The sequence below is a fragment of the Oceanobacillus sp. NCCP-135 genome (assembly GCF_059698015.1).
In genome coordinates this window covers 115,343-159,202 of record NZ_BAAKSZ010000008.1, presented here as the reverse complement: position 1 = coordinate 159,202, position 43,860 = coordinate 115,343, and the positions used below count along the sequence as shown (strand labels likewise).

The window sequence follows — 43,860 nt, the reverse complement described above, 5'->3', positions numbered from 1 at the left end:
AAAAAAATAAAACCTTTATTTTTTTGCTCGTAAAACTAGAAAAGTGGCACATCGCAAAAAGCTCTATAGAATAAAGCATGGACTCTTTTAATTGATTTGGAATAGATAAATTATGTAAATGTTTCGTTAGTTCATCTTGAATTGTTTTCCGATGTTTATCCAGATAGTTAGTAAGGGCTTCATGCACGATTATTCTTCCTCCTGTACTTCAAAAGGTTCCATTTCTCCTTGTTCATTCATTATTTGAGTCATCTTTGCTTGTATGGTATTAAGCTTATCGTTACATATTTTGGACAGGTTCATCCCCTCTTGATAATAATCAATTGCTTTTTCTAATGGAACATCCCCAGTTTCTAACGTTTCAACAATTTTTTCTAATTGTTTCATTGCTTCTTCAAAGCTGAGATCATCGTTTTTATTCATTGGTATCCTCCTCTACTTGTAAAACCTCACAACTCAGATTTCCGTCATGTAAATTTACAGTAATCATATCCTTTTTTTTAACTTGCTGGGTTGATTTTATTATTTCTCCTTCAGATGTATAAGGTAAAGCAAAACCGCGTTTCATTATTTCCAATGGATTCAATAGAGTAAGTTTCTCCATGATATTTTTTAATTGAATTGATCTCTTTTCCATCATTTGCGACATATAATAAGCTTGTTGCTTGTTAAGCTGATTTAATCTCGATTGAAACTGCTCCACTTGCTTTTTAGGATGTTGGGCTTGTAAACGGGTATTAAGGGTGGAATATGCTCCAGTTTGTTGATTAACATGATTAATCGTTGCCTTCTGAATAGTTTCAACATGCTTATCCAATTCCTGTTCTTTTTGCTTTAACAGTTGCTCAGGATAACGAAATGCATAAGATTGTTTCAACCTTTGCAAATGCTTTTTATTATTAGCCAGTTGCCCATCTAAATCTCTAATAAGGAATTTTCTAAAATTAGAAATTTTATCTTTTAATTCAAATTGGGATGGCACGGCAAGCTCTGCTGCTCCGGTTGGTGTTGGAGCACGTAAGTCAGCAACGAAATCACTGATAGTACTATCCGTTTCATGTCCCACTGCAGAAATGATTGGAATTTTGGAATGAAAAATAGCCTGTGCCACAGGTTCTTCATTAAAACTCCATAATTCTTCTATTGATCCTCCACCTCGTCCAACAATCAAAACATCAAAAATCTCTTTATTATTGGCAATTTCAATCGCCCTTTTTATGGAAGAAACTGCATTTGTTCCCTGGACAAGAACTGGAATAACTGTAACTGCTACAATTGGATATCTTCTTTTTATCGTTGTAATTATATCCCTTACTGCAGCACCTGTTGGCGATGTAATAACTCCTATATGGCGAGGGTATAAAGGGATTTTCTTTTTATGAATCGGATCAAACAAACCCTGTCTTTGCAACTTTTCCTTTAATTGTTCAAAAGCTAAATAAAGGGCACCAATCCCGTCAGGCTCCATTTGCTGAATATATAACTGATACTGACCATATGGCTCAAATACGCTAATTTCACCTTTAATCAGTACTTTCATTCCATTTTCCGGGATAAATTTCAGTGATCGGTTATGTCCTGCAAACATTACAGCCTGCAATCGTGTTTGTTCATCCTTCATCGTTAAATACATATGGCCACGACTATGATGTTTAAAATTAGAAATCTCACCTTTCAGCCAAATATTTTTTAAATGAGGGTCTGTGTCAATTTTACGTTTAATGTATTTCGTTAGTGCAGTGACTGTTAAATAGTTATCCTTCAATTTTCAGACAGTCCTTTAGCGGCTTTTATCGTATTTTTCAATAGCATTGCAATTGTCATTGGTCCTACACCCTTAGGAACTGGTGTTATATACGCTGCTTTATTTTTAGCACTTTCGAAATCAACATCTCCCGTTAAAGAACCATTCACCCGATTTATACCAACATCTATTACAATAGCATCGTCTTTAAGATAGTCCTCATTTATTGCGTTGGATATACCAATAGCTACAATTAAAATATCTGCAACCCTCGTATATGTTTTTAAATCCACCGTTTTTGAGTGACAGTATGTAACGGTTGCATTTTCATTCAAAAGCAACTGCCCGACAGGCTTACCAACGATATTACTTCTTCCGATTACAACTGCATGCTTACCTGCGATCTGGATATTTTTTGATTGAAGCATCGTAATAATTCCATAAGGTGTACATGGAAGCAACGTGTCCTGACCTGTCATCATCCGTCCTATATTTATAGGATGAAAACCATCCACATCTTTAGACGGTTCGATAGCTTCAATTATAGGCTGTTCTTTTATATGTTCAGGCAAGGGTAGCTGAACTAAAATACCATGTACATCCTGATCGTTATTTAATTTATCTATCAACTGAAGTAGTTCTAATTCAGTTGTCGTGGCAGGCAGTTCAATTACTTTTGATGAAATGCCTACTTCATCTGATGCCTTTTTTTTGCCATTGACATACGATCTCGATGCAGGGTTATCTCCAATCAATATAACGGTTAATTGCGGAATAACTCCTTGCTTTTTTAATTGCAATACATCATCTTTCATACTTCGTCTTAAGTCCTGAGCTAATTCTTTCCCGTTAATTATTGTAGCTGTCATAAGAACTCATCCCCTTTTACGCTATGATTTTTGATAAGACACCATTAATAAACTTACCAGATTTATCATCCCCATAGGTATTACCTATTTCTACCGCTTCGTTTATTGAGACACTTGTAGGGATATCCTCCAAATAGGTAATTTCAAATATTGCAATTCTTAAAATAGTTTTTTCAACAGATGCAATACGCTCTAAAGACCAGTTTTCAAGATGATCCCCAATTATTTTATCAATATTATTTATCTTTGCTGTAACACCTTCTACAAGCTCTGTTAAAAAATTATCAGCCTCTTCTATCTCTAAAAACTCCTGAATGACTTGATTTGGATCATTGTCATTAATATCTAGTTGAAAAAGTATTTGAAAGGCCTTTTCTCTAGCTTTATGTCGATTCATTCTTCATAACTCCTTTTAAATGCGTGTTCAAAAAAGAAAATGAATAGGTCCGAGAGGTTCGAAGCGGTGAAGCCTTGAGCACAAGAAAAACTTCTCCGAAATCACGTTGCACGCAGAAAATGTGATCTTCCTTTCCAAGGAACGGATGCAATTTATACGTGAGTAGCAAAAAAACAAGCCAACAAGGTTCTCACGTGTAGTGATGACTTCTACGTTCGACACAATGGTTTTCGATGGAGCAAGCCTTGACGCAGCCCAGGACGTGTCGATACTTAGTACAAGCTCCCCTAGGATGTGTCATTTCCACCAGACTTTTTGAACAACCTCTATCAATATCTCTTTCAAATAATAACATGATTAAGTGATAGAAGCTAGAAACTCATGTGAAGATAGGTCAAGGTCAAAGGGTATTACATCCTTTGACCTTGATTGTCTTGTTATTCGTATGTTTCTTCTGTAGTATTATCCATTTGAATTCCAACAACATGTACATTAATCTCATCTATCTCAAGTGCTGTCATACTCTTCAATGTTTGTCTAATGCTTGTCTGCAATTCCTGCGCAACTTGTGGGATGGACACCCCAAAGTTTAGTACAACATAAAGATCTATCAATATTCCGTTATCTGTTAATTCAACTTTCACTCCCTTACTATGGGATTTTTTACCAAACCGCTCTACAACTCCAGATGCAAAATTACCGCGCATTGCAAAAAGACCATCTACATCTGTTGCAGCTATTCCGGTAATCACTTCAATTACTTCAGGAGCAATCTCCACTTTACCTAAAGTTGTATCTTCACTTACGTTTAACAAAGGTTGTTCACTCATGTTCCCACTCCTTTATTTGTACTTAAAGAGGATGTTTAAAAAGTCAAACAAATAACATATAAGGATAGATGATCTTCGACTAAGGACACTTCCTAGAAAAAGAAAAACACTTTTTCTGTGTGAGACGTGAGTTCAGGAAAGCCTTCCTTATCATCAAAGCTTCGCCGTCTCGAACTTCAACCAGCAGAACTTGCTAGTGCCGACGGCTAAAGACTGGACGTCTGCGACTTTAGCCAACCTCGATCTTTTTTATCCTCCCTTTATGACCTTGTATTTAAAACATCACCCGATCCCTACTCTATGGATTCCATGATTGGATGATCCTCTAAAAATTTCGTATTAAAATCCCCTTTCTCAAAAACTTTATGTTCCATTATTAAACGCTGAAATGAAATAGTCGTATGAATACCTTCAACAACAAATTCATCTAACGACCGCTTCATCCGCTTGATAGCTTCTTTTCGGGTAGGTCCATATGTGATCAATTTAGCTATCATGGAATCATAATATGGTGGTATCCTATAACCAGGATATGCTGCAGAATCCACTCTTACCCCTAAACCTCCAGGTGGTAAATACATTTCTATTTGTCCCGCAGAAGGCATGAAATTCTTAAAAGGATTTTCTGCGTTGATTCTGCATTCAATTGCCCATCCTTCGAACTCTATTTCTTCCTGTTTGAACGAAAGCTTTTCATTATTTGCAATGTTGATCTGTTCTTTGATTAAATCCACACCTGTAACCATTTCTGTAACCGGGTGTTCCACTTGGATTCTGGTATTCATTTCCATAAAATAGAATTCTTTACTTTCTCTGTCAAAAATATATTCGATTGTTCCAGCACCTTCATAACCAACCGCTTTGGCTGCTTTCACAGATGCTTCTCCCATTTTCTTGCGCAAATCTGGTGTTAGTGCTGGTGAAGGTGATTCTTCAATTAGCTTTTGCAGCCTTCTCTGGATTGTACAATCTCTTTCCCCTAGATGGACAATATTCCCGTGTTTATCAGCTAATACTTGAATCTCTACATGCCGAAAATCTACAATGAATTTTTCAATATAAACACCAGGATTTCCAAATGCTGTTTCTGCTTCTTTTTGTGTTATTTTAATTCCTTTGATTAATTCTTCTTCTGTTTTGGCTACACGAATACCTTTACCACCACCACCGGCAGTAGCTTTTATAATAACAGGATAACCAATTTTTTCGGCGATTCCTTTTGCCTCTTCTTCCGTTTCGATAATTCCATCAGACCCTGGAACAATGGGCACATTCGCATTTTTCATCGTTTCCCTTGCAACATCTTTAATACCCATTTTTTGGATAGCCTCAGGTGTCGGGCCAATAAAAATAATATTACATGCCTTACAAATCTCGGCAAAGTCAGCATTTTCCGCTAAAAACCCATACCCAGGATGGATTGCTTGTACCTCAGTCATTGTTGCTACACTCATTATATTCGTAAAATTCAGATAGCTGTCTTTACTTAATGTAGGTCCAATGCAATATGCTTCATCAGCTAATTTTACATGTAATGATTCTTTATCTGCTTGTGAATAAACAGCTACTGTTTCGATGTCTAATTCCTTGCATGCACGTATAATTCTAACAGCGATCTCTCCCCTGTTAGCAATTAATAGTTTCTTAATCACGCATTCCATCCCCTTACTTTACTTTTACTCTAAATAATGGTTGGCCATATTCTACTAGTTCGCCATCTTCAACCAGTATTTCAGTAATTTCTCCCGAAACCTCTGCTTCGATTTCATTAAATAACTTCATCGCTTCAACAATACATACGACTGTATCTTTATCCACTTTACTTCCTATTGCTACAAATGGATCACTTTCCGGTGTTGATGCAATATAAAACGTTCCAACCATTGGTGATTCAATTTCAAAATTATAATCTGCATCGCTTTCTTGTTTGGACTCTGGTTTTAAATCAGCCGGTTTAGTTTCTTCCGGTTTCACGTTTACTTCTGTTTTTTCAGTTTCTGCAGATTCATGCTCGATAACTCGAATAGGCTCTTCTTGCGTTTGTATACCATTATGTTGAATTGTTTTTTTCATTGATACTGTTGTCCCATTCGTTTCATAAGTGAATTCACTAATGGAAGATTGATCAATTAATTTTATTATTTCGCGTATTTCCTGAACTTTTAACATTTCGGCACCCCTTCATTATCTTTATTTCATATTGTTAATAGGTACTAATAACTCCTCTTAACATTTTACGCTAAACAGATATAAAACATCAAGGCATAATCAAAAACTATAAAAAAAGCTATGTATGCCATTAGACAAGGAAAGCTCAGATAGCACCTGCATCGCACGAGAATATTGAACTGCATTTTCGAGGAGTCAACAGTCTTCCGCTACAAATTACCCTTACACAAGAAGTTAGTAATTGTTTGTATTTAAAAAGTTTATCAAGAACAATCCTAGCGAAATATATTTCTGGAGCAAATCCTTGCTTTCCACCAGCGTTTGCAAAAAAATTGTCACAGTACCATCTTATCTATCGACTGCGGAGCAAATAACAATAAATCACTTCGGTGGTACGAGCAGTGCGCATTCCTAATCTATGCGAAAACAGCCTTATCTTTAAACACTTTCACTAAAAAATTATACCAATGTTATGATAGCAATGCGATTGGTTTATCATATTGTACCACAAAAAATCCGAGCGGATATTGCCGCTCGGATTTTTTGTTATCACTCTTCTGTGTTTGGACGTAAATCAACGTTTACAGGTATTTCACCAAACTCATCTTTTACTAGCTGCATAATATTAACCACTTCTGTATTGGATAACTGATCAACCATCACACTTACATGTACTTTATCATCTTCAGAACGTACTAATACATCCCCATATTCTGAGCCATCTAGTATAGATTGTTCCAGTATTTTTTCTTTTGAAGATACTTCCTCGAGAACATCTATATTTTTTAATGCTTTGTCTTTTTCATCAATTGAAGCTGAACCCGAAGTAACGATTTCTTCCAATCTTTCTATTTCTGAACTCCTACTGTCCTGTAACTCCATTCGAATCGTGGTATAGAACTGATCTTCCCCTAAATTGGTCACGTCATCAACAGCTGCTCCATCCTCTGATTCAGCTGGATCTGAAGTCGTTTCCTCAGATTCATTTTGTCCATTATCGAAATACGCCAGATCTTCCGTATCTGACGTCATATAATAGACGCTCAATACAATCATTAAACTTAACATTGTTAACAACCACACCGTTTGTTTTTTTAACATAATTTTTTTCTCCTCCTTAATTCTTTGGCATTACAGAAACCCTATGTGTTGGAACATCAAGCACACGTGATATCGCTTCAATCATCCACTGTTTTACTGTTGCATGGTCAGCTCCTTTCGCAACCACAAAGACACCCCTTACTTCCGGTCGCTTTGTTTGCCTAATTAACGGCACTTCCTTATCTCCCTGTCTTACAAGTACTGTCTGTGAATCCTCTGTATGATCTTCTACTTTTCTGGTGCCACCATTTCGATCTGATTCATCTGTCTCCTGCTGTCCCTTTATTAAATTTTTTTCATATACCTTCACATTTGTGGAATCAAGATTAATCATTACTTCCGCTTCTGAGACCCCTTGAATCTTGTTAAGCATTTCTTCTAAATCTTCTTTATAGCTGGTTTCCAGCTCATCTACGTCAGAAGTCACGGATTCTTCTGCATTTGTTTCCTGAACTCTCTGTTCGATTTGGACACCCATTTGACTATCATTGTCTGATTCTTGTGATGATGAAGAAAAAACATTTCCAAGTATAATCAATAATAATCCAACTAATCCGAGTATAATGATATACCCAAGTTTTTTTGATGGCGGCTTCATTTTACTGTCGTCATCCTTTTGCTGGAAGAATTTTTCGAATTTTAGTTTCAAGATGCCCCCCCTTCCCATGAGATCGTTAATTCTTTATTGCTCAGCTCCCATACATTTCTTAATAATTCCATTATTTGCTCATCATCTTGTCCTTCTTCATGCACCACTGGGTCATCTGTGTTAATTACAACATCATCTACTATACTCACTGTTCCCTCCCCATCATCTAATTCTCGTAGATATACAACGACTTCTTCCAGTTCATCAAATGTTACGTCTTTTTCTGCTGTGAATATAAAATCAATATCTGTGATTTCTGTTTGATGTTTTTCAAGTAAAGGATCTTTTGCTAAATCTTTTAATTGGACAGCCATTTGTTCTAAAATATATGCATCTTGTGAGTCTTGTATTTCACTTTTTTGTAATTCGATCAAATTTTCTATAGAATTATTGCTTTCACTTTCCTGATTTAGCTGTGAAAATGAGGTTTCCAGGGCTTGTTCGATATCAATGTTTAAAATAAAAAAAATTGGTTTTAATAAAATTAAAATTAAAATTAAACCGATTACCAACTTAATATATTTTTTCATCGTAGTTGCAGGAATTAATAAATCGATGATGGTTGCAAGTAGTAAAAATATAATAATTTGGGTTACCCAAGCGATTAATGCATCCATTTTAATCATCCTATCGTAAAAGCAACGTAATATTACTGGCTACAACAATGATTACTATAGCTAATATAAACATGAAAGATACCGCTAGCAGACAGGCTAAAATATAAGAAATATATTTACTTATCGTATTTAGGCTTGTAATAACTGGTCCATCTCCAATTGGCTGCAAAACTGCTGCTGCGATTTTATAGATAATTGCAATTGCAAATATCTTTATCGCTGGAAATAATGCAAAAAAGACAATTACGATCAACCCAACGATTCCCACAGCATTTTTTAATAATAGTGAGGCACTTAAAATGGTGTCTGCTGCATCCGTGAATGTTCGTCCGACAATCGGAATAAAATTACCGGTAATAAATTTTGCCGTCTTCATTGCTACCCCATCCTGGATAGCACTGGCAGCCCCTTGAACAGACATTACACCGAGAAAAATCGTAAGAAAGACACCTAGCGTCCCTAAGGCAACTGTTTTAAATAAATTTGCTAAATGTGTCACTTTATAACTGTCACTTAAACTACTCACGATCAATAACAAGGCTGACAAAAACAAAAAAGGTAAAATAAAATGGGAAATAAGCACCCCACTAAAAGGAATAAGAAACAGAATGATCGGATGAAAAAAAGAAATAGAAATTACATTGCCAAAGGTCCCCATTAGTCCCAATACAAGTGGCAAAAGAGCTATCATAAAACTACTCATTGTATCAATAGCTTCTTTCGCATAGGAAACCGCTAAATAGAAACTGTTTAATGCAATAAATATCAATACGATATACACAACAAAATAAGCAATCTTACTTACTGCACTCTTTTCAAATGCATTATGCATTGTCTGTAAAACAATGGAGAATAGGGTCAGCATTAATAACAACCCAAGTAATTTTCCGTTTAAAATAAGTTCATGAAATAAATACTCCAGAAAGCCAACCAATGTGTTTTTTAAGGAAAGATCTCCTTGACTTTTTATAAACTCGTAAATACTGGTTTTTTCGAGTTCAGGTAAATAGCCGCCATATTCATCGACCAATTCGTTCCAATAATTTTGAACACCATCCAATGAAATTTCATTTAACATAGCATCTTCAACATCATCGGTTAATGGGGCAGCAATAATAGTTACTTGATCAAAAAAGAGTAAACTTAAAGTAAATAGAATTATCAATAGCTTTGTGTTAAGTTCCATCCACTATGATTGCCCCCTTCAAACAAACATTCTCATGCAGTTGGCAAAAAGCTGAGAATAGCTTCAATGACTGCAGTGATAATCGGTACTGCCAGCAATAGAATAAATATCTTACCAGCCAGCTCTATTTTCGTTGCAACAGATCCTAGACCTGCATCCTTCGTAAGACTTGCTCCTAGTTCGGCAATATAAGCGATGCCGATAATTTTTAATATTGTTTCCATATACATACCCTCGACATTTGCTTTTGTTCCTAATGATTCAATTAATTGAAAAATAGTACTGATTTGCTGAATAACTGCTAAGAATATAATAATTCCGGTTATAATAATCAGGAAAAACGCCATGGAACTATTTGAATCTTTTAAAACAATATATAAAATGCTTGCAATTATTCCTAGAATAACAATTTGTAAAATATCCATTTTGGATTACCCCTGGAAAAGAAATACAGATTTTATCTGTTGAAATAAATCGGACAAGCTATTTATAACAATGACCAGAACAATAATGAATCCGACTAATGTTGCAAATTGTGCAATTTCTTCCTTTCCCATTTGCTTCAATATTGTGTGGATTACCGCCACAATAATGCCGATACCAGCTATCTGAAATAATATGGATGCATCAGTAAACATGGATGTACCCCTTTCCTACTATATGAGCAGCAAAACGATAAATAAACCACATAAAACACCTAAGCTTTTAGCCATTTTGCTATATTTATTTTGATTATCCCGAGCATCTTCTAATTCACGATCAAGGTGTGCTGAAGTTAATTGAATATACTTTTGCTGCTGGTAAAAATCATGCTGGCCAAGTGTTCGTCCAAATTGATTAAGTATTTCCTGTTCATTTCTTCCTAGACAGGAAACCTTCATCAACTCAACGACATTCTTTTCCCATACCGCATAAAAGTCGTTATGCTCTTCATCTTCCTGTAAATGATTACTCAGTGTTTCAAAAAAAATTTTCATCGGTTGTGGAATTTGTCTGGCAATGGTTGTAAAGGCGTCCTTTAGAGGTAATTGACTATATAGTATTTCTGCTTCCAAAATTTGAAGAGCATTTTTTATTTGTCTAATGTGCTTCGGACGATTATTTAGCCTCCTGCTCCACTCAAATCCTATCCAGGTTGTTGTGCCGATGAAAAGAAGTGCTCCAATCCACTTCATCCGGTAAGCACCTCGATTTCTGTAAAATATTATTTTCGTTTTGGTCATATATCTTTTGAACTTGCCCTGGTTTTATTCTTTTTTCCAAAATGATAATCCGCTGAAACACGCTTTGCTGAAATAAGGGTTGTAATGATGGTCTTTTTTTCAGTTCCTTAAGGGTAGAACCATGTATGGTACAAATGACAACAACACCAGCATTTATTGCTTCCAGTAATGATTGTACATCTTGATTACTGCCTATTTCGTCTACTACAAGTACATCCGGAGACATAGAACGGATCATCATCATCATACCTTCAGCTTTAGGACAGGCATCCATAACGTCACATCTAATACCTAAATTATGCTGGGGTACTCCTTTTTTAGAAGCTGCTATTTCAGATCTTTCATCAATGACTCCAACTTTTTTTGCTTTCACGTTTCCCCATCCAGTTGCGATCAGCCGAGTGGCATCTCGAATTACTGTCGTTTTTCCTGTCTGAGGTGCACCAACAAATAGTGTATTACAGTAGTTATTGTTATACATATAAGGGATAATAGGTAAGGCAGCATCGATTTGCTCTTTTGCAATTCGAATATTTAAAAAAGTAATATACTGGATTGCTTTTACAGTTCCATTCATTGTATTTACTTTCCCTGCGAGTCCTACTCGATGCCCACCTTCAATCGTTATATAGCCCTCACGCAGCTCATCCTCCATTCGATACAGAGAAAATTCACTTAATTGATTAATAACAAATAAACTATCTTTTTTGTCTGGCTTAACCATACCTATCCATTCCGTTGTTGCATTAAAAATAAGCTCAATTGGTTGAAAAAGTCTAAAACGAATTTCTTGTAACAAATGCCATCTATCCTGAACTTTTGCTTGAATCACCTGTTTAATTTCACTGGGAAATAGACGTAAAATCTCCTCCATAGCATGTCCTCACTTTTTAGTAGTAGCTTTATAGTAAATGTATGTATAAATGATTATTTTATGACTAGTCCATAGATTACAGGCAAAACAAAAGCAGTCCTTATCACATAAGGACTGCTCAAGTCAAAAAAATTAATTTGCCCTGGAAACATACTTTCCATCAGTTGTATTAATAACTAATATATCACCTTGATTAATAAAAAACGGGACCTGAACCAGGTGATTAGTTTCTAATACTGCAGCTTTTGAACCACCGCTGGCTGTATCCCCTTTGATGCCTGGTTCTGTTTCCGTTACTTCCAACTCAACATTGTTTGGTAATTGCACTCCTAGAATCTCACCTTCATATGTGATCACATGAACTTCCATATTTTCCTTCATGAATTTTAATTCGTATTCAATCTGACTTGTTTGTAGTTCAAGTTGTTCATATGTGTTTGAATCCATAAAAGTATGACTATCACCAGATGCATACAAATACTGCATCTTTTTATTTTCGATATGCGCTTTACCTACTTTTTCCCCGCCACGAAATGTTTTTTCCTGAATATTTCCGTTACGCAAATTACGTAGCTTTGAACGAACAAAAGCAGCTCCCTTCCCAGGCTTTACATGCTGGAATTCCATCACCTGCCAGATGTCATTATCTACTTCGATCGTTAAACCTGTCTTAAAATCATTTACTGATATCATCTGTTTTATCCTCCCTTAAAACCCACTATCTTATAAAGTTATTAGTCCCTTTGGTGCAAATGTCAGCTTTTCATTTCCTGTTTCTGTTATAAGAATATCATCTTCAATCCTGCATCCACCCACATCAGGCAGATAAATTCCTGGTTCTACAGTTACAACCATACCGGCTTCTAATCTTTTATCAGACCGAAATGATAAGCCTGGTCCTTCATGTACTTCAAGTCCTAAGCCATGACCTGTTGAGTGGCCGAAATAGTCACCATAGCCCTGATCACTAATATAATTACGGGTGATCGCATCCGCTTCTTTACCGGTAATACCAGGCTTAATTCCTGCAACTCCTCTAAGTTGTGCCTCCAACACCGTATCATAGATCTTTCTTAAGTTATCGCTAATATCTCCCACAGCGAACGTTCTGGTAATATCAGAACAATAACCTTTGTATAATGCACCATAATCCAATGTTACAAGTTCACCAGATTCAATTTTCTTATCTGAAGCAACCCCATGCGGAAGTGCCGATCTTAGTCCTGAAGCAACGATTATGTCAAAACTTGATGAAATCGCTCCCTGTTTTCTCATAAAGAATTCAAGTTCATTAGAAATATCAATTTCTCGTACTCCTGGTTTAATATAACCCTGAATATGTTCGAATGCATCATCTGCAATCATTGCCGCTTTCTTCAAAACCGCTATCTCTTCACTTGTTTTTAATAACCGGAGTTCTTCGATCATGCCGTTAACTGGAATTAGTTCGATTTCAAAATCCTTTTTATACTGTTTAAACTTGCTATACGTAATATGGTCTTGCTCAAAACCAAGTTGTTTAATATTCATATCTTTCAGCTGGTCTTTGATCTCCAATTCTATTAACTGTTTGTGTTCAACAACATGAAAATTGACTGCTTGTTCTTTAGCCTGTTCTATGTACCTAAAATCCGTAATAAACCGTGCATCATTGCTGCTAATAATAACTGCTCCGGCAGTACCTGTAAAGCCAGTAATATACCTTCTGTTAATTGGACTTGTGATTAAAATAGCATCAATTTTATTTGCCTCTAAAGCAGCGCGTAGTTTTGTAAGCTTCTCCATCTCTTCATCCCCTTTTTTCTTTATGGATTCGTTGTTTCAAACAGGTTGTTTATTAAGTTTATCATAAACAGTATCATTTGAATAATAATAGTGCATCATAAGCTGTCACAACAGCTAATTCTGCTCCGCTTCTTTTATTTTTGTATCATGGTAATCATACGATATCGAAAAACCAATAAATGTCCCGTATAAAATAAATAAACAGATGGTTGACACAATCGTATTTTTATTTAACTGTATAATTGTGGGTATATTTGAAAATATTGGTTGCAGCAGATAAAAAATAATTCCCCAAAGAAAAATACCAAATGCTACCCCCATCCACATGGAATTTATTTTTTTAAATAGTCCATAATAAACCAATGCTGTTAATAGGGATAACAAACCAACTAAAACGATTGATACGAGATCACCTAACCATCCGCTCGTCCATTCTGCTGTTAACCACGACCTAAGTAAAAAGCTTTTTGGAGCAACCTCTGAAAAATTGAAATAATACATGATCACACCAAACAGACTCCATAACATCCCTCCGATAAAGCCTGTTATTAGCGATCTTGTAAGCATTGTCATTGGGGTTTCACGTTTATTTTGTTCTAACTGTTTTTCTTCTTTCATAACAGTCACCTCCACTTCGTATTATAGCCAATTGAAGCAAAATCAATCATTTACTTTTTTAAGTAGTTAAATTACAGTTTTTCTAGTAAAATGGATGTACTCAATGAGAGCTATTTCTTATAAAAAGAAAAAATGAAGCATTTTACCTGAATATTTTCTTGAGAAGCAGGAAAGAATGAGAAATAGGATCAACATTTAGCAACAACCCAGCCCTCACCTTATCTTTTTCTAAAGAGGCAGGAAAGTATAGAATTTTACTATATATTAGGAGAGGTTTAGTAAAGAAACCGGCTAATTCACCAATTTCTACCAATCCGACCCTCTTGATCTCGGAAAGAAGCGGCGGCATTTTTTTAATACCACAGAAGTTTTTACTCTTTTTATAAAATTTATACAAATGATGATATAAAACATATGAATAGTGGTATATAAATATATAAGGTAATATATTACCTTTTGATAGAAAGGAGGAAATTCCGATGGCTCGTAATAAAGTTTCTCTCTTAATCTATGTAATTATTGGCTTGGCGCTAGTTGGATTAGTAACACAGCTTTTTACGAATACAGCTAATTTCATAACGAATTTATTTGTTATGATTGGTATTGGTGTTGCTATTTTTGCGGTAATCTATTTTGTTTTTCTTAGAAATAGAGCTCCTTCTAATGACATGAATAAATATAAAAAGGCTGTTAAACAATCTAAAGCAAAATATAAAGACCCAAAAGCAAGCAGCCAGTTTCGTAATGCAGGTAAAAAGCCTAAATCGATAACACCAAAGAAAAAAATAAACAAGCGCGCATCCCATTTACGGGTGATTGAGGGTAATAAAACAAAAAGAAAAGACCGAGCTAGTTTTTAATAAGCTCAGGTCTTTTTTTTTACTTAGGGCTATTTTGGCCAGTACTTTAAAAATTGATCTGCCCTATTCTTTCCAGTTTTTATTAAATTTTGTTTAACTTCATTTGTAAGTTGGAAATCTGTCGTTTCCACATCTTTAACTGGTATAAAGATAATATTGTTTTTCTGTGACTTTGAAATATACCTCGCATCATGGGCCTGTTTCATTGTCGAAAATAATGCATGGAACATATCAAAGGCATTTTTTAAAGCTCTGGGTTGATACTGATCATTTATTGATCCATTTAATTTAACACCTAGAATTGGCCGATTGTTTATGTGCTCCCCATTTTCAAATACCCACAAAGGAAAATTACTTAACAAACCACCATCGACAATAATGCTTTTCTTTTGGCCTTTCCCAGGCAGTTTTTTTGGCATAAAAAAGTATGGAAAGCCTGCACTCATACGTACTGCTTTAGCAATTGGGAAGTAGTTTGGATCAATGCCGTAAATTCTCTGCAGGTCATCGGGGATAACCACCAATTTACCTAATGACAAATCGCTTACTATCACTTTTAAGTAGCCTGATTTAAGATCGCTAAATGTATTCAATCCTTTTTTAGATAATTGCTGATGTATCCATTGCTCTAATTTATCTCCTTTATATATTCCCAATTGAAAGTATAAAAAAAACCATTTTGTAAATGGAAGTATTTTACTTAATACTGGTGGGTCTAAAAACTCTTCCAGGTCTAATTCGTTCAATAGGTTATTTATTTCTTCAAAACGATAGTTCGCTGCCAAAAAAGAAGCAAGAATCGCACCAGCTGACGTTCCCGCAACACGTTCAATCTGCACGTTTTTATCTTCCAAACTTTTTAACGCACCTATAAATGCATATGCTTTTACCCCTCCACCAGAAAACACCGCATCTATCTTCATATACTCTCTCCTTATGCCCATTTTTATATTGTTAAGCATAAACGGAGAAAATTAGAACTTATTTTCACATGAATAATCCACACGGGTTATCGTTAAATAAGGTGTGGACGTTTTTTCAATTATTTTGATTTTGGATCTGAGTTTCTTTTAACTGCTCAACACGGATCTTATCCGCTTGGAAATAATTTACTAAATCACCAATCCGATCAATCGAATTCCAGCTTAAGTGGTGCTCAATCCCTTCCACATCTATATATATATTTTCTTCTTCAACACCAATTATTTCCAGGAATTGCTCCAATAATTCATGTCGGAATACCAACCGTTCACCAATTTTTTTACCTCTTGCAGTAAGTATTAATCCTCTATATTTCTCATAGTCTAAATAATCATCTTTATCTAATTTTTGTACCATTTTAGTTACGGAGGATGGATGGACTTCTAATGCTTCTGCAATATCAGATACTCTGGCATATCCCTTTGATTCAATTAAAATATAAATTTGTTCAATATAGTCTTCCATACTTGGTGTTGGCATTAGCTCTCCTCATTTCAAAAAAATTTAGTTCGCGCAAAAGTGTTTCTATCTAAAAGGATACCGTAGTTTTCTAGGATAAACAAGTAATTGTAATTTTAAAGAACTTAGCTGTCACCAAGTACTGAGATGACAGCCTTAATTCAACGAAAAGTACTTTTCGTCTGGGATGTAAATGCTCCGAAGTATTACTTATGCAGTAAGAATGTGCTTATCTGCAAAAAAAGAAGGAGCAGACTGATCATTACAGTTTGCTCCTTTAATTCCTCTAATTAATCTTTATTTATAGTCCGCATTTAAGCTGTGCTCCACAGCTTGTACATGTATTACAGCCACCAATGTCCTCAACATGCCCTTCTCTACATACTGGACAAGTGTCACCAATTTCAGAACCAATTGTTACATTTGTTTTATCTAATTCCTGGATCGTATCCATTAAGACAACTTTTGGCTTTTCTGTATCCTTAAACAACTCTGTTTGTTCACCAAACGTATTTTCTTCTGCTTTTAATGTAAGAACCTGTGTGTCACGGCTGCCATCAACGTATACCGTACCACCTTTTGCTCCGCCATTGTACAGTCTTTGATAAACGCTTTCCACCTGTTCTACAGTATATCCTTTTGGCGCATTTACCGTTTTGGAAATAGAACTGTCCACCCAACGCTGGATGACACATTGTGTATCTGCATGTGCTTCCGGTGCTAATTCCATTGCAGTCACAAACCATTCAGGTAAGTTATTAGGATCTGCATCCGGATTTCGATCCAGGTATTCCTGTACAATATCTGCTTTCACTTCAATAAATTTACCAAGTCGTCCACTCCTGTAATAAGAGAAGGAGAAATACGGCTCTAATCCTGTGGAAACGCCAACCATAGTCCCCGTGCTTCCAGTTGGAGCGACTGTTAATAAATGGGAGTTGCGAATTCCATATTTTAAAATATCCTGTCTTATATCATCAGGCATTTTTTTCATGTAGCCAGTGTTAATAAATGCTTCTCTTAAATCATTTGTTTCATCTTGATTCTCACCCACAAGAAATGGAAAACTTCCCTTTTCTTTAGCAATTTCAATGGAGGTACGGTAAGCAGTTGTTGCAATTGTTTCAAATACTTTATCTACTAAATCATTACCTTCTTTTGAGCCATAAGCTGTGTCACAATAAATCAGTAAATCATGCATACCCATAACACCAAGTCCTACTCGGCGTTCTCCTAATGCTTGCTTTTTATTTTCTTCTAAGAAGTAAGGTGTTGCATCAATAACATTATCCTGCATTCTTACACCAGTTTGTACTGTTTGTTTCAACTTTTCAAAGTTAACCTTTTTCGTATTCTTATCAGCCATTTCAGCTAGGTTAACAGCAGCTAAATTACAGACTGAATAAGGTGCGAGTGGTTGTTCCAATTTTGTTATCCTACCGGCTTTTTATCCGATAGTTCTTACAGTTGTATTCCTGCAAGTTCAGCATACCTTTTCACCTTTATTAAAAATCATAAGGTGCTGCGGCCTCGTGGATGGATTATATTCTTTTTCAAGTTTCACCAATCTATGCGTTGCCCCTGACTAACCTTTTAACATTAGCCTTCGGTTCGGATTCCCATTCTCAGGGTTCCCGCTTAATTCCGCAGTTTTTTACGTGAGGCAAACTATTTACCACACGGATTTGTTGCTACTACCTGATCACCATAAGCTTTCGCATTCGTCATATCGTTTGCATTGTCGATATAGAATATTCCAGGCTCTGCTGAGTAAGTAGCACAAACATTGATTAAATTCCATAATTCCTTTGCCTTAATGCGACGATATACTCTTACACCATATCCCATTTCTTCCCATTTACGGACATCGCCAACATTATGCCAGTTTTCGTTATATGCTTCCATCTGCTCTTTCGTATAATTTTCAACATCTGGAAAACGAAGCTCATACATTTTGTCATTTTCAACAGCGTCCATAAAATCCTTTGTTATACAAACCGAAATATTTGCTCCAGTTAAAAATTCAGAATTATGAACATCATAAGTTCCGCCAGTTCTTAATTTATCTTCAGCTTCACGGATTGCTGCCTGGGTGAAACCACCTGTTCCCGGCATAGTTCTATAGTTTACAATTCCTTGATATAGATCCATTTCAGTTTCTGTTAAAGGGGTAAATTTTAGTTTTTCTTCTGCCAGTCGTTTAATTTGCTCGTCCTCTGTATTTTCAATTAAATATCTAAGAATCCTTGGGTTTTGCATTTTTGAAATAATGAATTCAATGATGTCAGGGTGAGAATCTACGAGCATGATCATTTGAGCTCCACGTCTTGAACCACCCTGTTCAACCAAATGAGTTAATTTAGCAATATCATCCAGCCAGGAAACTGATCCAGATGACTTCCCGTTAACCCCTCTCGCAAGTGTGTTACGTGGCCTGAGTGTAGAACCATTTGTTCCAACCCCTCCACCTCTTGACATTATCTCCATTACTTGTTTGCGGTGATCGGAAATTCCTTCACGTGAATCCTTAATATAAGGCATTACATAACAATTAAAATACGTTACATCAGTACCTGCTCCAGCACCATATAATACGCGACCAGCTGGGATAAAATTTAAATCTTTTAATTCATCATTAAATTTTTTAAGCCATTCCTGCTGTTTCTCCTGCGTTTTTTCTACACTTGAGAGCCCGGAAGCATTTCTTTGTGCAATTTGTTCATAATATACTTCGAGTGGTTTATCAATCACATCTAAACTGCGGGTTATGATTCCTGTAGATGCCTCTTCTTCATTATCCAACACGGAAACAAATTCCTGAGCAACTTTAATTTCTGCTTCTTTGGTTACCCAATCGATTGATTTTACAAACCCATATCCTCTTGCTGGAAATTTCGGATCTGCTTTTACAGTTAAAACAACAAAATCTCCTGGTTTTAATGATTTCTTTTCCGTATCCTTGAAAGCATAACGATCCAGCATAACCAACCGGGATACTCCCTTATGTGTGAGCTTCATATCTTCTGTAATTGGATGCACTTGTGAAAACAGGCTAATGTCCTGATTAAGTGATAGAACATCAATTTCTTCCCTAGTTTCTACAATAAACGACATCTGATCTCTCCTTTGCACTTAACTTTTTAATATGTTTTTGTGTTTTGTTTTGCTACTAATACCATACCACAATAAAAGAGATCAAAACAACATATTGTGTTTAAAAATAAAAAAAATACCATATATGGTGATTTGAATGAATGAACTCTATTTTGTCAACAACCAATAATGAATGAATATAATAGATATCTCAAGAGATATAAAGCATACGTTGTTTTTTAATCCAAAAATCCATTATTTTGCCATTTGCAATAACAAATAGTTTGATTTTGTTCGACACAATTCTACAGAAACCAATAATAGCAGTAGAAAACATAAAAAGAAAGAAAAAACTTTGAAAAAATCCTGCATTCACTATATAATAGAGTACGAACTAATGTGTGAAAGACGGGGGAAATATAATGGAATTTTTAGTAATAGCTATCGTTGCTATCGTCGCGATTGGTATATTTCGATACTTTAGACAACGTAATTATTTGAAGGTTTTAACAGAGGAACAATTTCGTGAAGGCTATCGAAAAGCACAGTTAATAGATGTTAGAGAACCACAGGAATTTGATAAAGGACATATTCTTGGTTCCAGAAACATACCAGTTACACAAATGCGTCAACGATTAATTGAAATGCGTAAAGATAAACCGGTTTATCTTTATTGTCAAAACGGTTCAAGGTCGGCACGAGCTGCACAGCTTCTACACAAAAAAGGCTATAAGGACATAAACCAATTAAAAGGCGGATTCAAGAAATGGACTGGAAAAATTAAAGCTAAATAAAATATATAGAAAAAGGCCCAATTTCTTGGGCCTTTTTCATATTCGTAATATCATTATATCGGCTTTCTTACTGCTGTTGTTCATTAAGACGGTAAATTCCGTATTATCAGGTGCTTTTTAAACGATTCTGGAATCTCTTATGTTTCTTTTTCAATTTGATTTTGATAGCGAAGCACTGGCTTACGAGATGCAGTTGCTTCGTCTAATCGTTTTACAGCTGTCTTGTAAGGTGCTTTTTGAACGATTTCCGGATTATTTTCTGCTTCATCAGCAATTTGAATCATCGACTCAATGAAATGATCCAACGTCTCTTTTGACTCTGTTTCTGTCGGCTCTATCATGAGTGCTTCACCCACAATTAATGGGAAGTAAACAGTTGGTGGGTGAATATCGAAGTCCATAAGACGTTTAGCAATGTCCAATGTTCTCACGCCTAGCGACTTCTGCTTATTACCCGATATAACAAACTCATGTTTACAATGTTGTGTAAATGGAAGCTGATATTTTTCTTCAAGACTGCGCATGATGTAGTTTGCATTAAGCACAGCATATTCGCTGACTTTCTTAAGCCCTTCTGCGCCCATCGTACGAATGTAAGTATATGCGCGCACGTTAATTCCAAAGTTACCGTAGTAACCTTTTACCATACCAATCGATTGTGGAAGATCGTAATCCAAATCATACATGCCATCTTTTTCACGGACAACTGGTTTAGGTAAGAACGGTGCAAGTTCTTCTGTAACGCCGATTGGACCAGATCCTGGACCGCCACCGCCATGTGGGCCAGTGAAAGTTTTATGCAAGTTCAAGTGAACAGCATCGAAGCCCATATCTCCTGGACGCGCATAGCCCATGATAGCGTTTAGGTTAGCACCATCATAGTACATTTTTCCGCCCGCTTCATGAATGATTTCCGACATTTCGAGAATTTCAGTTTCAAACAGACCGAGCGTGTTAGGGTTCGTTAACATAAGTGCTGCAGTATTTTCGTTTACTACTCTTCTTAAATCTTCTACGTCAACTAAACCTTTTTCATTTGATTTAACTTCAACAACTTTGAATCCGGCAACTGCTGCAGATGCTGGGTTTGTACCGTGTGCCGAGTCAGGTACAATAACTTCATTACGATGCGATTCACCGTTTGCCTCGTGGAAAGCCTTGAATATCATTAATGCTGTCCACTCACCTTGTGAACCGGCAGCCGGTTGTAATGTGATTTCCTGCATCCCTGTAATTTCTTCAAGATGTACTTGTAAATCATACATTAATTCAAGCGCACCTTGAATTGTTTTCGTATCTTGATAGGGATGAATATGACTAAATCCTGGATGTCTGACAACCTCTTCATTAATTACCGGATTGTATTTCATCGTACAAGATCCCAGTGGATAAAATCCAGATAGAATACCAAAGTTACGGTTGGATAGTCCTGTATAGTGACGCATTAATTCCAATTCATCAACTTCAGGAAGTTCTGCATCTACTTTACGGATATAAGCACCATCAAGTTCTTCTTCTAAATTAATTTCTGGAACATCAAGCGCTGGCAGATTATATCCTGATCTACCTGCTTTACTGCGTTCAAAAATTAATGGAAAGTTTTCTTTAGCCATTGATATCCCCCATTTCTTTAACAAATGCATCGATTTCTTCTTTCGAACGGATTTCAGTTGTAGCTATCAGCATGTGATTTTCTAATTCTGGATATGTTCTCCCTAAATCAAACCCGCCGACAAAACCTTTTTCCAATAACTTATCATTGACCTCAGATACGGGTTTTGAAAGTTTAACCACAAATTCATTAAAAAATGATCCGCTGAATGCAGCTGGTAAATTAACTTCTTCCAACTGTTGTTTTGTATATCTTGCTTTTTGCATATTTAATTTAGCCATAGCTTTAACACCGTGTTTACCAAGCGCACTCATAGCAGCTGAACTTGCTACCGCGTTCAACGCCTGGTTAGAGGTGATGTTTGATGTCGCTTTCTCACGTCTGATATGCTGTTCTCTCGTTTGCAGTGCTAAAACGAAACCGCGCTCACCTTCTTCGTCTACCGTCTCCCCAACGAAACGTCCAGGTACTTTACGCATTAATTTTTGAGTTGTTGCAAAATAACCACAGTGCGGGCCGCCAAGTTGCGCAGGGATGCCAAATACTTGTGTATCACCAACAACAATATCCGCACCAAATTCAGATGGCGGTGTTAAATAACCAAGTGAGAGTGGATTGCTTGAAACGATAAACATTGTTTTAGGTTGTTTTTTAATTAATTTATTCATTTTTTCAAGTGGTTCAATCTGACCTAAGAAGTTAGGATATTGAACAATAACGGAAGCTGTATCTTCATCCAGCTCTTTTTCTAGCTGCTCTAAATCAGTTTGACCGTCTTTGTGACCAATTTCAACAATTTCAAGCCCCTTGCCTTTTGAAGCAGTATGAACGAGCTGACGATGTTCCGGATGCAATGCAGCTGAAACCAGAACTTTCTTTCTCTTTGTCTGAACAACACTCAAGTAAACAGCTTCAACTACAGCTGTTCCGCCATCATACATTGAAGAGTTAACAATAGGCATGCCGGTAATTTCAGAAATCATTGTCTGGAATTCAAACATAGCCTGCAGTTCACCTTGTGTCATTTCCGGCTGATAAGGTGTATAAGATGTATAGAATTCTTGTCTTGAAATAACATGATCGACAACTGATGGAATGAAATGATCATAAACACCCGCACCTAAAAATGAACGATATTCTGTTAAATTCGCATTTTTGCTTGCCATTTCTGTTAGTTCTTTTTTCAACTCATATTCACTAGCTGGCTTTTTAAGGTTTAATTCCCTGTCCAGTCTAACTTCTTTCGGAATATCAGAAAACAGTTCTTCTGTGGATGATACACCGATTTTATCTAGCATTTCTTTTTTATCGGTTTCAGTCATTGGTAAATAACGAAATTCCATTACTTAACCCTCCCTAATTCTCTCGTTTATAAAATGGTCTTTTTACTACAACGGCCTTTAATTTGCGCTTACGTACCTGAACATACAATTCTGTACCTTCGGTTGTAAACTCAGGCTTCACCAGTGCTAATCCCAGATTCTTTTGAAGTGTAGGAGATTGTGTTCCAGATGTAACATACCCAACCTCTTCTTCCCCTCTATAAACCGCATAGCCATTTCTCGGAATACCTTTATCAATCATTTCAATTCCGACTAACTTTCTACCTGGTCCGTTTTCAACTTGCTTTTTCAATACTTCTTTTCCAATAAAATCTGCTTCTTTATTAACTTTCACAGCAAATTTCATGCCTGCTTCAATTGGCGTAATATCTTTGGATAGCTCCTGTCCGTAGAGTGCAAGGTTTGCTTCAAAGCGCAGCGTATCTCTTGCTCCAAGCCCAATCGGCTCCAAACCTTTTTCTTTTCCTGCCTCAAGTACTTTGTTCCACAAATCACGACCACTCGATTTTTCAATATAAATTTCAAAGCCGTCTTCACCTGTGTAACCTGTTCTTGAAACAATTGCAGGTGCTGTAATGGAAGAAATTTCAACCTTATCTTCAAAACGGAAAAATTTGATATCTTTTAAATTAGTTTCTGTAATTGTTTGTAGGATTTCTTCAGCAAGTGGTCCCTGTAATGCCAATTGCACATAATCGTCTGAAACATTCGCTATGGTAACATCTTCTTTACTATAATCATTATTTTTTGTTAACCATTCATAATCTTTTGTTGCATTCGCAGCATTCACCACTAATAAATAATCATTTTCCTGCATCATATAAATTAAAAAATCATCAACTGTTCCCCCGTCTTCATAGCACATAAAGGTATAGTGTGCACGTTTCGGGGATAATTTTGCTACATCATTGGTTGTTAACTTTTGCAAAAATTCTAAACTTTTCGGGCCTTTTACTGTGATTTCACCCATATGTGATACATCAAATAACCCGGCTTTCGTTCGAGTTATTTCATGTTCATGTTTGATACCGGAATATTGTACCGGGAGATCCCAGCCGCCGAAATCGATTGTTTTTGCGCCGAACTTTTCATACTCTGGAAATAACGGTGTTTTTCTTAACTCAGTCATTCCATCCACTCCTTTTCATTTAAAATAAATTACTTAGAGAACTTGTTCCATTTTAAAGCTTGAAAAAATGCAAAAAAACAGAGATTCCACCGATAGTTGTGAAACCCCTGTCCTTAAACCAGAAAGTTGCGTATTTATATTAACCCGGTTATCCGGCAATACAAATACTTGCTTCGTGGGTGGCCTGCCAAAGTGTTTTGGTAATAATACACCAAGGTAAGCACTCTCCAGAGATGCGTCCTACAAGAGTCTTTTTGCCTGAGAGATTCGCTTTTTGCTTGCTCCTTCGGCGTTACACCCAGGAATTTGTTCTGGAAGATAGAATAAACAAATTCTTTCTTCCAGAACATAAACTTAAGATGCAAACTCTCCCCTTGTATTCATTCGCTTTTATGAAAATATTCTATTTGGTTATACTATGTATCAATCGATGAAAAATCCATTTCTCGTCATTATTATATCATAGAAACAAAATGGAATATAGCCATTTACATTTAAGCTAAAATTTTCAGGCAAAGGAAGGATATGATGAAGTCGATTCAAATTGTAAAGGATACTGCATTTATCGATCAGCTTGACACAGTGATGGAAAATAATGGAAAGTATTCATCCTGGGAACTTTTTTCAATGGCCTATCAAGCTGAATTAACTACCATGACACCAGAATTCAATGGATTACGTGCATTGGAATACCTTCCCCATGTGGACTTTTTAGAGCATCAGGTGAATTGTGCCGAGCAGGTTATTGAAACAATGAATGGAAGAGCTATTTTGGCTGATGAGGTTGGATTAGGTAAAACCATAGAAGCCGGCCTGATATTAAAAGAATATATGATCAGAGGATTAGTAAAGAAAGCACTCATTTTAGTTCCAGCCTCATTGGTTAACCAATGGGCAAAAGAATTAAATGAAAAATTTTATATACCTGCTGTACCTCATCGAAAAAACTATACCTGGGAGCATGGAGATATAATTATCTCTTCTATTGATACAGCAAAACGCTCTCCACATCGTGAAAGCATATTGGATATAGAATATGATTTTATCTTAATTGATGAGGCACACAAGCTTAAAAATCATAAAACAAAAAATTACTCATTTGTCCGTGCTCTCAAAAAAAAATATTGTCTGCTTTTAACTGCAACACCTATACAAAATCGGCTTATAGAAATTTTTAATTTAGTTTCCATCTTAAAGCCGGGTCATCTAGGAGATTATGATTCCTTCCTAGAGCAATATGGGAAAGATCGAAAAAAAATGAAGCAGGATTTTTATTTAAAACAACTGATTCAAAAAGTAATGGTTCGTAACACAAGGCAAAATACTGATATGAATAATACCAAACGAAGGATTGAAACCGTTTATATTAATTTCACGAAAGAAGAGCAGGCAGTATACAATAAAATAGATAGTATGACAGAAGCCCTTTCTACCTTTTCAAAAATAACCTATTTGAGAGAAATATGTTCATCACGTGAGGCGTGTTATTTATCTCTTAAAAAAATTGAAAATGAAGCTGCAAGAGAGGATATTCAACCCCTACTGTCGAAAATCGAACAATTGCCACATCACATTAAAGCAGATAAAGTCATTGAATTAATTAAAAATATTGGCGATGAGAAAGTTATCATTTTCACAGAATACCGAGCAACACAGCTCTATCTGCAATGGTATCTGCAACAGCACGGAATTTCTTCAGTTCCGTTTAGAGGTGGTTTTAAACGAGGGAAAAAAGATTGGATGAAGCAGCTGTTTAAGAACCATGTACAGGTTTTAATTGCAACGGAAGCTGGCGGAGAAGGAATTAACTTGCAATTTTGCAGTTATATGATTAATTATGACCTTCCGTGGAACCCGATGCGATTGGAACAGAGAATCGGACGTATCCATCGCTATGGTCAAAAAAAAGATGTTCATATATACAATTTAGCAATCCGTGACACAATCGAAGAACATATTATGAACTTGCTTTACGAAAAGATTAATTTATTCGAACAAGTAATTGGTCACCTTGATGATATACTAGCTGAATTAAATATACCTGATATTGAGTCGGAAATTAAAAACATATTTAATGAATCTTCATCAACTGGTGAAGCAAAAATTAAATTGAATAACCTTTCTTCCATAATCAAATATACCAATGATCATTCAGTAAGCGGGGAACAACATTATGGCCATAACTAATTTAAATAAGTTTTTACAGGATTATTTTACAGCACATCATTGTGAAACTCTTCTTAATGTAGAGGGCGTTTTATCCGTACAGCTGACAGAGGAAATGGATAGAGTGCTGATGAATCGTCCATTTTACTGGCACTACATTAAAAAAATCGGGCAAAAGGGAGAACCAAAGCAGCTTACCCTCATTACAAATCCCGATAAAAGAGAAGTGAATGGGGAGTGGATACACTTTGGAAGCCCCCGTTTACAACAAATAATCAATCACCTGAAACAGAATGAAAAGTACACTCGGCTATTTCAGAAAATAGATACCGCTCAGAACACACCACTCTATCCTTGGCTGGTGACGAATATCAAAATCAGCTACAAAGGAAAACAAAAGAAGGATGAGCTTTTTTCAATTGGTCTTCATCTGGTAAATGGTGCAATGAAACTGGAGATGATGAATTTACTTGAACCAATACAGCTACAAACAACCATTTCCGACTACTGCTACACCATTTCCCCAATAATTAAACTTAAAAGCGGCTTTCGACGGATTGAATCAGTAATCGACAATTATATTGAAAATCAAAGTCATTCATGGGCCGAAGATTCAATCAATACATTGAATAATGAAATACAGATGCTTAAACATTTTTATGTTGGGGATACAGATGAGGAAAAGAACCAAATGGAAAAAGAAATAAACGAAATAACTGACCGTTTTGAACCAAGCATTACCTATGAGGTGATTAATGGTGGCGTGTTTTATCTTAACGAATAATAGTATAAGAAAGAAATAGCAGGGTTTGATCAAGATGATCTCCCTGCTACTAATTGATCTTTTTTAGAATTATTCGAAAAACAAATGGCAAAACACCAAGCCACTTATTCGTATATATTTGCCGTTCCTCTTTTTGTTTTTTCCTTCTTTTTCTTCTTTCATCAGAAGGTAAATCAATATATGCTACTACCTGCTCTGTCATAAATTTAAGATAATCATTTCCAGAAATAGCTATCACCTCATTATTATGTATAGCTTTTACATAAAAACTTTCGATTATCCATCTTTTTTTAAAAAAACTTTATAAAAAAAGAAGGAGTTTAGCAAAACATGTCGAATAGTGTAGTTGTTGCAGATTATTTAAGGAGGTGAATTATTTGAACCCTGCTGCATCACTTTCAAGTAAGCTTTTAAACACTGCCTTCGAAGCACAAGCATCAGATATTCACTTTTATCCTTTTTCCACGCAAACAAATATTTACTTTCGTATCCATGGAAAACGAATTTTTTATAAGTCCATTTTAACTTCCCAATACGAATTACTACTCACATACTATAAATTTACATCAGAAATGGATATCGGTGAAATAAGAAAACCACAAAATGGAACTATCACTCACCAGGGTGATTCTAACGTTTTTTCGCTTCGATTATCGACACTTCCAATTAACCACACTGAAAGCCTGGCAATTCGAATCCTGCCTCAGGAAGAAAATCTTACCCTTGATCAACTATTTTTATTTCCAAATCAATTGAAAAAAATAAAGGAATGGATTTCAAATCGTGCTGGAATCATTTTATTCACCGGGCCAACCGGAAGTGGAAAAACTACGACTTTATATGCGTTATTACAGGCAATTTTAAAAGAAAAATCTTATCAAACCATTACACTAGAGGATCCGATTGAAAAAGAAATACATGATATCTTACAGGTACAAGTAAATGAAAAGGCAGGCATAACCTATCAAACCGGTCTAAAAGCGGCATTAAGACATGATCCGGATATTATTATGATTGGAGAAATCCGTGATAAACATACAGCAAAATTTGCTTTTGATGCCTCACTTACCGGTCATCTTGTTTTAAGTACGTTACACGCCAAAGATGCCGTCGGAACAATCCATCGTTTATTGGAAATGGGATTAAAAGAAATTGATTTGCAACAATCACTTATTGCGGTAGCTTCTTTGGAGCTACTCCCAATTCAAATTAATAAAAAAACAAAAAGAAGGGCAGCTATCTTAGAACTATTGGATGGAGAAGTTCTCGAAAATACGTTAAAAGGAGATAGCGGTTTTGAAATAGGAAACTTCCATTCTTTTGATCACTTAAGAAAGAAGGCTTTCGTATATGGTTATGTTTCTGAGGAGATTTTTACCAACTCGTAAAGAAAAACCTGCAAATGAAATTCAATTACGGTTCTTACAAAGACTCCATCGATTACTGGCAAATGGATACCCACTATTATCTGCTCTTGAGATAATGAAATGGGACAGCCAAATGATTCATCCTGCTACACAGATTACAACCTGTCTAAAAAACGGAGATACGATTGATCAGGCATTTGAAGAAGCACTATTTCATCAAACAATCACGTCTTATTTATATTTTGTTCGATCAAATGGGGATCTCGAAGGAAGTATTAAAAAATGCATGGAGATGTACGAGCACAGAACGAATTATATGAAGAAATTTCAGCAAATTGCCAGATATCCGCTCATTCTGTTAGTCATCTTCTCTTTATTGCTATATTTCATTAAACAATCCGTACTTCCTTCATTTGCAGAGATCTTTCAGAATACGGATGCTTCTTCAACGATACGGATTTCAATAGGCCTTATTAATCTTTTAGGTGCTATAGGGATTCTAATCATTATTCTGATCTTAGTAGGTTTTATTAGTTGGCAATTTATAAAACATAAAATTGCTTTTGAAAGACAGATTCAACTATTAAACAGCATACCGATTTATCGTAAATTTTTAAGGCTTCAAACCTCCTTTCTCTTTGCGATACACTTCAACACGCTTTTAAAAACTGGCATGTCCTTTAAAGAAATTCTGCATCAAATGGCCAACCAACAGAAATTACCAATCATTGCCCACTATTCCAGATTAATGACAGCAGAATTAACGAAAGGACGTCAAATAACATACCTGCTTTCACAATTTACTCTGTTTGAAAAACAATTAGCAGCTATTTTCCAAAAGAATGCGGACACCCAGACTCTCGACAAAGATCTAACCGTGTATGCAGAGTTATTAACGGAGGAAATACAGCGGAAAATCATTAAATTATTCACATATATTCAACCAGTGTTTTTTTTAGTACTAGCGTGTTTTATCATTTTCATTTATGTAACATTGATGTGGCCAATGTTTGATTTAATTAAAACAATTTAGAGGAGAGAATTCGCATGTTTGAAAATAATAAGGGTTTCACACTGATCGAAATGTTAATCGTTCTCATGATCATCTCTGTATTGATCATTCTTATTGTTCCAAATTTGAGCGGAAAGAGTAAAGATGTCAATGAAACCGGATGTGATGCATTAGTTAAAGTAGTGCAGGCACAGGTAGATTTGTATTATTTAAATGAGGGCAGTTACCCTACAACTACAACCAAAATGGTGGAAGATAAATATATTTCTGACGAGCAAACGAAATGTCCTAGCGGTAAACTTATTACGATAACGAACGGAATAGTAAATAATCCAAATCCTGGCAATGAATCATAAAAACGGCTTTACATTAATTGAACTGCTCTTTGTGCTAAGCATTTTATCCATAATACTGGTGGTGAGTGTTTCACTAAATATCTCCAATCTTGAAAAACAGCGTCTAAACCTTTTTTTTGAAATACTTGAATCAGATGTTTTATATATTCAAGCACAATCCTCCTCCACATGGGAAGATATCCATTCCATTAGATTTCATCAGGACAGATATGAGATTTTACAAGGTCCCCATAAAGCAGCGATTGTAAGACCATTTCCACCTGATATGAAAATAATTGACAGAGATTTTAATAATGAAATATCCTTTACGCAAAAAGGAACAATACGACGAGCAGGAACACTTGAGTTGATCGTAGGGGACATTACGTATTTCGCTGTTTTTCAACCTGGAAAAGGCAGGTTTTATATTGTTGAAGAATAATGGGTTTACTTTAATTGAAGTTCTGGTTGCAACAAGTATTCTTATGATTGCTGTATCTGTAATCTTTCCTATTATCGTTTTATTAAACGAGGAACAGCAGGTATTAAGTGATCGACGAATACTAGCATACCGGCTGCATGATGAAATGCAGCCATATATATGGGAAGAAAATCTTTCTTCCCCTTCTATCTTTCATAAACGGATACAAGAAAAAGATGTAACATTTCAATTTGCAAAAGAAAATGATTATATAAAAGGATGTGTCATATGGGAAAATGTCAAAAAGAAAGATGAAACGTTTTGTTTATACGGTCTTCCCCAAAAGTGAACGGGCATTTACATTTATATCGATGCTTTTAATCATCACTGTCTTAACCGTTTCGTTACCATTTGCTGCTATTTTAATCAAATCAGCAGACTACAAATCCAATTATGATGAATTATCTATCCAGCAATTTTTTAAGTTTTTACGGGATGATATGATGAATGCAATTGATTACAGAGTATCCTCATCGATACTATACCTTGATTTAGATAATAAAAAAACTGCTACAATTGAAAAATATCAAGATTCTCAAATTCGCAGGCGAGTCGATTGGAAGGGGCACGAGCTTTATTTACAGAATATACAGGATTTAAAATTTGAAGAAGTACCTTATGGAATCCGTACAACCGTAACATCAATACAAGGGGAAATTTATGAAAAAACAATTATTTTTTATAAATAATCAAAATGGATTCTTTCTACCCTATGTCCTGTTTATCATATCATTGGTTTTTATGATTATCACAGCCAATATCAGCAGTTACAGGAATGAAATCCACATAACGGAGAATTATATGGAACAATTGAAAATAGAAACATTATTCCAAATGGGACACATATCATTACAGGAGGAAATTAAAATCAAGGAAACACCAATTGAAAAAGTTTCCTATGTTTTCCCTGAAGGAACGGTTGAAATTGAAATAAATCCTGTAGATAACAAGAGATATAAATTGGATTTCTTTATAGAGACAAACAACAATACCAGTTATTTCATTACAAATTATTTAAATATAGAATCTGATACACCTGTAATAGAGTAGAAATGTGTACAATTTCCAACAAACTCCACTTTAGTCCCATTTATATATGGATATTTATTATAATTAAGGTAATAAATATGATAGAGGTGAATGAAGGTGGAACAGACACTAAAGGTTACAAATGTGTTAAGCGATCCAACCAGATATAATATTTACCAATATATTATCCAGGAGCATCAGGAAGTAAGTGTAATAGAAATTGCAGAAAAGTTTGAGATCCATCCAAATGTGGCGAGGCTGCATTTATCTAAATTAGAAGACATTAATATGGTCGTCTCCTATTCCAAAAAAACAGGAAAAGGTGGTAGGCCAAGCAGAAGGTATCGTCTTTCCAATGAAGTGATTGAACTTAACTTTCCACATCGTGATTACAAACTTCTCTCCACTATTGCACTTGAATCGTTTGTTGAGTTAGGAGAACCGGGCAAAGTAGCATTATATAGAACCGGTAAAAAATATGGAATGAAAGTTATGGAACATTATCAAGCAATCCCTGTTTCACAGGAACTCACTATAGAGCGAAAAATCCATATTCTTGAAGATGCTGGAACAATGCTTGGGATGTATCCAAAATTCCAATATGATTCAGAATCGAATAGTATTAAATTCAAAATTAATAATTGTCCTTTTAAAGAGATTGCTACAAACAATCATTCAATGGTTTGTAATATGCACAATGCATTTTTAAAAGGAATGTTTGAGGTTTTATTTACAAATGTGGATCTGGTAGAGGAGGAAAACATGTTTCAGGGCTGTGAAAACTGCGTCTATGTTGCAAAACTTTCAATTGTTTAGTAAGATTCATTTACAAGTTGTATTTCCTCGTTTATAATAACAAAGAAAAGGTTACCTAAAAGGAGGGGGAAAAGCATGGATCGTGTGTTTCGTATGCTCGCCTTTTGGACAGGTATATTTACAGTAATGTTTTATGTTGGAGATATGCAGAAAACGGCACTATTATTCCTTGTTCAAACAGCGTTTTTCCTTACAGTTGGTTATTTAAAATTATCTGAACGTATGTATATGTATTTATTTGGAGCGTATTGTACCGTCTTTATGATAGGCTTTACATGGTATTCTGAATTCATACTTGTACCTGGTTTCGGACACTAAAACAAAAGAGAACTCTGCTTACATATATCATGCAGGGTTCTTTTTTATATGATTAATTTAAAAACTATATTGAGCCCTGTTGCATATGTCCGTCTATGTTTTTACCTACATTTTATATTTTTTAAGTTTAACACTATTGACATGTTGTTAATCTCCATTTATTATATAGAGAGTAGCTTAACTTATATCCCTAACCAACAAAAGTAGAGCACATCCCCCCTAAAACCCTTCTTTTATTAGAAGGGTTTTTTACTGCTTACCAAGAAATTATAAAATGATGATTTGCGTATAACTTAATTCCGTAATCAGCCACGTCAATCCCCAGCGCTCAGCAATTAGCAGCATCTTTTTTTGGTAGGACAAACGTTATCACAGTTCCAGAGCGCTTCAGTTTATACATTGCTACACAGCCGCCCCACACTTTTATAATTTTGAATTGAATGAAAAAAATCCATATTATTACTGTATAGGTGCATAAGGAAAACTCCGGAGCATGTAAAAGGCATTGCCCAAGCCTTGCATTTCTAAGTATAAGTGTTTCTAAAAAAACAAATAGTTCGCTTTCCATATCTCTTTAACAAACGCCATCTTTTCTAATCATTTATAAAAGGATTATACTGCTTTTCATATCCTATTTTAGTTTTCTGACCATGACCTGGATAAACTACAAACGAATCATCCAACTTGTATAAGGAATTTCTAATACTAAACTCTAATTGGTTCATATCCCCACCTGGTAAATCTGTCCGGCCAATCCCTTGAAGAAACAAGACATCGCCACTAATAACGAACAAATTATCTGCAAACACAAAACTTACACTTCCAGGCGAATGTCCAGGTGTATGGATTACTTCGAATGAAAATAAACCTATTTCCATTTTTCCTGGTTGTAATATATGTTCAGCTGGTTTGGTCTTAATTTCATTACCGGTAAAAAAGACAGAGCTATTTAAATTGGGATCCTCGAGCCATGATGCTTCATTTGCATGTAAATAAACCTCTACATCATAATATGTGCGAAGCTTATCGACAGCCCCTATATGGTCAAAATGGGCATGCGTTAATAAAATCGCCTGTACGTTTAGATTTTCTTTATTCAAGTAATCAACTACTTTATTTGCTTCACCCCCTGGATCTACAATTAAAGCAGTTTTATCATGATGCACAATATAACAATTCGTACCCAATGGACCTAAAGACATACTTTTAATATTCACTTAAAAAACCTCCATAATAACTAGGATATATCTCGACAAAAGCAATTTAATACTATAAAATATATAATATAAAGGCTTAGTTACATAATAATACAAATGTAATTTTTAAATCAATCAGTACAGATTAGGAAAGAACATAAGGAGGAGAAATCATGCATATCGTATTAGCAATACTATTCTTGCTAGTAGCACTGGTTGCTGTAGTATCAGTAATTCGTCAATTGAAATTCAAAAATATTTTTGCTCTGGGATTTTCTGCAGTTACCGCCTTAGCATTTGGCTTTTTCGCAGTAGCAACCTTAATTTCCGAGATTTCCGGTTAATAATATAATTTATTTAGCAAGAAAGCCAACTTTTAACTAAAAGTTGGCTTTTTTTAGAAAGAAGCTGCTTCTAATTATGAAGCAGCTTTTAATTTAGTTATCTCTAGCTAATTTATCAAAGTCTACAAATCGGAATAAATCTCCATAAATCAAATCATCGGAATATCCAAGTTCTTTTTCCACCTTTTCGGTAATTGGATCACAAGCATTTGTTGAATTTGCTTCTGAATTTGACAGTTCGTCTTCATCATCAATTTCAATTGGCTCGCCCGTTTGTCGATTATAGCATATTCCTCTGGTAGATATATATTCATCACTTATGAAATCACCGTTTCTAAGAGCAATATATCCTTTTCTGTCATCATGGAATAAATCATTACCAAAATAAATGTCGTTGTCTGTATGAATACCTGCCATGTGTAATAAAGTAGGCTTTACGTCAATTTGACCAGCAACCTCAGATTTCACTTTCCCTTCTCCATGACCAGGTATATGAATAAAGAAAGGAACACGTTGCAGCTGTACTTGATCATATGGCGTTAATTCTTCTTTGTCTAAATACATACTCATTGCCCTATTATGATTTTGGCTGATTCCGTTGTGGTCACCCATAATTACTATAATGGAATCCTCATACAAACCAGCATCCTTTAGCTGATTGAAAAATTGTTCTAATGCTTCATCCGAATACCTTACTGTTGGAAAGAAATTATTCAGTGTATTTGAATTTGAATCATATGGATCAATTGATTTATCTTCTTCACCGAGCTCAAATGGAAAATGATTTGTTAACGTAATAAATGTCGAATAAAATGGTTGTTCAAGTGATTGAAGATATTTAATCGATTGTTCAAAGAATGGTTTATCTTTTAAACCCCAACCTATCGAATTGGTTTCATTAATTTCATATGCTTCTTCTCCATAGAATTGATCAACGTACAGACTTTCATACATTTGATCCCGATTCCAGAAGCTTTTATTATTAGCATGAAATACTGCTGAATAATAATCGTTTTCTTTTAGCATTTCAGGCAATGCGTTATATTCGTTTTGACTCTGGGTAAAAAATACGGCACCCCTAGATAATGGATAAAGCGAATTTTGTACTAAAAACTCTGAATCGGAAGTTTTCCCCTGTTCTGTTTGATGATAGAAGTTTTCAAAATAATACGTATCCTCATCTTCTGTCAAACTATTTAGAAATGGTGTAATCTCCTGTTTGTTAACATCATTATTAATAACAAAACTTTGAACTGACTCTAGACTAATAAAAATGATATTTTTATCCTTTGCAACACCAAACAATTCTGATTGTTCACTGCTTCTTATTTCATTTTTAATATAATCCTGGATTTCTGGTAATTCATTGCCATCTGCAAATACTTTTTGTGTTTTTGCTTTCGTATTAATGACAATATCATATGCATGGTAATTAAATAACCCGATATTCTTAACTAAATATTCACGATCAAAAGCTCGTGTAAATAATTGTGGTCTTTCCATTTCAGCAAGAAAGAAGTTACCTGCAAGAAGCACAAAAGACATGGCTAATGCGAAAACCTTTCCGCTTCGTGGGTAATCTACTGTCATCATTTCCTGCTTTTTCTTACTCAAATACCAAATTATAATAACATCTGCAAATAATAAAACATCGTATGGCTTGATTAGCGTTAGTATACTGGACCCAAGATCTGCTGCATTACTTGCTTGAAATAGTTGAGGGATTGTAATAAAATCTGTAAACGAACGATAAAATACAAGATTAGCAAACACAATTAGAGTACCAAATAATGCAGTGTATCTTAAAAATTTCATTTGACGTGAATGTTTTTTAAACCATACACTTAGTGCAAAGATTAGAAAAGCAGACACAAAAGGGTTAATAATTAAGATTAACTCCTGCATTGAATTTTCTAAATCAATCGTAAACATAAATCGATACACAATATATGTTTTCAACCCAAATAATAAAGTAGCAATAATATATAACGGTATTTTACCTTGATTTAAATTTCTCATCATCATTACCTCCTGATATCCCTATCCTATTTACAGCAAATAAATGGTATTTAGATAAATAATGTATTCATTGCCATTTATTTATATTCTCTTTTTCATTTCCCGTTATTACGGTTTGTAAACCACTGGTAAATTTTCTGTAAATGCCATTATACTATTAGACGTTTTAATCTAGATAAAAGTTTCATAGAATGCTAATCAATTTTACTATCTCATAATTTTATCCTAATTATATATTATTGAAATGTAATATTTTCTAATTTTTGTCTAACGAGAAATGCTCCACCAATAATTCCAGCATCATTTCCCAACTGGGCTATACGTATTTCGCAAATTTCTCTGATTCTAGGTAAGGCATATTCCTCAAAGGCTTGTTGGATTGCTGAAAGTAATTGATCTCCTGCTTTTGACACTCCTCCGCCAATCAATACTTTGGATGGATTAATGGAAACACCCAAGTTTGCGATTACTAAGCCAAGAATAGAAGCAGTATGTTTTATGATATTTTCACTAACTGCATCTCCTGCCTTTGCTAAATCAAAAATATCCTTTGCCGAGATTGACCCTGATTTATGAAAATGCTCTGCCAGCATACTTTCTTGTTCCTTTTCAATCCTATCCATTGCTTGACGTACCATACCAGTTGCAGATGCAATGGTTTCCAGACATCCATTCCGGCCACAATTACAAGTATAGCCATCGGGATCAACAATTAAATGACCAATTTCTCCAGCCATACCGTTTTGACCATCTAAAATATCTCCATTTGCTATAATTCCACCACCAACACCTGTGCCTAATGTAATTGCAATAAGGTTTCTGGCATTGTTACCCGCACCGAGCCAGTTTTCACCAAGCACCGCTATATTTGCATCATTTGCTACAAATACTGGTAAATCAGCTTTAGCTGTTAATTCCTTTGATAGATCATAATTTTTCCAGCCTATATTTACAGCTTCAAATATATAGCCGGTCTCTCCATCAATAAAACCGGGTACTCCCATGCCAATTCCCATTATATTACTTTTTTTTATGTTTAATCTTTCCAATTGATTACTTACAGATTCCCATATATCTTCAACTATAGAAATTCCGGAACCTGACGTATCTGTAGGAATCTCCCATTTTTTTATGATTTCTCCATCCTTACTTAATAATCCGATTTTACATGTAGTACCGCCAACATCAATACCAATAATCGTTTTATTCATCAGAAGTTCCCCCTTTTTTTCCATTACTTAATTGTGTTATCTCTTTAGTAAGGAGTAATTTAGCTTGTATGTATTCTTCTTTTTGGATAAATTGTAACTGGAATAGCTCGTTAATCTCCATTTTCATAAGTTCCAGATCACCTATTCTATCACCGGTATAGATAAAGGTACCATATTTTTTCAATAATTGTTGAACATCATAAATATTCTCCATAAAATCACCAATTTATATTATAGCAAATTTTATTCATATTTAGGTAGTTAAATGTAAGACCCAGATCGTTTTCAACGATCTGGGTCTTGGGGATTCAAAAATGCTGGTCTTCTATTTTTTAATGGGATTGGTGATCTGATTAAGATATCACGGAATGCGCGGTAGGAAAAGGGTAAAAAGGGCCAAAAATATGCAATATTAAAAGTTTTCATTTTTGTTATATAAAGAATCCACAGCGTTATTCCTACAACATAACCGATGACTCCAAAAGCAGCTGTTACCAACAGCAGGAATATCCTCACTAACCGGTTGGCAAGACCGAGCTCATAACTTGGTGTAGCATATGATCCAATAGCAGCTAATGCCAGATAAAGAACTACTTCATTGGAAAACCAACCTACTTCTACAGAAACCTGGCCAATCATGATTGCAGCAACCAAGCCAAGTGCAGTTGCTAACGAAGAAGGGGTGTGGATTGCAGCCATTCTCAGCATATCTATTCCAATTTCCGCAAGTAGAAACTGTATTATTAATGGAATTACTCCCATTTCATTTGGACCAATATACTTTAATCCTTCAGGCAAGAGGTCAGGATTCATGGATAGCAAAAAATATAATGGCAAAATAAATATAGATGCAATTACCGCAATAAAACGAACCATCCGTAAATACGCACCAACTAATGGCTTTTGCCGGTATTCTTCAGCATGTTGCAGATGATGCCAATAAGTCGCTGGTGTTATCATAACACTAGGTGAGCCATCAATAATGATCAGTACATGCCCTTCATACAAATGTGCTGCTGCTGTATCGGGTCTTTCTGTATAACGGACGGTGGGATATGGATTCCAATGACGTCCACTGATATACTCCTCTATCGTTTTCTCTGCCATTGGAAGACCATCTGTATCAATTTTTTTAATACATGTTTTAAATGGTCAACCCGTTCCTTATCTGCAATGTCAGCCAGATAACAAATAGCAATATCTGTTTTGGATCTCCGGCCAATTTGCAGATATTCCATTCTTAACGATCGATCACGTACCCTTCTTCGTGTTAATGATGTATTAAACACAATTGTTTCAACATACCCATCCCTAGAACCTCTTACAACACGCTCCAAATCCGGTTCTGCAGGTGATCTGACGGGATATGTTCGTGCATCAATCATAATTATTTTATCGATTCCTTCTACAATTAATGCCGCAGGTCCACCAAGTACGAGGTCTGATGCTTCATTGAGATCATCCACCTGATCTATCTCAATATACGGAATATACGTTTTTAATAATTTGGTTAACGGATCCGGCTCTATATCCTCAGGCTCTATTTTTGCCAGGAATTTCATTAAAAGATGTAATATATCGTCCTTTGCAAAACCATCAATGACAAATAAAGCCATCTTTCTTCCTGCATATTCCAGATCGAGATGTATTAAATCAAAGCTCTCCTCTACACCTAATCTCTCTTTTACATAGGCTACATTTTTATTAAAAGAAGAATATAACGTCTGTTTATTATTTTCCATTTAGTCACCCGAATTTTCTATAGTAATAATTATTAGTTTTAGCAGACTGAATAATTTTATACGACAATCTCTAAGGAAAACATAAATAGAAACGTATCATCATATATTTTAAAAAAGACAAGCTAACTAAAGGATGACAAAATTTATGAATAAGGGCGTATTTATTTCTTTGAACCTAATTATATTGGGTTTTGGTATATTTTTTATCTTAGGAATCAATACCACTCCGGCAATTACATATTTTCCAAATGATGAAGATAGCTCTTTTATTTCTGCAAATTCCAATCTGGAACTTTTTCTGCCAAAAGGAAATGACTCTTATCAGCTTACATGGACAACCGATTCCAAGAGTGATAAAGAAATGTATTTGCGCCAGGATGCTTCATTATTATTTGATAACGGAAGGTTAAGAGGTGTTCGCAGTAGATGGGTACAGGATACAGATCATATTCAAATAGAAGAAAAGCTTCTTAGTGAAGATAGCAGCTTCTTTCAGGTAATTTCTTTTCATCATGGAGAAATTCATTATCCGAATGAACAAATCAAAAGTATTCGTCAAATGTCTGCAGATCATTTATATGTAGTTGATTCTCCAGCTACACCACTTGATGCTTTTAAAACACCTGAAAACGAGTTTGAATCAGAATGGAAGAATCTTCTAAACCGAACAACAAAGCAACAATTACTTTACCATTGGAATCAATTGTATTCCTATTTCGATATTTCTGGTGAATCCTATTTATCAGTCCCACTCACTTCACTGTATAAATATAATAATGAGCCTCTTCCAACTATGACTCAAGATGAAACGAACAAGATCATGGGGCAACTGTGGGAAGGTCTATATAAAAACTATATTATTCCAGCTGTAAATACAGAGAATAATCAGCTTCAAAGTTATATACCAATTATTTTATTCGATAAACAAAATCAGCATCTGCTTGTACTGTTTGAATTAAACACTAAAAAACATAAATTGATTCAGCAATACACAAATTGAACTATCCACCACTGTTTATTACACTAGAATATATCTTCCTGTTTAGAATTAACTTACAAATGGTTACAACTAAAAATACTGGAATAGATGTATAATGGTTTGGAAAAAGATTGTCTCCGTTGAAGAGCCGTTCACCTCCTCCGCATCTCTTCGACTGTCATCTTATCCCTGAGGAAGGGGCCTTCTCATTCTAAAGATGATAAAACGTGCCCAGTCAGTTGATTGGACACGTTTTATCATTATTATTGAACTTCTTCTCCAGTAATCTGTTCATATAAATTAATAAAGGCTTCATCTTCAGGTTTCATCTCATATGCTTTTATAATGGCTTCCTCTGCTTTATCCGTTTCACCGGTATTAAAATAAAGCATGGCTAAATTAAAATAGGCTTCAGGTATCTCATTGTCAGTTTGAATACTTTTTTCTAAATCCTCAATTGCTGAGTCAATCTGATCCAGTTCGATATAGGCATAGGAGCGTTGAAATAACAATGGCCCTTCCAGGTCACCTCGTTTGTCCAATGCTGATGTTGCAATATTCACTACCTCTTCATACTTATTCTCCTGATTCAGTTCTTCAATTTTCATCAGGTGATATGCTTGGCTGTTCTTATTGTTTTCTATGCCAAATAGCACTAATCCCACGATCATTACAAGATAAATCACTAATGCGATTAATTGCTTCGGTAAATCTTTTTTCGAGGGTAGATGAATGATCGCTGAAGCAATAAAACCTGCAATCAATCCACCAAGATGGGCACCCATATCAATTTGTGGAATAGTAAATCCAAAAACAATATTAATCCCGATTAACAAGAGGATATTTTTACCCATAGTCTGAAAAAATACCCGCTTATGAATTATTCCAAAAAACAACAATGCACCGAACAATCCAAATAATGCTCCGGATGCTCCTGCAGATACATGAGTGGAAAAGGCAAAGCTGGCTACCCCACCACCTATTCCCGCTAAAAAGTATAGGATGAGAAAACGCCAGGATCCATAAATCCGTTCTACTAATGACCCTAAATAATATACTGCCAGCATGTTCATAAATAAATGTAAAAAGCCTATATGCAGAAACATGGAACTGATAACTCGCCACCATTCCCCTCTTTCAATCATAGCCGGGTTATACTTAGCTCCAAATTCAATTAAGTTTTCGATAGAGTTACTACCACCACTTCTTTCCAGCAGGAAGAATATAAATACATTTACAATTAATAACATATAAATAAAAAATGGCTTCCCAAATGAAAAAATCTTTTCCATTTCTTTTTGTTTGCTGTGCTGTGCTTCAGCTAATGATTTTTTATAGAATTGAACTTTTTCTTCCATAACACTTTCAGGAACATCCTCTTCAGTTGTAGGAGGTGTTGACCCTACAGCCTCATAAAATCTTGTCTTTTCTTCTGTAAAACCATTTTTAGCTAAATAATATACTTTCATTTTAATTGATTTATTCTCTTTTAGCTGCATAGGTATTTTTAATGCTTCCCAATCATCCACCGGGGAATGTGTAGCAATATATACATTATGTAATACGATATTTTTTCCGAGCAGCAATCGTTTTACGGCTTTAACCTTTTGGAATACATGTACGATATCTTTTTTTAAGTGATTTTTCCAATCAAACCCCTTATTTACAAGGTAAATTACATTGGATGTTTTGTTCTCATATTTTTCTAGCCAGATTTCTTCATCTTGATCATTTACATGAAGCACTTCATACTGGCTGTTTTGTACCAAATCATTTGCGATTTTGAACATCGTATACTGTTCTTCTAAATACATACATTATCCTCCCCTAGAATATCATCATACCAAATTTATTGGGCTTTTTCTTCTTAAAAGAAGACTGCTTTCTAAAAGATTGAGAATACATACGACTTATCCCATCATGAGGAGTTGATGTTTTGTATATTGCTTACTTACGCAGTTCATAGACAGTAGCGAAATATCAGTGTTTTTGGGTTTCTGAAAAACTGGAATTGAATTAATTTTATAAAAAGGAAAGAAATCACTATATGGTTACGTTGCAGTTCTATCTGGTAAGAGGATGAAAAAGCAACAAGACTTACGAAACGTGCGTAAAAGAAAAAGAAGCTATGATAAACAACTTCTTTTTACTTTATATTATGAATTTGTGGTTTGATTTGTAAACAAATTCGGAAAAATCTTTGCTCGTATTGTTGGCATGTTCATTGATAAGGAAACTGCAGCTTTTCTGAGGAAACTAATGGCAAGGATCATGTTCATAATTCGGTAGCGCCATTTATATACAATTGAAACTGCAGTAATTATAAAAGTAATAACAACTAATATTCGCATCATAACACCCTCTTTTTCTTCTGATGTTATTAGTTATTTTCCAACCAGTAAATATTATGCATTAGGATCCAATATATCTATCGTACCAGGTTCGTGCTTTTACCTTATCTTCTGTACCTTGAATCAGTACTCGACCATCTGGAAATAGAATAAAATTCAATTCATCAAATTGCACCTTTAACAAAAAGGGAGTTCGCTTAACCACCGCAACAGAAGAAAGTTGTTTTTCCCATTTCAACAGATCCAATCGAGCTTTCTGATGAATTTGAACAGTATTTCTTCCACACAATACTGTTTCGTTCGTCTCTGCAGTCTTTCGTAATGCCGGAAATACTTCTTGCTGACAGGTAGGGCATGATGGATTTGGTTTTGGAAACTTCATATCATATTGATTATTAAACCATATGTCAAAGGTTCTTAAGGTTTTTCTCAAATGGTTCTTATTATCTGTCAAATACTTTAGTGTTTCAGTTACCTGCATGGAGGAAACAATATCAACAGCTGGATTTATGACACCTATAGTATCACAGGTTTGACCACTTTCACTGCCCTCTTTTGCAATACATCTGAGACAAGGAGTTTCACCCGGGATAAAAAATGCAGACATTCCTCTGGAACTAACGACACCGCCATAGGAATAAGCTATATTTTTTTTAAAACAGATATCATTTAATAAGTAACGGGTAGCAAAATTATCTGTCCCATCCAACACGACGTCAACACCGTCAACCAACTCTTCTATATTATCATATGTAGCATTCCCTATAATAGCTTCAATGGTAATAGTACTATTAATTTTTTTCAGTTTATTCTTAGCCGCAATAGCTTTTGGCAGTACATTTTTAACATCATCTTCATCAAAGAGCATTTGTCTTTGCAGATTACTTAATTCTACATAATCACGGTCTATGATCCGAAGCTTTCCAATACCGGAGCGAACTAAATGATTACAAATCACTGTTCCTAAAGCACCTGCACCCACAACCAGTACAGAGCTTTTCATTAGTTTATTCTGCCCTGCTTTATTAATCGGGGTAAATAATATTTGCCGAGAATATCTATTTTGCACCATCAAAAGCACCCCCCTATTTTAGATTCCAACATGTTTCCTTTTCCGTAATAAGATGTTGAACAGGGATGTCAAATGATTGTGCTGGCACGTAATCCACTAGTTGACTAGAATGGAGTAGTGAAACTGTTTTATTAGGATAATCCTGTAAAAATCGGTCATAATAACCACCACCAAAACCAATGCGATATCCGCTCTTATCAAATAATACCCCTGGAACAACCAATAATTCAATGATTGCTTTATCAACGACTTTTGATTCAGCGGGTTTTGGTTCCAATAAATTATGGTAAACAACTTCCAATTGA

The 43,860-nt window shown here is 35.2% G+C and carries 47 protein-coding genes, 4 pseudogenes and 1 riboswitch (1 of these 52 running past the window's edge); of the genes and pseudogenes, 15 read left to right on the top strand and 36 right to left on the bottom strand.

Annotation, left to right across the window (positions count from 1 at the left end; genetic code table 11):
• From AC6HVZ_RS08300 to AC6HVZ_RS08210, 19 genes and pseudogenes are all read right to left on the bottom strand, one after another.
• Positions 1 to 187: pseudogene (locus AC6HVZ_RS08300) on the bottom strand (hypothetical protein); the annotation flags it as partial.
• Positions 188 to 189: 2 nt separating this feature from the next.
• Entirely contained in the window at positions 190 to 423 is a 234-nt protein-coding gene (locus tag AC6HVZ_RS08295) for an exodeoxyribonuclease VII small subunit (RefSeq protein ID WP_497557679.1), read from the bottom strand.
• Positions 416 to 1,765 carry an exodeoxyribonuclease VII large subunit gene (xseA, locus tag AC6HVZ_RS08290; protein ID WP_497557678.1) on the bottom strand — a complete coding sequence of 450 codons (1,350 nt, stop codon included), beginning with the start codon at positions 1,763 to 1,765 and terminating at the stop codon, positions 416 to 418. Before xseA ends, AC6HVZ_RS08295 begins: the two co-directional genes overlap by 8 nt.
• A complete protein-coding gene (gene folD / locus AC6HVZ_RS08285; protein WP_497557677.1) occupies positions 1,762 to 2,613 on the bottom strand; it encodes a bifunctional methylenetetrahydrofolate dehydrogenase/methenyltetrahydrofolate cyclohydrolase FolD in 852 nt (283 codons plus the stop codon). Before folD ends, xseA begins: the two co-directional genes overlap by 4 nt.
• A gap of 16 nt (positions 2,614 to 2,629) precedes the next feature.
• Positions 2,630 to 3,010, bottom strand: a complete 381-nt coding sequence (gene nusB / locus AC6HVZ_RS08280; RefSeq protein WP_497557676.1) for a transcription antitermination factor NusB — start codon at positions 3,008 to 3,010, stop codon at positions 2,630 to 2,632.
• A gap of 437 nt (positions 3,011 to 3,447) precedes the next feature.
• Positions 3,448 to 3,840: an Asp23/Gls24 family envelope stress response protein gene (locus tag AC6HVZ_RS08275; RefSeq protein ID WP_497557675.1), complete on the bottom strand. Its 393-nt coding sequence runs from the start codon at positions 3,838 to 3,840 to the stop codon at positions 3,448 to 3,450.
• A 293-nt stretch (positions 3,841 to 4,133) separates the two neighbouring features.
• Positions 4,134 to 5,492, bottom strand: a complete 1,359-nt coding sequence (gene accC / locus AC6HVZ_RS08270; RefSeq protein WP_497557674.1) for an acetyl-CoA carboxylase biotin carboxylase subunit — start codon at positions 5,490 to 5,492, stop codon at positions 4,134 to 4,136.
• 13 nt (positions 5,493 to 5,505) lie between these two features.
• Entirely contained in the window at positions 5,506 to 6,009 is a 504-nt protein-coding gene (gene accB / locus AC6HVZ_RS08265; RefSeq protein ID WP_497557673.1) for an acetyl-CoA carboxylase biotin carboxyl carrier protein, read from the bottom strand.
• A 549-nt stretch (positions 6,010 to 6,558) separates the two neighbouring features.
• Complete coding sequence (locus AC6HVZ_RS08260; protein WP_497557672.1) at positions 6,559 to 7,110, bottom strand: SpoIIIAH-like family protein; 552 nt, start codon at positions 7,108 to 7,110, stop codon at positions 6,559 to 6,561.
• Positions 7,111 to 7,126: 16 nt separating this feature from the next.
• The gene (spoIIIAG, locus tag AC6HVZ_RS08255) at positions 7,127 to 7,759 is read right to left on the bottom strand and encodes a stage III sporulation protein AG (protein ID WP_497557671.1); all 633 of its coding nucleotides are present in this window, start codon (positions 7,757 to 7,759) and stop codon (positions 7,127 to 7,129) included.
• On the bottom strand, positions 7,756 to 8,376 hold the full coding sequence (gene spoIIIAF, locus AC6HVZ_RS08250; protein WP_497557670.1) for a stage III sporulation protein AF: 621 nt from the start codon (positions 8,374 to 8,376) through the stop codon (positions 7,756 to 7,758). Before spoIIIAF ends, spoIIIAG begins: the two co-directional genes overlap by 4 nt.
• 10 nt (positions 8,377 to 8,386) lie before the next feature.
• Entirely contained in the window at positions 8,387 to 9,562 is a 1,176-nt protein-coding gene (gene spoIIIAE, locus AC6HVZ_RS08245) for a stage III sporulation protein AE (RefSeq protein ID WP_497557669.1), read from the bottom strand.
• A 32-nt stretch (positions 9,563 to 9,594) separates the two neighbouring features.
• A complete protein-coding gene (spoIIIAD, locus tag AC6HVZ_RS08240; RefSeq protein WP_497557668.1) occupies positions 9,595 to 9,987 on the bottom strand; it encodes a stage III sporulation protein AD in 393 nt (130 codons plus the stop codon).
• Between the two features lie 6 nt (positions 9,988 to 9,993).
• Positions 9,994 to 10,200: a stage III sporulation protein AC gene (gene spoIIIAC / locus AC6HVZ_RS08235; protein ID WP_497557667.1), complete on the bottom strand. Its 207-nt coding sequence runs from the start codon at positions 10,198 to 10,200 to the stop codon at positions 9,994 to 9,996.
• An 18-nt stretch (positions 10,201 to 10,218) separates the two neighbouring features.
• Entirely contained in the window at positions 10,219 to 10,737 is a 519-nt protein-coding gene (spoIIIAB, locus tag AC6HVZ_RS08230) for a stage III sporulation protein SpoIIIAB (protein WP_497557666.1), read from the bottom strand.
• Positions 10,682 to 11,659 (bottom strand): stage III sporulation protein AA, encoded by a 978-nt coding sequence (spoIIIAA, locus tag AC6HVZ_RS08225; RefSeq protein ID WP_497557665.1) that lies wholly within the window; start codon positions 11,657 to 11,659, stop codon positions 10,682 to 10,684. The genes spoIIIAB and spoIIIAA overlap by 56 nt, the downstream gene beginning before the upstream one ends.
• Before the next feature lie 132 nt (positions 11,660 to 11,791).
• Positions 11,792 to 12,352: an elongation factor P gene (gene efp / locus AC6HVZ_RS08220; protein ID WP_497557664.1), complete on the bottom strand. Its 561-nt coding sequence runs from the start codon at positions 12,350 to 12,352 to the stop codon at positions 11,792 to 11,794.
• A 30-nt stretch (positions 12,353 to 12,382) separates the two neighbouring features.
• Entirely contained in the window at positions 12,383 to 13,444 is a 1,062-nt protein-coding gene (locus AC6HVZ_RS08215) for a M24 family metallopeptidase (protein WP_497557663.1), read from the bottom strand.
• 114 nt (positions 13,445 to 13,558) lie between these two features.
• Positions 13,559 to 14,062 (bottom strand): YqhR family membrane protein, encoded by a 504-nt coding sequence (locus AC6HVZ_RS08210; protein ID WP_497557662.1) that lies wholly within the window; start codon positions 14,060 to 14,062, stop codon positions 13,559 to 13,561.
• A 479-nt stretch (positions 14,063 to 14,541) separates the two neighbouring features.
• On the opposite strand from AC6HVZ_RS08210, the gene AC6HVZ_RS08205 reads away from it, so the two are divergent.
• A complete protein-coding gene (locus tag AC6HVZ_RS08205) occupies positions 14,542 to 14,922 on the top strand; it encodes an SA1362 family protein (protein ID WP_497557661.1) in 381 nt (126 codons plus the stop codon).
• Positions 14,923 to 14,951: 29 nt separating this feature from the next.
• Here AC6HVZ_RS08205 and AC6HVZ_RS08200 read toward each other — a convergent pair whose 3' ends face one another.
• The 4 genes and pseudogenes from AC6HVZ_RS08200 to AC6HVZ_RS08185 form a co-directional block, all read right to left on the bottom strand.
• Positions 14,952 to 15,845, bottom strand: coding sequence for a patatin-like phospholipase family protein (locus AC6HVZ_RS08200; protein ID WP_497557660.1), 894 nt, complete (start codon positions 15,843 to 15,845; stop codon positions 14,952 to 14,954).
• Positions 15,846 to 15,960: 115 nt separating this feature from the next.
• Positions 15,961 to 16,383 carry a transcriptional regulator MntR gene (gene mntR / locus AC6HVZ_RS08195; RefSeq protein ID WP_497557659.1) on the bottom strand — a complete coding sequence of 141 codons (423 nt, stop codon included), beginning with the start codon at positions 16,381 to 16,383 and terminating at the stop codon, positions 15,961 to 15,963.
• A gap of 280 nt (positions 16,384 to 16,663) precedes the next feature.
• Positions 16,664 to 17,785, bottom strand: a pseudogene (locus tag AC6HVZ_RS08190) (ribonucleotide reductase barrel domain-containing protein); the annotation flags it as partial.
• A gap of 251 nt (positions 17,786 to 18,036) precedes the next feature.
• Positions 18,037 to 19,476, bottom strand: a pseudogene (locus AC6HVZ_RS08185) (vitamin B12-dependent ribonucleotide reductase); the annotation flags it as partial.
• 401 nt (positions 19,477 to 19,877) lie between these two features.
• On the opposite strand from AC6HVZ_RS08185, the gene AC6HVZ_RS08180 reads away from it, so the two are divergent.
• Entirely contained in the window at positions 19,878 to 20,249 is a 372-nt protein-coding gene (locus AC6HVZ_RS08180) for a rhodanese-like domain-containing protein (RefSeq protein ID WP_497557658.1), read from the top strand.
• Positions 20,250 to 20,386: 137 nt separating this feature from the next.
• Here the strand turns inward: AC6HVZ_RS08180 and gcvPB are convergent, their stop codons facing one another.
• Genes gcvPB through gcvT form a run of 3 tightly spaced genes read right to left on the bottom strand, consistent with a single transcriptional unit; the run spans position 20,387 to position 24,333 of the window.
• On the bottom strand, positions 20,387 to 21,862 hold the full coding sequence (gcvPB, locus tag AC6HVZ_RS08175) for an aminomethyl-transferring glycine dehydrogenase subunit GcvPB (RefSeq protein WP_497557657.1): 1,476 nt from the start codon (positions 21,860 to 21,862) through the stop codon (positions 20,387 to 20,389).
• Positions 21,855 to 23,204 carry an aminomethyl-transferring glycine dehydrogenase subunit GcvPA gene (gene gcvPA, locus AC6HVZ_RS08170; protein ID WP_497557656.1) on the bottom strand — a complete coding sequence of 450 codons (1,350 nt, stop codon included), beginning with the start codon at positions 23,202 to 23,204 and terminating at the stop codon, positions 21,855 to 21,857. Before gcvPA ends, gcvPB begins: the two co-directional genes overlap by 8 nt.
• Positions 23,205 to 23,217: 13 nt before the next feature.
• On the bottom strand, positions 23,218 to 24,333 hold the full coding sequence (gene gcvT / locus AC6HVZ_RS08165) for a glycine cleavage system aminomethyltransferase GcvT (protein WP_497557655.1): 1,116 nt from the start codon (positions 24,331 to 24,333) through the stop codon (positions 23,218 to 23,220).
• A gap of 236 nt (positions 24,334 to 24,569) precedes the next feature.
• Positions 24,570 to 24,717: riboswitch (glycine riboswitch) on the bottom strand.
• A gap of 144 nt (positions 24,718 to 24,861) precedes the next feature.
• Here gcvT and AC6HVZ_RS08160 point away from each other — a divergent pair.
• Positions 24,862 to 26,520 carry a DEAD/DEAH box helicase gene (locus AC6HVZ_RS08160; protein ID WP_497557654.1) on the top strand — a complete coding sequence of 553 codons (1,659 nt, stop codon included), beginning with the start codon at positions 24,862 to 24,864 and terminating at the stop codon, positions 26,518 to 26,520.
• Positions 26,507 to 27,283, top strand: a complete 777-nt coding sequence (locus tag AC6HVZ_RS08155; protein WP_497557653.1) for a YqhG family protein — start codon at positions 26,507 to 26,509, stop codon at positions 27,281 to 27,283. The genes AC6HVZ_RS08160 and AC6HVZ_RS08155 overlap by 14 nt, the downstream gene beginning before the upstream one ends.
• A gap of 49 nt (positions 27,284 to 27,332) precedes the next feature.
• Here the strand turns inward: AC6HVZ_RS08155 and AC6HVZ_RS08150 are convergent, their stop codons facing one another.
• Complete coding sequence (locus tag AC6HVZ_RS08150) at positions 27,333 to 27,521, bottom strand: YqzE family protein (RefSeq protein ID WP_497557652.1); 189 nt, start codon at positions 27,519 to 27,521, stop codon at positions 27,333 to 27,335.
• A 139-nt stretch (positions 27,522 to 27,660) separates the two neighbouring features.
• On the opposite strand from AC6HVZ_RS08150, the gene comGA reads away from it, so the two are divergent.
• The 9 genes from comGA (at position 27,661) to AC6HVZ_RS08105 (ending at position 32,641) form a co-directional block, all read left to right on the top strand.
• Entirely contained in the window at positions 27,661 to 28,671 is a 1,011-nt protein-coding gene (comGA, locus tag AC6HVZ_RS08145; RefSeq protein WP_497557651.1) for a competence type IV pilus ATPase ComGA, read from the top strand.
• The gene (gene comGB / locus AC6HVZ_RS08140) at positions 28,634 to 29,683 is read left to right on the top strand and encodes a competence type IV pilus assembly protein ComGB (protein ID WP_497557650.1); all 1,050 of its coding nucleotides are present in this window, start codon (positions 28,634 to 28,636) and stop codon (positions 29,681 to 29,683) included. The genes comGA and comGB overlap by 38 nt, the downstream gene beginning before the upstream one ends.
• Positions 29,684 to 29,697: 14 nt before the next feature.
• The gene (gene comGC / locus AC6HVZ_RS08135; protein WP_497557649.1) at positions 29,698 to 30,018 is read left to right on the top strand and encodes a competence type IV pilus major pilin ComGC; all 321 of its coding nucleotides are present in this window, start codon (positions 29,698 to 29,700) and stop codon (positions 30,016 to 30,018) included.
• A complete protein-coding gene (gene comGD / locus AC6HVZ_RS08130; protein WP_497557648.1) occupies positions 30,008 to 30,439 on the top strand; it encodes a competence type IV pilus minor pilin ComGD in 432 nt (143 codons plus the stop codon). The genes comGC and comGD overlap by 11 nt, the downstream gene beginning before the upstream one ends.
• Positions 30,426 to 30,767, top strand: a complete 342-nt coding sequence (locus AC6HVZ_RS08125) for a type II secretion system protein (protein WP_497557647.1) — start codon at positions 30,426 to 30,428, stop codon at positions 30,765 to 30,767. The genes comGD and AC6HVZ_RS08125 overlap by 14 nt, the downstream gene beginning before the upstream one ends.
• A complete protein-coding gene (locus AC6HVZ_RS08120) occupies positions 30,730 to 31,167 on the top strand; it encodes a competence type IV pilus minor pilin ComGF (protein ID WP_497557646.1) in 438 nt (145 codons plus the stop codon). Before AC6HVZ_RS08125 ends, AC6HVZ_RS08120 begins: the two co-directional genes overlap by 38 nt.
• Positions 31,139 to 31,528 carry a hypothetical protein gene (locus AC6HVZ_RS08115; protein ID WP_497557645.1) on the top strand — a complete coding sequence of 130 codons (390 nt, stop codon included), beginning with the start codon at positions 31,139 to 31,141 and terminating at the stop codon, positions 31,526 to 31,528. The genes AC6HVZ_RS08120 and AC6HVZ_RS08115 overlap by 29 nt, the downstream gene beginning before the upstream one ends.
• 96 nt (positions 31,529 to 31,624) lie before the next feature.
• Positions 31,625 to 32,323 (top strand): helix-turn-helix transcriptional regulator, encoded by a 699-nt coding sequence (locus AC6HVZ_RS08110; RefSeq protein ID WP_497557644.1) that lies wholly within the window; start codon positions 31,625 to 31,627, stop codon positions 32,321 to 32,323.
• A gap of 75 nt (positions 32,324 to 32,398) precedes the next feature.
• Positions 32,399 to 32,641, top strand: a complete 243-nt coding sequence (locus AC6HVZ_RS08105) for a DUF2626 domain-containing protein (protein WP_095656162.1) — start codon at positions 32,399 to 32,401, stop codon at positions 32,639 to 32,641.
• Between the two features lie 593 nt (positions 32,642 to 33,234).
• On the opposite strand, the gene AC6HVZ_RS08100 is transcribed toward AC6HVZ_RS08105, so the two are convergent.
• Positions 33,235 to 33,858 (bottom strand): MBL fold metallo-hydrolase, encoded by a 624-nt coding sequence (locus AC6HVZ_RS08100; RefSeq protein ID WP_497557643.1) that lies wholly within the window; start codon positions 33,856 to 33,858, stop codon positions 33,235 to 33,237.
• A 152-nt stretch (positions 33,859 to 34,010) separates the two neighbouring features.
• Between AC6HVZ_RS08100 and AC6HVZ_RS08095 the strand changes: the two genes are divergently transcribed.
• Positions 34,011 to 34,181, top strand: a complete 171-nt coding sequence (locus AC6HVZ_RS08095) for a DUF2759 family protein (RefSeq protein ID WP_497557642.1) — start codon at positions 34,011 to 34,013, stop codon at positions 34,179 to 34,181.
• A 93-nt stretch (positions 34,182 to 34,274) separates the two neighbouring features.
• Here AC6HVZ_RS08095 and AC6HVZ_RS08090 read toward each other — a convergent pair whose 3' ends face one another.
• From AC6HVZ_RS08090 to AC6HVZ_RS08075, 4 genes and pseudogenes are all read right to left on the bottom strand, one after another.
• Complete coding sequence (locus AC6HVZ_RS08090; RefSeq protein WP_497557641.1) at positions 34,275 to 36,206, bottom strand: LTA synthase family protein; 1,932 nt, start codon at positions 36,204 to 36,206, stop codon at positions 34,275 to 34,277.
• Positions 36,207 to 36,436: 230 nt separating this feature from the next.
• Positions 36,437 to 37,411 carry an ROK family glucokinase gene (locus tag AC6HVZ_RS08085; protein ID WP_497557640.1) on the bottom strand — a complete coding sequence of 325 codons (975 nt, stop codon included), beginning with the start codon at positions 37,409 to 37,411 and terminating at the stop codon, positions 36,437 to 36,439.
• Entirely contained in the window at positions 37,404 to 37,625 is a 222-nt protein-coding gene (locus AC6HVZ_RS08080) for a YqgQ family protein (RefSeq protein WP_497557639.1), read from the bottom strand. The genes AC6HVZ_RS08085 and AC6HVZ_RS08080 overlap by 8 nt, the downstream gene beginning before the upstream one ends.
• Positions 37,626 to 37,696: 71 nt before the next feature.
• Positions 37,697 to 39,153, bottom strand: a pseudogene (locus AC6HVZ_RS08075) (spore germination protein).
• 145 nt (positions 39,154 to 39,298) lie between these two features.
• On the opposite strand from AC6HVZ_RS08075, the gene AC6HVZ_RS08070 reads away from it, so the two are divergent.
• The gene (locus tag AC6HVZ_RS08070; protein WP_497557638.1) at positions 39,299 to 40,153 is read left to right on the top strand and encodes a hypothetical protein; all 855 of its coding nucleotides are present in this window, start codon (positions 39,299 to 39,301) and stop codon (positions 40,151 to 40,153) included.
• A 242-nt stretch (positions 40,154 to 40,395) separates the two neighbouring features.
• On the opposite strand, the gene AC6HVZ_RS08065 is transcribed toward AC6HVZ_RS08070, so the two are convergent.
• From AC6HVZ_RS08065 to AC6HVZ_RS08050, 4 genes are all read right to left on the bottom strand, one after another.
• Positions 40,396 to 41,946, bottom strand: coding sequence for a rhomboid family intramembrane serine protease (locus AC6HVZ_RS08065; RefSeq protein WP_497557637.1), 1,551 nt, complete (start codon positions 41,944 to 41,946; stop codon positions 40,396 to 40,398).
• Between the two features lie 342 nt (positions 41,947 to 42,288).
• Positions 42,289 to 42,486, bottom strand: a complete 198-nt coding sequence (yqgO, locus tag AC6HVZ_RS08060) for a protein YqgO (protein ID WP_497557636.1) — start codon at positions 42,484 to 42,486, stop codon at positions 42,289 to 42,291.
• A 58-nt stretch (positions 42,487 to 42,544) separates the two neighbouring features.
• Positions 42,545 to 43,555, bottom strand: coding sequence for a ThiF family adenylyltransferase (locus AC6HVZ_RS08055; RefSeq protein WP_497557635.1), 1,011 nt, complete (start codon positions 43,553 to 43,555; stop codon positions 42,545 to 42,547).
• Between the two features lie 13 nt (positions 43,556 to 43,568).
• A protein-coding gene (locus AC6HVZ_RS08050; RefSeq protein WP_497557634.1) for a 5-formyltetrahydrofolate cyclo-ligase crosses the window boundary here: on the bottom strand, positions 43,569 to 43,860 show its 3' portion. 275 nt of this gene lie beyond the right edge of the window; 292 of the gene's 567 nt are visible here — the last part of the coding sequence; its start codon lies off the right edge, out of view — the gene reads right to left on this strand; its stop codon occupies positions 43,569 to 43,571.

Bases quoted from the DNA above. Each gene is read 5' to 3' on its own strand.
- AC6HVZ_RS08295 (WP_497557679.1), bottom strand. From the start codon at position 423: ATGAATAAAAACGATGATCTCAGCTTTGAAGAAGCAATGAAACAATTA.
- folD (WP_497557677.1), bottom strand. From the start codon at position 2,613: ATGACAGCTACAATAATTAACGGGAAAGAATTAGCTCAGGACTTAAGA.
- nusB (WP_497557676.1), bottom strand. From the start codon at position 3,010: ATGAATCGACATAAAGCTAGAGAAAAGGCCTTTCAAATACTTTTTCAA.
- AC6HVZ_RS08275 (WP_497557675.1), bottom strand. From the start codon at position 3,840: ATGAGTGAACAACCTTTGTTAAACGTAAGTGAAGATACAACTTTAGGT.
- accB (WP_497557673.1), bottom strand. From the start codon at position 6,009: ATGTTAAAAGTTCAGGAAATACGCGAAATAATAAAATTAATTGATCAA.
- AC6HVZ_RS08260 (WP_497557672.1), bottom strand. From the start codon at position 7,110: ATGTTAAAAAAACAAACGGTGTGGTTGTTAACAATGTTAAGTTTAATG.
- spoIIIAF (WP_497557670.1), bottom strand. From the start codon at position 8,376: ATGGATGCATTAATCGCTTGGGTAACCCAAATTATTATATTTTTACTA.
- spoIIIAE (WP_497557669.1), bottom strand. From the start codon at position 9,562: ATGGAACTTAACACAAAGCTATTGATAATTCTATTTACTTTAAGTTTA.
- spoIIIAD (WP_497557668.1), bottom strand. From the start codon at position 9,987: ATGGATATTTTACAAATTGTTATTCTAGGAATAATTGCAAGCATTTTA.
- spoIIIAC (WP_497557667.1), bottom strand. From the start codon at position 10,200: ATGTTTACTGATGCATCCATATTATTTCAGATAGCTGGTATCGGCATT.
- spoIIIAB (WP_497557666.1), bottom strand. From the start codon at position 10,737: ATGAAGTGGATTGGAGCACTTCTTTTCATCGGCACAACAACCTGGATA.
- spoIIIAA (WP_497557665.1), bottom strand. From the start codon at position 11,659: ATGGAGGAGATTTTACGTCTATTTCCCAGTGAAATTAAACAGGTGATT.
- efp (WP_497557664.1), bottom strand. From the start codon at position 12,352: ATGATATCAGTAAATGATTTTAAGACAGGTTTAACGATCGAAGTAGAT.
- AC6HVZ_RS08215 (WP_497557663.1), bottom strand. From the start codon at position 13,444: ATGGAGAAGCTTACAAAACTACGCGCTGCTTTAGAGGCAAATAAAATT.
- AC6HVZ_RS08210 (WP_497557662.1), bottom strand. From the start codon at position 14,062: ATGAAAGAAGAAAAACAGTTAGAACAAAATAAACGTGAAACCCCAATG.
- AC6HVZ_RS08205 (WP_497557661.1), top strand. From the start codon at position 14,542: ATGGCTCGTAATAAAGTTTCTCTCTTAATCTATGTAATTATTGGCTTG.
- AC6HVZ_RS08200 (WP_497557660.1), bottom strand. From the start codon at position 15,845: ATGAAGATAGATGCGGTGTTTTCTGGTGGAGGGGTAAAAGCATATGCA.
- mntR (WP_497557659.1), bottom strand. From the start codon at position 16,383: ATGCCAACACCAAGTATGGAAGACTATATTGAACAAATTTATATTTTA.
- AC6HVZ_RS08180 (WP_497557658.1), top strand. From the start codon at position 19,878: ATGGAATTTTTAGTAATAGCTATCGTTGCTATCGTCGCGATTGGTATA.
- gcvPB (WP_497557657.1), bottom strand. From the start codon at position 21,862: ATGGCTAAAGAAAACTTTCCATTAATTTTTGAACGCAGTAAAGCAGGT.
- gcvPA (WP_497557656.1), bottom strand. From the start codon at position 23,204: ATGGAATTTCGTTATTTACCAATGACTGAAACCGATAAAAAAGAAATG.
- gcvT (WP_497557655.1), bottom strand. From the start codon at position 24,333: ATGACTGAGTTAAGAAAAACACCGTTATTTCCAGAGTATGAAAAGTTC.
- AC6HVZ_RS08160 (WP_497557654.1), top strand. From the start codon at position 24,862: ATGAAGTCGATTCAAATTGTAAAGGATACTGCATTTATCGATCAGCTT.
- AC6HVZ_RS08155 (WP_497557653.1), top strand. From the start codon at position 26,507: ATGGCCATAACTAATTTAAATAAGTTTTTACAGGATTATTTTACAGCA.
- comGB (WP_497557650.1), top strand. From the start codon at position 28,634: ATGGTTATGTTTCTGAGGAGATTTTTACCAACTCGTAAAGAAAAACCT.
- comGC (WP_497557649.1), top strand. From the start codon at position 29,698: ATGTTTGAAAATAATAAGGGTTTCACACTGATCGAAATGTTAATCGTT.
- comGD (WP_497557648.1), top strand. From the start codon at position 30,008: ATGAATCATAAAAACGGCTTTACATTAATTGAACTGCTCTTTGTGCTA.
- AC6HVZ_RS08120 (WP_497557646.1), top strand. From the start codon at position 30,730: ATGAAACGTTTTGTTTATACGGTCTTCCCCAAAAGTGAACGGGCATTT.
- AC6HVZ_RS08115 (WP_497557645.1), top strand. From the start codon at position 31,139: ATGAAAAAACAATTATTTTTTATAAATAATCAAAATGGATTCTTTCTA.
- AC6HVZ_RS08105 (WP_095656162.1), top strand. From the start codon at position 32,399: ATGGATCGTGTGTTTCGTATGCTCGCCTTTTGGACAGGTATATTTACA.
- AC6HVZ_RS08095 (WP_497557642.1), top strand. From the start codon at position 34,011: ATGCATATCGTATTAGCAATACTATTCTTGCTAGTAGCACTGGTTGCT.
- AC6HVZ_RS08090 (WP_497557641.1), bottom strand. From the start codon at position 36,206: ATGATGATGAGAAATTTAAATCAAGGTAAAATACCGTTATATATTATT.
- AC6HVZ_RS08085 (WP_497557640.1), bottom strand. From the start codon at position 37,411: ATGAATAAAACGATTATTGGTATTGATGTTGGCGGTACTACATGTAAA.
- AC6HVZ_RS08080 (WP_497557639.1), bottom strand. From the start codon at position 37,625: ATGGAGAATATTTATGATGTTCAACAATTATTGAAAAAATATGGTACC.
- AC6HVZ_RS08070 (WP_497557638.1), top strand. From the start codon at position 39,299: ATGAATAAGGGCGTATTTATTTCTTTGAACCTAATTATATTGGGTTTT.
- AC6HVZ_RS08065 (WP_497557637.1), bottom strand. From the start codon at position 41,946: ATGTATTTAGAAGAACAGTATACGATGTTCAAAATCGCAAATGATTTG.
- yqgO (WP_497557636.1), bottom strand. From the start codon at position 42,486: ATGATGCGAATATTAGTTGTTATTACTTTTATAATTACTGCAGTTTCA.
- AC6HVZ_RS08055 (WP_497557635.1), bottom strand. From the start codon at position 43,555: ATGGTGCAAAATAGATATTCTCGGCAAATATTATTTACCCCGATTAAT.